A 53,978-nucleotide genomic window follows, 5' to 3' on the forward strand; every position below is an offset into this window, starting at 1 on the left:
CTGTTCGCGCGTCGCATCGTCGGCCTCCGCGGCGCGGATGGTGATCAGGCCTTCCTCGTGGCCGGTCATAGCAGGCACGACATAGCCGTTGCTCTCGATCGAATCCTCGAGGAAATCGAAGACCAGGCCGCCCTGCGGGTCTTGCGCCCGATCGGGATGCGGCAGCCTCCAGCGCAAGAGCGAATAGAACAGATGGCGCTGCGCCTGGCTGATGCGCCGCCAGCGGTCGATGCCGTCCTGGGTGTCGGTGTTCGGCACCAGCCGGTTATGGCGGCAGGCCACGCAGAATTCGCTGTTCCCATCGCCGTCCACCAGCCAGTTGCAGATGTCGAGGCCGGCATTGGCGCAGAAGCGGACCTCACGCTCGGGATCGGAAACCAGCTGCCAGAGGATCTCGTCGCGCGGCTCCAGCGCATGCATGGCGAGATCGCCGGGCAGGAAGCCGAGGCGATGATTGCAGCGCACGCAGTGGCGATTGTCGAAGTGGACGACCTGATCGCAATTGTCGCAGGCAAAAAGCTTCATCGTGTCTATCTCTGCAAAGCATTGGGGTGGGGGATTAAAAATGCCTGCCGCGCGAGGGCGCAGCAGGCATGGTGATAAAGGATGAGCGTCTGGCTCAGAGCCGGTCGACGGCGCCCTTGAGCTTGTCCTTGACCTTGCCGGTTGCGACCTGGCCCTTGCCCTTGGCTTCCTGGACGGCGCCCTTGGCCTGCATTTCGCGATCGTCCGTGGCCTTGCCGACGGCCTGCTTGGTCTTGCCGGCAATTTCGTTTGCCTTACCGGAAATCTTGTCGCTGGTGCTACCCATATGTGATGTCTCCTTGGTCGGCATGGGCCTCTTGCCCATGCTTGCCGAAATGAAACGTCACTTGCGGCTATTCGTTCCCACTGGCGCAAGCCAGCTGTTTCTCACGCCAGCTGTTCTCAGGCCAACTGCTTTTCAGGCATGCCCGGCTTCAGCCGAAAGCATGGCGGCGGTCACGCCCATGCCGGCGAGCGCCCGCTCGTATTTGTCGTCGAGACTGCGGTCGAAGATCAGTTCCTCATTGGCCGGGCAGGTGAGCCAGCCATTGTTGACGACTTCGCTTTCCAGCTGGCCGGCTGCCCAGGAGGAATAGCCGAGCAGCATCGTCGCCCGCGTCGGCCCGTTGCCCTTGGAGATGGCGCGCACGATGTCGAGCGTCGCCGTCAGGCAGATATCGTCGCTGACCGGGATCGAGGAGTCGCTGGCATAATCGTCCGAATGCAGCACAAAGCCGCGGCCGCTCTCCACCGGGCCGCCGGTCTGGATCGGGAAGTCGCGGGCGCGCTTCGGCAGCACGATCGAATCTTCCTGCTTGATCATGTCGAGATGCTGCAGCACATCGGTGAAGGTGAGGCTCTGAGGACGGTTGATGACGAAGCCCATGGCGCCGGCATCCGAATGCGCGCAGATGTAAATCACGGTGCGCGCAAAATTGCGGTCTTCCATGCCGGGCATGGCGATGAGGAACTGGCCATCGAAGAAGCCACGTTCCCGTCTGTTCTTCAGCGTCGATAAGGACATCGTTCCTCCTGCTGCCAGACCGCACCAAGGCCTCGACAAGAGAAACATGGGCCAATGTCACACATCAATCAACTGAAAATGAAGATTTAAATCGCCGCGACTTCTGGCGGTCAAACACCGCTTTCGGTAAACCTTTGTTCCATGATGATTATTTCCTCAGTCCCGCGCGGTTTTTTGATTGCGGTCGTTTCGGCGGTCGCAGCACTTGTGCCGTTTTCTTCGGTTCATGCGGAAATGAGCGGCTGGGTGGAGAACGAAGGCGGCCGCATGCGCCTGGTGGCGCTTGCGCCCGATGCCGGCGGCAAAATCCGCGCAGCGCTTCAGATCGAGCCGAAACCCGGCTGGATCACCTATTGGAAAGAGCCCGGCGGCAACGGCATTCCGCCCCAGTTCACCATCGCGACGGAAAGCGGCGTCACGCTCGATGCCATCGCCTATCCCGTTCCGAAACATTTTTTCAACGGCGCGATCGAGGATATTGCCTATGATGCGCCGGTGACGCTGCCGCTTTCGCTGAGCGCGGCCGGTAAGGGCCCGGTCGAGATCGATGCCGGCGCCTTCATCGGTATCTGCAAGGATATCTGCATTCCCTTCCAGGCGAATTTTCAGCTGAAGCTCGGCCCGGCCATGCAGTCGCGTCCGCAAGAGGAGGCGATCCTCCAGGCCGCCGATGCGAGCCTGCCGAAGCCGCCATCGGCGGATTTCGACGTGACCGCGCATGCGATGTCGCCGGACAGGAAGACGCTGTCGCTGACGCTGGTTTTGCCGAGTGAGGGGCCGAGCGACGGGAAAGCCGCGCCCGATATCATCGTCACCGGCCCGAGCGGCTATGCCTTCACCAAGCAGATCGGCGGCAAACGCGACGGCGCCACTTTCAAGGTCGATGTATCCATCGGCAAGCTGCCGAAGGATTACGACATATCGGGCAAGCGCTGGGGCGTGCTGGTGATCGACGGCGCAAGGGCGATGGAGACGACTCTTGCCTTTGAATGACTGGTCTTGCCTTTGAATGACCGGGTCTTATAGTCGCCGCAGAACCCCCGCGGCGCCCGCCGCCGCCAAGGCAGAACCCCAAAGCCACAACTCAAGGAGAAGACCATGACCATCGCGATCGGCGACAAGCTTCCTGCCGCCACCTTCAAGGAAAAGACGGCCGACGGCCCGGTCGAAATCACCACCGATCAGCTCTTCGCCGGCAAGCGCGTCGTGCTCTTTGCCGTGCCGGGCGCCTTCACGCCCACCTGCTCGCTGAACCACCTGCCGGGTTATCTCGAAAACCGCGACACCATCCTCGGCAAGGGCGTCGACGATATCGCCGTCGTTGCCGTCAATGACTGGCACGTGATGGGCGCCTGGGCGCAATCATCAGGCGGTATGGGCAAGATCCATTTCCTCGCCGATTGGGATGCCGGCTTCACCAAGGCCGTCGGCCTCGACGCCGACCTCTCCGCCGGCGGCCTCGGCCTCCGCTCCAAGCGTTATTCGATGCTGGTCGAGGACGGCGTGGTGAAAGCCCTCAACGTCGAGGAAAGCCCCGGCCAGGCAACCGTCTCGGGCGCTGCCGCGATGCTGGAACAGCTGTAAGCGTTTGAACAAGATCTGCCCCTCACCCTCTCCCCGTAAAAACGGGGCGAGGGGACGTGCCCTGCAACAGCGAGGTGGGAACCGAGAGGTTGCGGCTATCCCCCCTTCGCCCCGCCTGTGGGGAGAGGTGGCGGCAGCCGGATGACGGGCACGCGCCGATGGCAGGTTTGGAGAAACGCGCCTCCCGGAGCGTCGCATCCTTAAGCATCATGACAGATGAAGGCGGCCGTTCGGTCGCCTTTTTCGACTATGCAAGCGTCACCGGCTTCCGCCGAGCCGTCAGACGAGCGACGAGCCCGCAAAAACCCAGGACCACCATTGGCGGAACTGCATGCGCATATTCGCCGTGGAAGAGAACCGTCGCCACAGCCGCCAGCATCACGGCACTCCCGAGCAGGGAACCGTAAAGGCGCAATGGTTTGACGATGAGCATGACTGCTGCGGTGAATTCGCAGACGGCGGTCAGATAATGGAAGCTTTCCGGATAGCCCCACCGGGCGTAGTCCGCGGCAATTTCGGGGCTGACGAAGGTGTTGCCATAGGCGCCGATGAAGAAGAAGGCTGCAAGCAGCCAGGCAATGACGTTTGCCAGGGATAGGTTGACGAGAGACATCGGCGCGATCTCAACGCGGTGCTTGCAGAGCGAGAATGCGGCTCGCCAGACGCCAGCCTTTCGGCGTCCGCCGCAGCCGGTCGGTATAGGTCACGCTCGCCACCGCCCCATTCGACAACAGGCCAAGCCCCTTCGAGACGGTGGTGATCTCGTCGCCCGCGCCTTCCTGAACATACACATTCGTCGTGTGATGTGCTTTCGCATGACCGTCCCGGCTGGCCATATGGCAGATCGCTGCAATGCCCGTGACCGGAGCAAAGCCGAAAACGCTCGAGTCGAAATATGCATCCTCGGTAAAGACTTCACCGAACCTGTCCCATGCATGGTTGTCGACGAGGTGGGCCCAGAGCGAGAGGATTTGGTTGATCTCGACGATGTCATCCGTCGTTGGTTTCATGTCTCATGGTCCTTGAAAGGGGATGGGAGCGAATTCGCTGTCGCGGGCGGAAAGGCGGATGCCCCGTCCTCGGGACGCCACATCCGCCGTGTCGGCTGAACGGTGGTGCGCATGCCGGGCCGTCAAGCGCCCGGCCGCGGGCCGTTACCAGTTGATCGGGCCATTGGTGTTGAAAAACTGGCCGGTGGGTCCGGCGTCATCCAGCAAAGCATATTTGACCGGGGCCCGAACGCCGTCTTCGATCGTGATGTAGCCGCCGCCTCTGTTCAATTCGGTCATGACATAGCCGGGGCAGACGGCATTCACCTTGATCGGCGTATCTTTCAGCTCAAGGGCAAGCTGCACGGTCAGCATGTTGACCGCCGCCTTGGAGGCGGCATAGCCAAGCCATTTGACATCGGGGGAGGGATTGTTTGCATCGCCCGTCCACCAGAGCGAACCCACGCTGCTGGAAAGGTTGACGATGCGGCCGCTGGCCGCCTTGCGGATCAGCGGCAACAGTTTCTGGGTCACGATCACCATTCCGATGAAATTGACCTCATAGGATTCACGCAGGGTTTCGATGGAGGCGACGCTGGGGAAATCGTCGGTGTCGAGCAGCAGGATGCCCGCATTGTTGATCAGGATGTCGAGCCTGCCGAACCGCTCGCCGATCGAAGAGGCGGCGGCGTCGATCGTCTCAGGGCGATGGAGATCGATCTCGATCGCCTCGACCGCCAAGCCCTCCGCCCGCAATGTTTCGGCCTTTGCCCGCCCTGCGGCAAGATCGCGTGCGCCGAGAAGGACGAACACGCCTTCCCGGCCGAGCTGGCGAACCGTTTCAAAACCAAGGCCGCGGGTCGCGCCGGTGACGAGTGCAATCTTTTGATGTGTGGACATTTTATCTCCCAAGCAGGCGCGCTCGCAAGGCGAGGCTGTTTGCAATGACGTTGCTCAGCAACGCATCGTGAAATTGCATGGGAAATTATGTCTGTCAACGACAAATGTCACTAAGTGACATTTTATTTAAAGTGAACGACACCGGCGGCGCGATCGAAGAGATCGGCAAGTGACATGGCGGCTCCGCCATCCACCCAACTGTTTATCGATGCCCGAATGAGCGCGAAAACCGTTCCCGCGATCGTATAGGCGACAACATCCGGCAGCGGAGACCGTCTGTCCGGCGAGGCGAGAATATGGGCGATTTCGTCGATCAGTTCGGCGATCATCTGTTCCTTTCGCGCAGAAATGCTCCTGTTGGAGCGGATTGCCGTCTCGATGGCGAGAAAGAAACGCGACCTTTCGTCGAAAGCCGTAAGCATCGCCCGCGCGGCAGCAAGCAGTGCGACAACCGGCGGCTCCGAGGCGAGCCGCTCCGTCAGTTCCGCACGGATGATCGTCATGCCATCCTGCACCCAGCTGACGATCACATCCTCCTTTGTCGGGAAGTAGCGAAGCAGGGTGCGGGGCGACACGCTGACGGCGGCAGCGATATCGGCAATGGTCGTTTCCTCGAATCCACGCTTGTGGATCAGCTCCAACCCGGCCTCGAGCAGCTGCGCGCGCGTGCGATCCTTCTTATCTTCCCGAAGTCCCAAAATTGTCTCCACGCTGAACGGCGAGCTTCTTTTGACACATCATGCCATTTGTCGTCCAGCGACAGAAATTTTGGGTGGAGGGGTGCCGCCATATCAGCCCCGTCCTTCGAGGTCCCGCGGGGCACCTCAGGATGAACTGGAGAAAGGGCGCGGAATGGACCGGCGGCCGTTTGTCGCGCTTTACAATTGTGTGAGCAACTGCGCGCTCCCCGCCTCAATCTCGCCGCAATCGTTATAACATAACGGTAATGTTATTACATTGTAGGATGCGCTATGCCCCCGAGCCCCGACCGCCCCTCCGTCAGCCTGCTGGGACAGTCGGCATTTTCTAGGGTCATCGGCATCACGCTGGTCCTTGCCGTGCTCTGGCTGGCGATCCACTGGGCGGTTCTGCTGCCATGACGCCGCTGATCCGTCTGGAGAATCTGACCGTCGCCTACAACAGGCACCCCGCCGTCCACCACGTCTCCGGCGCCTTCGCCTCCGGCAGCCTGACGGCGATCGCCGGGCCGAACGGGGCGGGCAAGTCGACGTTGCTGAAGGCGATCATGGGTGAGCTTCGCCCGGCCGAGGGCAGGGTCGAGCATCGGCTGGGGCGGGCGGAATTCGGTTATCTCCCGCAGGCGACCGAGATCGACCGGCGCTTTCCGATCTCGGTGATCGACACCGTCATGCTCGGCGCCTGGAAGAAGGTGGGAGCCTTTGGCCGCATCGCGTCCGGCGAGATGAAAAGGGCAGGCGAGGCGCTCGCCGCCGTTGGCCTCGAAGGTTTCGGCCGGCGCCATGTCGGGTCGCTCTCGGCCGGCCAGTTCCAGCGCGTGCTCTTTGCCCGCCTGCTGCTGCAGGATGCCGGCATCATCCTGCTAGACGAGCCGTTTACCGCAATCGATGCCCGCACGACCAGGGACCTCGTCGATATCGTCACCCGCTGGCATGGCGAGGGCCGCACGGTGATCGCCGTGTTGCACGATTTCGAGCTCGTCCGCACGCATTTCCCGCAAACCCTGCTGCTCGCCCGCGAGCTGGTCGGCTGGGGTCCGACCACTGAGGTCATGTCGTCCGCCAATCTGTTGAAGGCCCGTGCCATGGCCGAGCGCTGGGATGAGGATGCCGCTGCCTGCGATCCCGAACAGGCGCCGGCGGCATGACGGCTTACGATCTCTTCCTCGCGCCCTTTGCCGATTTCGGCTTCATGCGCCGCGCCCTCGTCGCCTGCCTCTGCCTCGGGCTCGGCTCCGGCCCGATCGGCGTCTTCCTGATGCTGCGGCGCATGAGCCTGATGGGCGACGCGATGAGCCATGCCGTGCTGCCGGGAGCGGCGATCGGTTACCTCGTCGCCGGCTCCTTGTCGCTGACGGCGATGGGCCTCGGCGGCCTGATCGCCGGCCTGTCGGTGGCGCTGCTGTCCGGCGCCGTCAGCCGGATGACCGTGCTGCAGGAGGATGCGAGCTTTGCCAGCTTCTATCTCGCGTCGCTGGCGGTCGGCGTGCTGATCGTCTCGTTGCGCGGCTCGAATATCGATTTGCTGCATGTGCTCTTCGGCACCATCCTGGCGATCGATGCGTCGGCCCTTTATCTGATCGGCGCGATCACCTCGCTGACCCTCGTCATCCTCGCCTTCATCTACCGGCCGCTGGTGGCCGAATGCTTCGATCCGGGATTTCTGCGTGCCGTCGGCGGGCGCGGGCCGGTCTATCATGTGCTCTTCCTGCTGCTCGTGGTGCTGAACCTGGTCGCCAGCTTCCAGGCGCTCGGCACGCTGATGGCGGTCGGTCTGATGATGCTGCCGGCAGCCATCGCCCAGCTCTGGTCGCGCAGCCTGGCGGTGATGATGGCGATTGCGGCCGGAAGTGCCGCCGCCTCCGGCTATCTCGGCCTGATCGCCTCCTACCATCTCGAACTCGCCTCCGGCCCGACGATCATCATGACGGCGGCGATCCTCTACGGCTTTTCGATTTTTTTCGCGCCCTCCGGCCTGGCCCGGCGCTTCTTTCCCCGCCCGCATTTGAAGGGCTGATCCCAAGGAGACTTCGATGAACCCGAAAAGACTGCTTCTCTCCGCAGCAATCCCCGTTTTGATGGCGCTGTCGGCCATGCCCGCCTCCGCCGAAACACTGAAGGTTGTGGCGTCTTTCACGGTGCTTGCCGACGTCGTCAAACAGGTCGGCGGCGAGCATGTAAAGGTGACGAGCCTCGTCGGGCCGAACGGCGATCCCCATGAATTCGAGCCGTCGCCGGCCGATGCGAAGAATTTGAACGCGGCTCAGGTGACCTTCGTCAGCGGCGAGGGGCTGGAAGGCTGGATGGACCGGCTGATCACCGCCTCGGGCTACAAGGGCAAGCCGGTCACCGTCTCCGAAGGCATTGCCACCCGCACCATGGAAGAGGACGGCGAGAAGATCACCGATCCGCATGTCTGGAACAGCCCCGTCAACGTCAAGATCTGGGTCGCCAATATCGAAAAGGCGCTGTCGGCGGCCGATCCGGCCGATGCGAGCGCCTTCAAGGCCAATGCCGAGAACTACACCAAGACGCTTGACGCGCTGAACGCCTATGCCCATGCGAAATTCGACAAGGTCGCCGACGATCGCCGCAAGGTGCTGACCAGCCACGATGCCTTCGGTTACTTCGGCCGCGAATATAATATCAGCTTCCTCGCCCCGCTCGGTCTGTCCACGGAGAGCGAGGCCTCTGCCGCCGACGTCGCCAAGCTGATCGAGCAGATCAAGAGCGAGCGGGTGAAGGCCTATTTCTTCGAGAATTCCAACGATCCGCGCCTGGTCAAGCAGGTCGCCAAGGCAACCGGCGCCGAGCCCGGCGGCGAGCTCTATGTCGAATCGCTCTCCGACGCCAAGGGACCGGCGCCGACCTATGAAAAGATGTTCAAATACAATGTCGACCAGCTCGCCGCCGCCATGGCGAAATCGAGCTGATCAGTTGAGGCACTGCGGGGTTTGACCCCGCAGTCTTCACTGATTGAGGTCGAAGACCAGAATGCCGGCAAGGCCTCCATCCGTCGAGGAGACGATGCGCTCGCCCACAGCCACATGTTCGGGATGGATGAGATAAGCGTCGCGGGCTTCGGCGCTTTCGAAGGTCACCGCAAAACCGTCGACGAAGCCGCCATGCAGCCCCTCGGGCGAAACGTTCGGCCCGTATTTGATATCCAATATGCCGGGAATGACCTGTTTCAGGGCAACGATCGCGTCGAACAGCGATTGCTTGTCGTCGGCCGTCATCGCCGTCTTCAGCCGCAGGAATACGCAGTGCAGGATCATCATGGTCCTCCCGATTTTCTTTGGCTGGAGAATAGCGGCGAAAACCGGGAGAGCAATGAGATTTATTTTCACGCAGGCGTTGCGCTGCGGGCCGGGCCCCGGGCAGATTACATCTGGTCGGTCTTGACCAGGGGCCGCTTGTAGATCTTCTGGACGAGATCGCTCGCCAGCGCCCGGGCTTCGTCTTTCTGGGCCGCCGTCATCGGCCGGCAGGTGTTCCTGGTGTTTGAACTGTCGAGCACGGTCGTCGAACCGGAATTGGCGATGACCAGATGCCAGCTGCAGGAGGCGACCCTGTCGATGGCGACGGCACCATGGCAACCGGTGGACAGGCAGAAGGCAACGGTGACCTGCGCCCCGTGGTCGCCTTTATAGGCCAGCTCGACGGCTTTCTTGATATCCGTGACCCATCGCTGGCATTGCGCCTGTTTTGCCCCCGGCTCGCAGCTCTTGGTGACGGGAGTGATGTCGCCGGCCTGAAGCGGCGATACGCAAAAAACACCCATTGAGAGGGCGAGCAGAAACTTTAGCATGGGATTTTCCTTGTGCAAGCAATGAGAGGCGCACATCGCAGGCCGTTGGTCAATGGCCGTTTATGGGAGGGAAGGGGCGTGGCCGACAGCTTTCAGCCAACACCATCCTGCAATCGAACGCTCTCGTCTGCTGCTGGACGATGATTGGGGCGGCGCTTTCCGGAAAGGCCTCTGCTTGCTGCTCGATCGCCTTGCTGGGAGACAATGAACATTCGTCATTTCCGGACGAGACAGTGCCGGATTCCGAGCGCGTGCCATGGGTGATCGCGGATGCTTCCGCGACATGGATTCCTGGCTATTTCCGCAGGATTTTCTCCATCGCTTTCCCCTTCGCGAGTTCGTCGATCAATTTGTCCAGATAGCGGATTTCCCGCATCGTCGTTTCTTGGATGTCTTCCACGCGGACACCGCAGATCACGCCGGTAATCAATGATCGGGAGGGATTCATCTGAGGCGCTTGCGCAAAGAAATCCTCGAAGTTGGTCTTCTCAGCCAATTGATCGTCCAGGCTCTGCTGGCTATGGCCCGTCAGCCAACAGATGATGTCATCGACCTCTGTCTTCGTGCGTCCCTTCTTCTCTGCCTTGGCGACATAGTGAGGGTAGACGCTCGCGACGCTGACTGAATAGATGCGATGCTTCGTCATGCCTGCTCCTCAACGTTCCAGATGTTTTCAGGCTTGAGATAGCTGATTTCTAGACCTCAGACGACCGCCACGGGGCCGGCTGCGGACCGGAAGCTTTGAGGTCTTGGCCAAGAAGAGGCAGGTCATCCGCTCTCCACGCCAAAATTTTCTGCCAAGACGCCTTTGATCTGAGGTCCGCTTTCGGGCGATGCAAACCTATCGGAACGACAGAAATGACGGCGCGTTGCCGCCCGGCAGCATTGGCTCGGTCGGTGATCTCTGACCGCATTTCTGCTAAAGCTCGGAAGCAAATCGCGCGCGACGTCACCCACTGCCGAAGTGTGAAGGGCGCAACGGACTGAAGGGCCTCTCGCTTATCAGGCCTCTTGTCTTGAAGGAGGAATGCCAGGATGAGCACCGACCTGGATACCGTGCGGTCCTATGATACGGTCGCGGCGGAGTACGCTGCGGAGGCCGCGGCGATGCCCGAATGGGTCGCGACAGAGATCGATGCGTTCGTGACCGGGCTGGGCGGCTCGGGCAGGGTGCTGGAGATCGGAAGCGGTGGCGGGCGAGATGCACTTGCGCTTGAGAAGCGGGGAATTAGCGTCCGGCGCACCGACATTGCAAAGGGTTTCGTCGAACTGCTTCGCGAAAATGGCTTCGAGGCCGACCTGTTGGACCCGCTGACCGAAGACTTGGCCGACCCGCAGCGTCCCGGCACGCCGTACGACGGGATCTGGGCCTGTGCCTGCCTGATTCATGTCGCGCGCGAGGATTTCGGCACGGTGCTCGGACGGCTTGCCGAGGCGACCCGGACCGGTGGCCGATTGCACGCCTCGGTAAGAGAGGGCGAAGGCGAGGACGTGTCCACACATGGCAGTGCTGCAGCGCCCCGGCGCTACGTCGAGACGTACTGGCGCGAGTTTGCCCTGCGGTCCGCACTCACAGACGCCGGCTGGATCGTCAGCGAGGTGCGTCTGTGCGTCGGAAAGCCCCATGATCGGTGGCTGACCGTCCGGGCGAGCCGGGCGTGACGCACATAGAACTTGCGGGAATGGCCGTTCCGCTCAGGCCCGTTTCGTCAGCGGAAAGCGGTCGCGCAGCAGCCGCAGTACCGATTCCGAAGGGATCGGCGGCCCGAACAGGTAGCTCTGGCCGTAGCTGCAGCCCATCTTGGCGAGTTCGATCGCGTCCTCGTTGGATTCGATCCCCTCGGCCACCACCTTCATCTCCAGCTCGCGCGCCATCGATATCACCGACCGGAGCACGGTCGCCTTCTTGTCGCTGCCGTCGCGCACCAGCGCCTTGTCGAGCTTGATCGTGTCGAAGGGGAAGCGGGTGAGATAGGCGAGCGACGAATAGCCGGTGCCGAAATCGTCGAGCGCCAGCCCGATGCCGGCCTCCTTCAGCTTCTGCAGCACGAGGCGGGCCTGTTCCGGATTTTCCATCACCATGGATTCCGTCAGTTCGAGCTTGAGCCGCGAGGGATGGCAATGCGTCTTGGCGAGAACCGAGCGCACGTCGTCATAGAGTTCGTTGTTGAGCAGCTGCACGCTCGACAGATTGATCGAGACGAAGATCGGCAATTCGCCGGTCTGGTGCTGCCAGCTCATCAGATCGTTGGTCGCCTGTTCCAGCGCGAACATGCCGAGCGGGCCGATGAGATCGGAGGACTCGGCGATCGGAATGAATTCGGATGGCGGAATATTGCCGCGTTTGGGATGTTCCCAGCGCATCAGCGCCTCGAAACCGGCAATCTCGACATCCTCCAGCCTGGCGATCGGCTGATAGACCATCGACAATTCCTTGCGCTCGATGGCGCGGCGCAGATCCGTTTCCAGCTGCAGCCGATCGGTGCCGAAATCGCGGAAGGCCGGCTGGAACGGTTCGACGCGGTTGCCGCCCGCCCGTTTTGCCCGGTACATCGCAAGCTCGGCGTCACTGAGCAGGCCGGTGGCGCTTTCCTGCCGGTCGACCCAGGAGGCGAGCCCGACCGAGGCCGTCAGGATGATCTCGCGATTGGCGAAGTTGATCGGCACCATGATCGCCTTGCTGATCGCATCGGCGAAATCGGCGACCTTGGCCGGATTGTGCTCGGACACCAGGATCAGGCCGAACTGGTCGCCGGCAAGCCGGGCCAGCGTGTCCTGCGGCTTCAACAGCCGGCGCAGCCGCCGCGTCAGCGCGATCAGGATGTTGTCGCCGGCAGCCACCCCGAGCGAATCATTGACCAGCTTGTAGCGGTCGATGTCGATCACCATCACCGTCGGCCGCAGCGTGTCGCCGCCCGGCGCCAGCGCCAGCACCGATTGCAGCCGGTCGAGGAAGACCTGGCGGTTCGGCAGGCCGGTCAGATTGTCGTGCAGCGCATCGTGCAGCAGCCGCTCGACGGAATTCTTCTGCTCGGTCACGTCGACGATGGTGCCGACGCAGCGGATGATCTCGCCGTTCGAGCCGAGCACCGGCCGGGCGCGGATCAACAGCCAGTGGAAATGCCCGTCCTCGGCGCGGATGCGGAACTCGTGGTTCAGCCGCCCGCGGCGGTGTTCGAGCAGCACGTCGAGTGTCGCGCGGAAGCGGTCGCGGTCGTCGGGATGCAGCCGCGGCAGCCAGTTGCGCGCCGCGCCATGCATGGTGCCCGGCGATAGGCCGAGCTTGGTCGAGACATCGGGAATGGTAACGACGCGGTCGCGCGCCACATCCCAATCCCAGACCATGTCGCCGGAGCCGGTCAGCGCCAGCGATTGCCGCTCGAGATCGGAAAACAGCCCCTGCTGGAACGCGCCGCCGGCAAAGGCATGCTGCATCACGGTGAAGCCGATCAGCAGCACGATGAGCACCAGGCCGCCGCCGAGGGCGGGCTGGATGATGTCGTTGTCGAGCCGCCCGGTGACCGTCAGCCACGCCCCGAACAGCCAGACGAGGATCAGCGCCCAGGCCGGCACCAGCAGGATGGCGCGGTCGTAGCGGTTGAAGCCGAGATAGATGATGAGCAGCAGCCCCATCGTCGCCGTCAGCGCGAAGGAAAGCCTGGCGATACCGGCGGCGATCGACGGATCGTAGATCGCCACGCCGAAGAGCAGGGCAAGGCCGAGCACCCAGGCAAGCGTGGCGTAGCCGAGATGCGCATGCCAGCGGTTGAGGTTCAGATAGGTGAACAGGAAGATGACGAAACTCGACGCCAGCGCCACCTCCGCGCAGGCGCGCCATATTCGCTGGTCTGCCGAGGCGACGCTGATGAGCTTGCCGAGAAAGCCGAAATCGACGCAGATATAGCCGAGCACCGCCCAGGCGAGGGCCGCCGTCGCCGGCAGCATCGAGGTGCCCTTGACGACGAAGAGAATGGTCAGGAACACGGCGAGCAGGCCGGCAATGCCGAGCACGATGCCGCGATAGAGCGTGAAGGCGTTGATCGTATCCTTGTAGGCGTTCGGTTCCCAGAGATAGATCTGCGGCAGCTCCGGCGTCGACAGTTCGGCGACGAAGGTGATGACGGCGCCGGGGTTCAGCGTGATGCGGAAGACGTCGGCCTCGTCGCTCGGCTGCCGGTCGAGCGCGAAGCCTTCGCTCGGGGTGATGGCGCTGATGCGCTGCGAGCCGAGATCCGGCCAGAACAGCTTGGAATTGACCAGGCGGAAATGCGGGGCGACGATGACGCGCTCGAGCTGTTCTTCCGAGACATTGGCGAGCGCAAACACCGCCCAGTCGCCCTGATGGTTCTCCGAGCTCGCCCGGACTTCGATGCGGCGGCGGATGCCGTCCGCACCCGCGGCCGTCGAAACCTGGAAGGCCTCGCCCTGGTTCACATAGATCTCGGTCGTCGCGGTCAGGTCGAGCGCGGTATCGTCGCGGGAAATCTTCACCGGTTCGGCCGCCTGGGCCGTACCCGCCACGAAGGCGAAGGCCGCCAGGAAAAGGGCTGCGATCACCGCGATCACTCGTCCGGACGGTGACTTGGGCAGCATGCGGTCTCTGGTCATCGGCTGTCGGTTTTCCTGCCTTTATCCGTATCGGTGGCGAGACGTGAAAACATCACATGATCATGCCACTGACCGTTGATCTTCAAATATCCGCGCAGATAGCCTTCTCGCTGAAACCCGGCCTTTTCAAGCAGACGGATGCTGCGCGCGTTATCTGGAATACAGGCTGCTTCGATACGGTGCAACTCAAGCCCGGTGAAGATGTAAGGAATAACCATTTGCAGGGCGGCGAACATGTGCCCCTGGCCGGCATGGCGCTCGCCCATCCAGTAGCCGATCATGCAGCTTTGTGCCGCACCCCTCCTGATGTAGCCGATGGTGATGCCGCCGACGAGCGTCATGTCGCCTTTGAGGAAAATGAACAGCGGGACCGCCTGGCCCGAGGCATATTCCTGCTTGCCGCGGATGACGCGGGCGCGATAGGCGCCCTCGGTCAACTCGTCGCGCCGCCAGGTCGGCTCCCAGGGTTCGAGGAATTTGCGGCTTTCGGCGCGCAGCCGGTGCCACTGGTTGAAATCCTGGTAGCGCGGCAGGCGCAGGAGATATCTGTCGTTCTCCAGCTCCACCGCTTCCGGCTGCCGCGACAGAAACCGAAAAACGGATTTTGCCATCGATTACTCCCGGCAGACGGACGTCGGATCAGCTTGCCTGCAGCGTCTTCGACGCCGGGACCGAAAGCGAGGCGGTGATATCTTCCATCGGCGCGAGCTGCTCCAACGGCCCGATCGCCGAAAGCGTCGGCACCGTGTCGTAGAACAGCCGGCCGGCAAGGTCGGTCAGCCGCTCGATGGTGATGCCTTCCAGCCGCTCCATCATCTCCGGATTGGAAATCGGCCGGCCGTAGAGCATCATCTGCCTGGCGATCTGGCCGGCGCGGGCAGCCGGGCTCTCCTGGCCCATCAGCAGCTGGGCGCGGATCTGCGCGCGGGCGCGCTCGATTTCCTTCTGGTGGATGGCATCGGTGGACTTGTGCAGCTCGTCGATGATGACCGGCAACAGCTCCGGCAGGTTTTCACCGCCGGTTGCGGCATGAATGCCGAAGATGCCGGTGTCGGAAAAGCCCCAGTGGAAGGCATAGACGGAATAACAGAGGCCGCGGAACTCGCGCACTTCCTGGAAGAGCCTGGAGGACATGCCGCCGCCAAGGATATTGGCGAGGATCTGCGAGCAGTAGAAATCGCGGGCATGATAGGGCTTGCCCTCGAAGCCGAGCAGGATCTGGGCGTCCATCAGGTCGCGCGGTTCGCGCACGCTGCCGCCGATATAACGCGCCGCTTCCATGACGGGCGGGGCGGAAGGCGAAGTCGGCAGGCTCGCAAAACGATCCTCGACCATGCGGACGAATTCATCATGCTCGACGGCGCCGGTCGCCACCACGAACATGCGGTCGGTCGTGTAGTTGCGGCCGAGATAGCCGCGGATCTGCTGCGGCGTGAAGGAGACGACGGTCTCCGGCGTGCCGAGGATCGCCCGGCCGAGCGTCTGGTCGCGATAGGCGGCTTCGGAGAACCGGTCGAACACCACGTCGTCGGGCGTATCGTTGGCGGCGTTGATCTCCTGCAGGATCACCTGCTTCTCACGCTCCAGTTCCTCCTCCTCGAAAGCCGATTCCGTCAGGATGTCGGCGAGGATATCGACGGCGAGCGGCACATGATCCTTGAGCACGCGGGCATAATAGGAGGTCGTCTCGGTCGAGGTCGCGGCGTTGACTTCGCCGCCGACATCCTCGATCTCCTCGGCAATCTGGCGGGCCGAGCGGCGCGCCGTGCCCTTGAAAGCCATGTGTTCGAGCAGGTGGGCGATGCCGTGCTCGTCTCCCGTCTCGTTACGCGATCCTGATTTGATCCAGACTCCGAGCGCGACACTTTCAAGGTGCGGCATGGTTTCTGTGACTACTGTCAGCCCGGATTTGAGCCGGGTGCACTCAACTGTCATTGGCTATCTTTCTGCGCCTGCTGTCGTCTCGCCACGGGCATGTTTGCCGATAAAAGTCTCAACGGCTTTCAGCTCCGGCTTGATGATCTGGAAACGCTCCTCCCTGTGCATCACATCAGCAAGCCACGTCGGAAGCGCCGGGTCAATACCGCAAGCGGATTTTACGGCGACGGGGAATTTCGCCGGATGCGCGGTCGAAAGCGTCACCATCGGCGTATTCGGCTTCTCTTTCTTCGCCGCAACGAAGACGCCGATCGCCGAATGCGGATCCAGCAGATAACCGGTCTCGGCATGGGTCTTGCGGATCGTCTCGGCCACCTGTTTCTCGCTGGCGCGGCCGGCGCGGAAGTCGCGGCGGATCGCCTTCAGCGCTTCAGGAGCAATCTCGAAGCCATTGGATTGTTTGAGACTCTCCATCGCCGCGCGCACCTTCGAGGCGTCGCGCCCATAGGCTTCGAACAGCAGCCGTTCGAAGTTCGACGAGATCTGGATGTCCATCGACGGCGAGCTCGTCGCCTTGACCGCCTTCATGTCGTAGCGGCCGGTCTTCAGCGTCCGCGCCAGGATGTCGTTCTCGTTGGTGGCGATTACCAGCCGGTCGATCGGCAGGCCCATGCGCTTGGCGCAATAGCCGGCGAAGATGTCGCCGAAATTGCCGGTGGGCACCGTGAACGAGATCTTCCGGTCCGGTCCGCCGAGGGCGACGGCCGCCGTGAAATAATAGACGATCTGGGCCATGATGCGCGCCCAGTTGATCGAATTGACGCCGGATAGACGAACCTTGTCGCGGAAGGCCACGTCGTTGAACATCGCCTTCACCAGGTTCTGGCAATCGTCGAAATTGCCCTCGACGGCAAGCGCATGCACGTTTGGCGAAGACGAGGTCGTCATCTGTCGCTGCTGCACCGGCGAGACCTTGCCGTGCGGGAAGAGAATGAAGATATCGGTGCGCTCGCGGCCCGCAAAGGCGTCGATCGCCGCCCCGCCGGTATCGCCCGAGGTGGCGCCGACGATCGTCGCCCGCTCGCCGCGCTTTTCCAGCGCATAGTCCATCAGCCGGGCGAGCAGCTGCATCGCCACGTCCTTGAAGGCGAGCGTCGTGCCGTGGAAGAGCTCCATGACGAAGCTGTTCGGCCCGGTCTGGATGAGCGGCGCGATCGCCGGGTGGCGGAAGGTGCCGTAGGCCTCGTCGATCATCGCCCGGAACGTGTCGTCGGGGATCTCGCCGTTGGTGAAGGGCGACAGGATGGTGAAGGCCACTTCCTGATAGGTCTTGCCGCGCAGTGCCCGGATCTCCTTCTTCGAGAAGCTCGGCCATTTACGGGGAACGTAGAGCCCGCCGTCGCGCGCCAGCCCGGTCAGCAGGGCGTCGCAAAAGCCGAGGGAAGGGGCCTCGCCGCGGGTCGAGATATAGTCCACGTTCGTCATCCTTGATCTATCGCTGGAAGAAATCCGGCCGGGCGCAGCCGTGGCTTGCTCTGCCGAAAATTGGAGAGGGGCTGCCCCGTAGGCACGCCATCGCGGGTATCCTGTTGAAGTTGCCCGCATCCGGCGGCGAAAAGTGCATCAAAACGGCGCTTACCCAATCGATTTTTGTTTGCGCCGCTGATATAGACCATCGCAAACCGTCATGAAAGGCCTCGCGGAAAAGACATGGGGCCTCCAAGAAACGCTTGTACAAGGGATGGAATATGGTGCTCGGCAAGGTCTCGCGTCTCATCGTCTCCGCATCTTTTCTTGCCCTGCTCGCCGGCTGCAACTCGCTCGGCATAGGCGGAGACAGCAAGTCGTCTGCACCGCCGACCCAGCCGAACGGCACCGCCCAGATCATGCCGCTGGCACCCGCCAATCCCTCGTCGAACAATCCGTCGATCGGCACGGCCACGACCGCGCAGGGCACCGTTGCCCCGGTCGTCCAGGGCGCCTGCCCGCAGATCTTCATGCGTGACCAGGATGCGATCTTCCGCACCTATGCCAAGGGCAAGAAGGACGATCCGCAGCAGATCGTCTACCAGGCCTCCTTCGGCGATTACACCCGCCAGTGCACGCTGAACGACACCAACCTGACGATGACGGTCGTTGCCCAGCTGCGCCTGATCACCGGCCCGGCCGGTGCGCCGGGCCCGCTGACGCTGCCGATCCGCGTCACCATCCTCGACGGCGAGAACGTGCTCTATTCCGAGGTCACCAAGTTCGCGACCGAGATCCCGGCGGGTGCGCCTGGCACGCAGGTGATCTTCCGCAAGGAAGGCATCAAGATGCCGGTCGGCGCAGGCGCCCTGGTGCGCGTCAATGTCGGCTTCGACACCCAGCCGGCGAAGACCAAGAAGAGCAGCTAAGCAATTCGGCCTTCGGCCTACACTGGCCTGGGAGCTCATCGATAGCGGCCCCTCATCCGGCTGCCGCCACCCGGTCAGGCTAGGGTGAGGGCAGCCGTACGCTCAAACCAGAGCGGGCTAGCGGCGCTTCGGGCGCCTCAAAGAACGTTGTCCCAGGCGGCCAAGGCGGCGACGACGCCCGGCAGGTCGTTCATGCGCGAGATCGCCGTTTCGGCGCCGGCATCGGTCAATTTATCGGCATGGGCGGGATAGCTGTGCGAGGCGCCGGTAAAGCCGATGACGCGCATGCCGGCGGCACGCGCCGCATGCACGCCGTGAACGGAATCCTCGACCACGACGACCTTGTCGGGCGAAACACCCATCTGGCTTGCGCCGTGCAGGAAGATATCGGGCTTCGGCTTGGCGCGGTCGGGGCCGAGATCCTTGGCGGAGAAAATGTTGGGTGCAAAAAGCGGCTTCAGCCCCACCTTGGTCAGCATCATGTCGAGCCGCTTGGTGCTGGAATTCGAGCAGATGCAACGCTTCATCGGCAGCCGGGAGACGGCGAATTCGACGCCCGCAATGGCCTTGACGTCCTGCGCCAGCCGGAGGTCGAGCATCTTTTCCGACTTATCGAGCAGCGAGGCCGAAAGCGGGATGCTCGCCTCGCGCTCGATCTGCAGCAGGATGTTGCGCCATGTCATGCCGGCGAAACGCTCGCCCATTTCCTCGACGCCGATCGGATAGCCGGCCTCCGTCAGCAGCGCGGATTCGACTTCCGCCGCGATGATTTCGGAATCGACGAGAACGCCGTCGCAGTCGAAGATGATGAGGTCGAAGCCGTCCATATGTTCACGCCTTGCTGAAATCTGGGCCGAAAGCCTGGGTCTTGTCCGGGGATGCTGCGGCTTTACACGATGCCCGCCCAAAGCTCAACCGGATCTCAAGCATGGCTGCGATGCGGCAAGCGACCGGCTCCGGCGTTGCTGCCGGATCGACGGCGTAGGCCACCGTCATCCCGGCCTCGACAAGCAGGAACTCGCGTGCCACCGAAGGCGCATCGGAGGGAGCCGGAAGGCACAATCGCACGCCGCATCAGCCGAATGCTCGCCTAGCATCGTGCGCGGCGCTATCAGGTGAGAGCGCCTGGAAATGACCGTGGAATGACGTCGGCAGGATTGCCCGCCAACGTCATGGCAAGCTTAAAGCGAGCTCAGAAACGCGAGGGACGGCATAAAGAAATATTCGCCTCCCTTCATCTTCACCGCTTGAGGAACGGTTGCAACGGTCTTGAGGGAGCCGGGATCACCCCAGATGGCGGCCCCTTCCATATCTGGTCGCGCAGCATCTTGTTTTGTTTGACCGATGACCGGATCGACCCCAGGCGCTGGAAAGCCGGTCGGCACAGCTGGGAAACCGGGATTGTTGGCCCAATTTTTCTGCGTGAATTCGAACTGATTGCCTATATCACTGTTGAACGCCATGAATAACAGGCCGACGTATTTACTCGGTTTGTTCTCGATCTTGCCATCGTTCGGATTATCTGTTCGCACGCCATAGGTTTGGCCGCGTCGGGCCATGAGGTGCTTTCGTTCGCCAGCACTGTTTTCGAACCCGCCCGACCCGCGCGGATTGGTTTTTCGGATATGCCCTGAAAAGGGACACTTCGCGCCGCTCTTGTCGCTGAAGTAGTTGAAGTTGTTCGGGACGGGTGACTCAACGCCGTCTTCTGACTGCATCGTGACCGGCGTTCCGTCCTCAAAGCGCCCGACGACCATGGCGCCGGCCCTTTCGTCATCAGCTCCGAACAAGCGATCTGCAAGTTTCTGCTCTTGCCTTTTGAACCGGCGGACGTTTTGTTCCAGCTTCCGGTATACGAAGTAACTTCCGAAATGAACGGCCGGATCGGGCGCTGCTGGATCTGGAACAATAACCTGTTCTAATGGGAAAGCCGGATCCCAGTTCGCAATTCCATCTGTCACGTTTTCTTCCGCGTCGATGTCTTCCAGCAGAAACAGCGGCTGGCTGCGCCCATCGACATAGCCGAAGTGTTCGATACCTTCTCTATTGTCATTGTGAAGGCCCAGGCCATCTTGCGTCCCCACGATTGTTACCCCATGCGAGGCCTGGATCAAGTTTACCACCTGATCGTGAGCGGTGACCTTGGTGTCATTGAGCATATCTCCCACCAGAACGACCGCATGGATGGGATTGCGAAAATAAGAATCCCACCTGCTGACATCAGGGTCATTCAAGTCGGATTTTTGCATGCCCGCGCGAAATATCGGATCGCTCGGCCTTTGGGCGATTTGGAGGGCTTGATAGCCCTCGTCAGTAAGGCCAAGCCCGATGTACGGCGTTCCCGGCGTCGAAGGTTTGGCTTTGAATGCTTCAATTTCGATTAAATGCTGCTTTGCCGATTTCATCAGCGTCGTGGAAATTGCCCGAAGGAAGCTTTTGGCAGCTTCCTTATTGTCAAACCGCAGAAAAAGCAGAGTCAAAAACTCACGAACATGCGCCTTGATGATGTTCGGCTGAAGGTTGTCAAGCATAGTGCTGTCGTCGGCAGATGGATTTTTCCATGAGATTGGAGAATTTAACGTGACGGACATCTTGCGTTCCTCCGTTAATGACATCGTCATTAAACAACAGGTAGCATATTAGAGTCAACACAACCATTTATTGTTTGATTTGTATTTCCGATGGCGTGTTGAATCTTTTGCCGTTTTTGATCTGCAAACGAACCTATTGGCATCAGGCTGCGCTAGATGTCCTCGATGCTGCGGGTGAGGGGTGGTGGACTTTGATCTGATTTATCACCCGCCCTCTTGGATAGGCTCTGCTGCCACTGCCGGAGGGTGCAGTCGCTGCCGGTCGCCTTCCGCTGAGAAGATGATCGGGCGACTTTCCGCCGCCCGGCGCGCCCAGACTTTGTCGAAGAAACTTGACAGCAGGGCCTCGCCGAGACGGCCGGCAAGATCAGCCCGCCTTTCGTTACAGTCGAGGCAGGAGCGGCAGCCGCGATGATCTGAGACCCCCGGCGTCGCGGGAATGGAAATGGCGAGCAGACAGAAGCCGTCAGGCTGCCAGCTGCCCGCTCCGGCGTCCAGCGGCAGATGGCGTCGAAGCCGTCGCGCGCAGCTTGAACCGGGAAACGAGTTCACGCAGCTTGGCGGCTTCCTCGGCGAGATGACCGGATGCCGCGGTTGACTGCTCCACCATCGCCGCGTTCTGCTGGGTCACCTGATCCATGGAATTGACGGCGGTATTGACTTCGGCAAGGCCGGTCGACTGCTCTCTTGCCGAGACGGCGATGGCATCCATGTGCTGATTGATGCGGGCGATCTGTTCGCTGATCGCCTTCAGAACCTGGCTGGTGTCGAGAACCAGCTTGACGCCGCTTTCCACTTCCACCGACGATTTCTGGATGTGACCTTTGATTTCCTTTGCCGCCTGGGCCGATCTCTGCGCGAGTTCGCGCACTTCCTGGGCCACCACCGCAAAGCCCTTGCCCGCCTCTCCGGCGCGCGCCGCTTCGACGCCGGCGTTCAGCGCCAGCAGGTTGGTCTGGAAGGCGATCTCGTCGATCACGCCGATAATGCTGGAGATCTGCTGCGACGAAGCCTCGATGCGGCGCATCGCCTCTTCGGCATGCGACACGACCTCCGAAGACTTGGCGGCATTGCGGTTCGCATCGGTCGCTTCCGTGCGCGCCTCGTCGGTGCGCTTGCTCGAGTTCGAGACATTGGCGGTGATCTGATCGAGCGCTGCGGCGGTTTCTTCGAGCGAGGCAGCCTGCTGTTCGGTGCGTTTGGACAGATCGCCGGCCCCGGATGCGATTTCCCGGGTGCCTTCGTCGATCGCGGCAATGGCGGCCGCAATGGCGCCGAGCGTTTGGTCGAGCTGGCGGATCGACATGTTGAAATCATGCCGGAGGCCCTCGAAATCAGGTGCGAACGGCTCGTCGATCTGGAAGGCGAGATCGCCGGATGCAAGCCGCTTCAGGCCGGCGGCAAGGCCGGATGTCGCCGCCCGCAGCCGAATGGCTGCATCTTCGTCGGCCTGTTTGCGGGCGGTCAGCCGTTCGGTTTCGCCCTGCAACCGGGCTGCCTCGGCGTCTTGCTCGAGCTGCCTGTTGGCAATTGCCGCCTGGCGGAAGATTTCGACGGCCGATGCCATCGTTCCGATTTCGTCCGAGCGGCCGATCCCGGTGCAGGCAATGGCCGTGTCACCGCCGGCAAGCCTTTGCATATCGTTGGAAAGCGCCAGGATCGGCTTGGTTACGGTCTTCCGCGTCAGGAAATAGAGACCAATGGCGAACAATGCGGCTGCGGCCAGAAGTGCTTTCAGAGCGATATCGACCGAAGCCTTGACGTCGGCGCTACGCTTGGAGATTTCGTCTGACGCGGCGGTGATCTCATCGCCGGCCTGTTCCATGGCCGTTTCCAACGTCGAGAACTGCTGCATGAATGCGGGCAAGGCCTTCAATGCTGCCGAGGGATCCTGGCTTGCCAGATCCACGATTTTCGTGGCGCTCTCGATATAGCTCAGAAGCGGAGGTTCGATGCTGGCAAGCAGCGCTTTGGTCTTGTCGTCGGCGGCAAGTGCCTTGTTGGCGGCAATCATCTCGCGAAACGACGCGTCGTGTTCCACCAGGTCCGCCTTCACCGCGGCCGCTTCCATGCCCGCTGCCGGATTGGACGCCAGCATCGATGCCAGCACGTCCGCGCGCATCGCGTCATGCATCATGTCTGCCTGCATGTGGTTGCGCAGAATTTGCGCCGACCGGGCAACGTCGGCGTTGTTTTCCGAGAGGGTCGAGGCCGACCAGATGCCGACCCCCGTGGCGCCACCCGCCAAGGCGAAAATCGCGATGCTCGCAATGATGATCTTATGCTGGATCGACGCCATGACAGGGCTCTCTCGTTAATTTAGAACGTGAGAGTACCGGAATATGCTTAATGATTTCTCAGCACCGGTCCTTAGTGGCGTGAAAACAACAGGTTGCATTCGATATTTCATTTTCGATGAAAGGTTGATCCGCCCATCGTGGCCGCTCATTGCTGCTTCATGGTCTCAGGCGTAGCATGCAGGTGCACAAGGAGAGGGACCATGAGGCTTTCAGCTTTCGTCCGACCGGCGGCAGCCGTAGTGCTGCTGTTTGCCTTCACATCCACCGACGTCATCGCCAGGGGCAAGCACCGAAGCTGTGCGCAGCTGCAGGCGATGAAGGATAATGCCCTGACCGGCGGAAAGCATGCCGGGGATGGCACCGACAAGAGAGCCAAGGTCGAAAGGAAGATGAGGAAGAAGGGCTGCCAGAGCTAAGCCGCCGATAGCGTCCGAGTCCCGAGAGAACATGCACGGGCAGCAGGCGAGCCTGTTACCGGGACGGCAGAGATGCGCTTTCGTTGAGAACGGCGCGACATCCATCAAATCCGCGTCATGCAGTTCTAACCGCGGCCCCAGGACTACCTTTGGCATTCTGATGCACTAGATGGCGATCGAGGAGGACGTCACCGCCGCTATGGGGAGGAGAACAAGCGGCATGCCAAGGAACGGACGAAGAGGAAGACCGCATGACGATCGAGGACATCATCGAGACCCTGGAAAAGACTGATATGCCCGACAGCCGGATCGACGCCTTCATCACCTGTGCTTTCCTGCTGAAGCAATTCCGGCCGGCCGAACCGGACGATTTCGACGGTCCCCACGACTACATGCCGAGCAGTATCAAGTCGCCGCATGGTTTCCTGATGGCGCGCTCCTTCACGCATGATGTCAATCACGCCATCGATCTGTGCCGGGAGGTGCAGCCGGATGCGGTTTGGCACCTCGCCTGCGGCCGCCAGACATCGGACGAGTCGCTTTACGGTGCGCAGCTGCGCGAGATCGATGAGGGCGAAAGCGTGCTCGGTGAAGCCGAGAGCAACCACGCGGCGCTGGCGCTCACTCTCGCGGCGCTGCGGGCGCATGTGCGGCAGGAAGATGAAAAGAGGGCAGGGGCATGAGGCCGCCGGATACGGCCTTGGACCCTCCTGCAGACCGGCAATAAGCTACGGATCGACCGGAAACAGCCTCAGAAACTGCCGGTCGCCTTCCGGCGAAAACAGGATCGAGCGGCTTTCGGCCGTTCGCCGCGCCCAGCCCTTGTCGAGGAAGCTTGACAGCAGCGCCTTGCCGAGGCTGCCGGCGAGGTGGGCGCGTCTTTCGCTCCAGTCGAGGCAGGAGCGGCAGAGCGGGCGGCGCGAGGATCTGAGGTCGCCGACATCGATGCCGATGCATTTGAGGTCGCCTTCGCCCTTTTCCGTCAGCGCCAGGCCTTCGCCGACCGCCTCGATCGAGCCGGAGGCAATCAGGCTGTCGAGCATGCGCACGCCGTAATCGCCGGCAAGATGATCGTAGCAGATGCGCGCCTTGCGCAACGCCGGCTCCTTCGGTCCCGGCTGGTGGCGCAGGTGCCCGCGTCCGGCGGCAAAGCCCATCATGCTTTCGATCAGCCGGGCGACGGCCTCGTCGGCGAGGGTGAAATATCGGTGGCGGCCCTGCTTGCGCTGGGCAAGCAGCCCACCGGCTTCGAGCTTGGCGAGATGGGTGCTCGCCGTCTGTACGGTGATGCCGCCGACGCCGGCAAGCTCCGTCGCCGTCAGCGCCCGGCCGCCAATCAGCGCCGCCAGCATGTTGGCGCGGGCGGGATCGCCGATCAGCGCGCCGATCTGCGCAATGTCTGGGCCTTCCTTCATAGTTCGATCGTAACCGAAGCATCGCCGTCAGGCAATGTGCGAAAACGGCCCAGGAGAGCACTGAGACAGCAAAGGAGAAACGATATGATCACCTGCTTCATCCGCTATCAGATCGACCCCTTCAAGAAGGAAGCGTTTGCCGAATATGCCCGCAACTGGGGCCAGGCGATTCCGAAGAATGGCGCCGACCTGATCGGCTATTACGGCCCGCACGAGGGATCGGCGACCACGGCTTACGGCGTCTACAATATCGAGAGCCTCGCCGCCTATGAAGCCTATCGCGCCCGGCTGGCGTCCGACCCGCTCGGCCGCGAGAATTACGAATTTGCCCGACGCGAGCGCTTCATCCTGAAGGAAGATCGCATCTTCCTCAAAAATGTCTCCGCCCCTCACGCCAAGCTGGTGCTGCCATGATCGCCGTCATCTTCGAAGTCGTGCCCTATATGGGCGAACGCCACAAATATCTGGATCTTGCCGGCGAGTTGCGCAGCGAACTCGAAAAGATCGACGGCTTCATCTCGATCGAGCGTTTCGAGAGCCTGACGAACCGCGGCAAGCTTTTATCGCTCTCCTTCTTCCGCGACGAGGCGGCCGTCAAGGAGTGGCGCAATCTCGAGGCGCACCGGGCCGCGCAGCAGGCCGGACGCGGCGGCATCTTCGCCGATTATCGCCTGCGGATCGCCAGCGTCGTCCGCGATTACGGCATGTTCGAACGCGACGAAGCGCCGGCCGACAGCCGCAGGGTTCACGACGCCGCCTGATCGCCGGCGTTGGCAAAGTCTGCCGCTCAGTCATCGGCCGGCCGAATAAATTCCCGAAATCGGCCACCGCTTCAGGCTTTGGTAACTAAGTTGCGTAACCATAACGGACAGTTAAGCGTAGAGCGTATGAGTGAGTATCAGAATGGCATCAGTTTTTCCGCTTGCCGACCTCAAGGCTTCCGTCAAGTCGGATTCCCGGCCGGGATCCCGGTCGGATTCCTGGGTTGACACGATCATCAAGGGCGATTGCGTCAGCGCCCTCGAAGCTTTGCCCAGCCACTCCGTCGATATCATCTTTGCCGACCCGCCGTATAATCTCCAGCTCGGCGGAACGCTGCATCGTCCCGACCAGTCGCTGGTCGATGCCGTCGACGACGAATGGGATCAGTTCGCCTCCTTCGAGGCCTATGACGCCTTCACCCGCGCCTGGCTGCTCGCCTGCCGGCGGGTGCTGAAGCCGACAGGCTCGATCTGGGTGATCGGCTCCTACCACAATATCTTCCGGGTCGGCGCCACGCTGCAGGATCTGAATTTCTGGATCTTGAACGACATCATCTGGCGCAAGACCAACCCGATGCCGAATTTCAAGGGCCGCCGTTTCCAGAACGCCCATGAAACGATGATCTGGGCGAGCCCCAACGCCAAGGCCAAGGGCTATACCTTCAATTACGATGCGCTGAAGGCCGCCAATGACGACGTGCAGATGCGCTCCGACTGGCTGTTCCCGATCTGCAATGGCGGCGAGCGGCTGAAGGGCGAGGACGGCAAGAAGGTGCATCCGACGCAGAAGCCGGAAGCGCTGCTTGCCCGTGTCATCATGGCCTCGACCAAGCCCGGCGATATCGTGCTCGATCCCTTCTTCGGCTCGGGAACGACGGGTGCCGTCGCCAAGCGTCTCGGCCGCCACTTCGTCGGCATCGAGCGCGAGCAGGAATATATCGATGCGGCCTCGGCCCGCATCGCCGCCGTCGAGCCGCTCGGCAAGGCGGAACTGACCGTCATGACCGGCAAGAAGGCCGAAGTCCGCGTTGCCTTCAACGTGCTGGTCGAAAGCGGCCTGATCAAACCCGGCCAGGTGCTGACCGACGTCAAGCGCCGCTACAGCGCCATCGTGCGCGCCGACGGCACCGTGGCCTCAGGCGGCGAGGCCGGCTCCATTCATCGTCTCGGCGCCAAGGTGCAGGGTCTCGATGCATGCAACGGATGGACCTTCTGGCATTTCGAAGACGGGCAGTCCCTGCGCCCGATCGACGATCTCAGGTCCGTCATCCGCAGTGATCTGGCAAAGGCGGAGTGAGCACCACCTTCGCGAGATCGAGATACCTTCTTCCGATTTCCCTCCAGTTGCGGGAGAAGGCCAAGGCGCCCGGGGTCAAGCCCCGGGCGTCCTCTTTTTGTTTTTGCGCAATTCCGGACGCAAAACCGCTGCACACTTTTGCTGGAATTACTCCAGTCAAAACTCCTGATAATCGGTGACCTCGACCCGCGTGATCCGCCCTTCCGCATTGAAGGTGATCGTCTCCTCGCCCTCGCGGATCAGCGGCTTGCCCGTCTTGCTGTGGGTGGCGCGCACCGACCAGACCGATCGGCCGGAGAGCGGCGTCAACGTTTCCACCAGCGAATTTTCCGCCGTCTGATCAGGATAGTCGTCGAAGTAGCGCCGGAAGGCGGCCATGATCTCAGGCCGGCCGGCGAGACTGCCGACGCCGTTCGAGACATAGGTCGCATTCTCGGCGAAATAGGCCTCGATGGCGGGAAAATCGAGGGCGTTGATCGCGGCGTGAAAGCGCTCGATTTCTTCTGCGGGGTCGAAGGCCATGGGTTTCAGACCTTCAATCCGTAAGCGGCGAGATCGCTGCGCAGCTTCTCCGCACCCGAAAACAGCACCGCATTCCAGCCATAGGCCTTGGCGCCTTCGACATTGACCGGCGCGTCGTCGATGAAGATCGTGGCCGCCGGATCGAGGCCGAAGCTTTTCGTATGCGTCTCGTAGATGGCGATATCCGGCTTGATCAGGCCGACATCGCCGGAAACGGTGACGCCGCGCGGTCGGTTGAGGAAGGGGAAGCGTTGCTGCGCCTCGCGGAAGGTGTCGGAGGCGAAGTTGGTCAGCATCGTCACGTCGCGCCCTTCGGCGATCAGCCCCTCCATGATCGCGACGCTGTCCTCATAGGCGTGCGGCACCATCTCGTGCCAATATTTGCGGAAGGCGCGGATCTGTTCCTCACGCTCCGGGTGCTGTTCGATCAGCAGCGCTTCGGCCTCCGCCCAGCTGCGGCCGCGGTCCTGCTCGATGTTCCAGTCATGGGTGCAGATATTGGCGAAGAACCAGTTGCGCTCGGCCTCATCCGGGATCAGGCGGCTGAAGGGAAGATGCGGATCGTAATGAATGAGGACTTTGCCGATATCGAAAACAATATGCTTTATGCCGGTGGTCATGGTCATCCCTTGGATGTTTTAAACGCGAGAGGAATAGCCGCTGCGATCGCTTTTTTCATGACGGTCGGCAGCGCCTGCGCTTCAAGATTTGTAACCGGCTCCCACCATCCGTCATTCGTGCCGACCTTATCGGCAATCGCTGCGCGCCAGATCGACAGCCTGAGCTCGAAATGGGTGAAGACGTGGATGACGGTGCCACAGGCCTGCCATGCCGCCTCGAAGGGCGCGGCCTTGGTTGAGGTCTCGCCGTCCATGCGCGCCGTCCAGGCTGTCGTCGGCACCTCGGTCATGCCGCCGAGCAGGCCGCTGTCGATGCGCCGCCGCAGCAGGATTTCGCCATCGTCGGTCACCGCTATGAAGGCCGCGCCGTAGCGCACCGGCTTCTCCTTCTTCGCCGCCTTGACCGGAAACAGCTCGGGATCGGAAAGCTTGAGCGCCTCGCAGGCGCCCCGGAACGGACAGAGCGAACAGGCCGGCCGCTTCGGCGTGCAGATCGTCGCACCGAGATCCATCATCGCCTGGGCGAAATCGCCGGGCCGCGCGGCCGGTGTCAGCAGCGCCACCTTCTCCTTCATCGCGGGCTTTGCAGCCGGCAGCGGTGTTTCGATCGCATAGAGCCTGGAGATCACCCGCTCGACATTGCCGTCCATCACAGCCGCCTGCCGGTTGAAGGCAATGGCCGCGACGGCGGCGGCCGTATAGTCGCCGATGCCGGGGAGCGACCTCAGCCCCTCTTCGGTATCGGGAAAGATGCCGCCATGCTCTGTCGCCACCGCCTCGGCGCATTTCTTCAGGTTGCGGGCCCGGGCGTAATAGCCGAGCCCCGCCCAGGCGGCCATGACAGCGTCGCTCTCGGCCGCGGCAAGATCGGTCACCTCGGGCCAGCGCTTGAGAAAGCGCTCGAAATAGGGTTTGACCGCCTGCACCGTCGTCTGCTGCAGCATCACCTCGGAAAGCCAGACGTGATAGGGATCGGCCTTGACGCCGCGGGCCGCCATGCCGGGCGAGACACGCCAGGGCAGGTCGCGGTGGTGGCGATCGTACCAGTCGAGGAGGGGCTTTGCCGAGGGCGTGTCGAGTGTGGTGATCGTCATGATTTGCCGCGATGGGGGGAAGTGCCTATACTTGGCGAAGCAATGCCGCGCGATCAAGTCGGCCGCGCCAATTGCCTGTGCGATTGACGGCAGGGCCCAAGGGTTTCGATGAGTTATCCACGCAAAGATGTAAAGCAGATTTCCGAGCTGGCAAACGGGCTGATCGATCCCGTCCTGGCGCGGCGCGCCGGCATCAACACGGCGCTGCTCGGCTCGTGGAGCGAAATCGCCGGCGAGGATTTCGCCGATTGCACCCGGCCGGAAAAAATCGCCTGGGCCCGCGGCGGCAATGAGGCCGGCGGCTTCCGCCCCGGTGTGCTCACCATCGCCTGCGAAGGCGCGCGCGCGCTGTTCCTCACCCATGCCCAGGGCGAACTCATCCAGCGCATCAACAGCTTCTTCGGCTTCGCCGCCGTCCACCAGATCCGCATCGTCCAGAAGCCCGTCTCACAACCCATCCGCCGCTCCCGCACCCCGGCGCCGCTGAAAGGCGAAGCCGCCCGCAAGCTCGAAGGCATGATGGAGGGGATCGAGAACGACAAGCTGCGCCAGGCGATCCAGCGCTTAGGGACCGCGGTGATGGGGAAGCGGGGGAATCAACGCTGATGTCCAGGACCGCCGCTAAACGACACCCTTCTTCAGGATGAAATTGCCGTAGGGCCGGATCTCCCCCGTCTGAACCACCGCAAAGCAGGCTTCAGCCAGTGGATAATAGGCGAAGCGCTCGATGGGCCTGCTCGTGATGCTTCGCTTTTCCGCCGTCGAGCAGAGCAATTCCACATCCGCATGAACCGGCAGCATGATGCCGGTCTGATCCGGATCCTCCATATGCATGAGCGGCTGTTCGACGAAATGATCGAGCGGCATGACCGCCAGGATCGCCGCTATGGCGTCTGGCGCGCTGGCCGCGTTCATTGACACGAGTTTGCCGCTGACGGTCTTTTTCGACACGCGGCACGCCGAGAAATTCTTGTCGACGATGGCGATCTCGTCGCCGTGGCCCATCGCGCTCAATAGCCACAAAAGATCCGGGCAAAGAATCCCGGGAATGTTTTTCAGTGCCATGTTCGTTCCTCCCTTTGGATCCGTATATCACCATAATCGCAGAAGAAAACGCTTGCGCAAACGTTTCGATGGCCATATAGCGGTTTTCAGCATTTCATTGGAGGATGAAATGGGCCGGGTGACCGCCGAGGCTGGGGAGGCTTGTTCAGGGTGGTTGAATCTTTCGATTTTGTTCTGGGAATTGACGCGGCGGCAGTTTGAAGCTGCGCGTCAGGCGTGACGGGGAGGTCTGCAATCATGGCGACAATCACTGACGTTGCACGCGCCGCGGGCGTCTCGGTCTCGACCGTGTCGCACGTCGTCAACGGCACCCGGCATGTGAACGAAGCGACGGCGGCGCTCGTCAGGGACGCGATCGAAAGTCTCGGATTCGTGCCGAATGCTGTGGCCCGGTCTCTGGTGCGATCCTCGACCGATGCGGTGGGTATCGCGATCTCGATCAGCACCAATTACTATTTCAACGATATCGTATCTTCTATCGAGCGAGCCTGCGCCGCCATCGGGCAGCTCGTTTTTCTCTGCGACACGCAGAACGATCCGGAGACCGAGTTGCGGCTGGTCCGTGAACTCGTTCAGCGGCGGGTGGATGGGGTAATTCTGGCTCCATCCTGTGATCCGGAAAACCGCGCCATCGACTATCTCAAATCGTCTCGCATGCCCTTCGTGCTCGTCGACCGTCTGACGGTTGCCGATGCGGATGGGGTTTGCCTGGACAATGAGACGGCGATGGAGACGCTGATCGACCATCTGGTGGGCCACGGCCACCGCCGCATCGGCCTCATCGCCGGCGAGCCGGGGCTGCTTTCCACGATCGAACGCGTGCGTGGATACGTCGGCGCCATGCGCAAGCACGGGCTCGAGATCGATCGTAGCGTGATGAGCGAAGGCAATGCGAACAGCGCGGATGCACGCCAGTCGGCGCTTGCGATCCTCAGTCGGGCGGACCGACCGACGGCGATCGCCTCGGGCAACAATCTGGCCACAATCGGCGTCATGCGCGCGGTGCGGGATCTTGGATTGCGCATCTCCGAGGATCTGGCGCTGATCGGCTTTGACGATTTCGATTGGGCTGACTGTTTCGAGCCGCGGCTGACCGTCATGGCGCAGCCGAGCGAGATGATCGGCATGCAGGCTGCGGAAATGCTGGCCAGGCGGATCAAATCGAGCACGGAAAACGCGCGGCAGGTCCGTCTGCCGGCAAAATTGGTAATTCGCCGCTCCTGCGGCTGCGGAGGGCATTGAAATGACGTCGGCGCTGGCTCTTGCTGGGATCACCAAATCCTTTCCGGGCGTGCGCGCCCTGAAGGGCGTGTCGTTTTCCCTGCAGCCCGGAGAAATCAGGGCGTTGGTGGGTGAGAATGGGGCTGGAAAATCGACGCTGATGAAAATCCTCTCCGGCGCCTATTCGGCCGACGAGGGGAGCATCGAGCTTTTCGGCGAAGCGGTGCTCGATCCGACGCCGGCCGGGATGATTGCCCGCGGCGTCGCGGTCATCTATCAGGAACTGGCGCAGGCGCCGCACCTGACCGTCGCCGAAAACGTTCTGATGGGGCGGCTGCCATGCAAGGGCGCCCTGATCGACTGGGGCGAGGCAAAACGCCGGACGATGGAGGTCGTTGAACGGCTTGGTTTCGACGTCGATCCGACCGCACGGATCGGCACGCTCTCCGTTGCCAAGCGCCAGATGGTCGAGATCGCCAAGGCGCTGGCCCGCAATGCGAAGATCATCGTTCTCGACGAGCCGTCGGCGGTGTTGGCGCAGGCAGAGATCGACCAGCTGTTCCGGGTTGTCCGGCAGCTGGCTCGTGAGAGCGGCGTTGCCTTCGTCTATATTTCGCATCGCCTGCGCGAGGTTTTCGAACTGAGCGACACGGTCACCATCCTGCGCGACGGCACAGTCATCCACAACGGACCTTCCAATGGTCTGACGACGGACGATCTCATTCGCAGCATGGTCGGCCGGGAAGTGGGCGACGTCTTCCCCACCCGCACGCCCCGGATCGGCGAGGAAGCGCTGTCCGCTCAAGGCATTTCGACGCCAGCGCTGCTCAAGAACGTCAGCATCCATGTTCGAAAGGGCGAGATTGTCGGTCTTTTCGGGCTGGCGGGTGCGGGCCGCACCGAGCTTCTGCGCGCCATCTACGGCGCTGACCCGCGCGGTGCCGGCGAGGTTAGGATCAACGGCGCAATGGCCAGCATCGGTTCGCCGCGCGCCGGCATCACCAAGGGGCTCGGCCTGGTGCCGGAAGACCGCAAGACGGAAGGCCTCTTCCTGATACAGAGCGTCGGCTTCAACATCATGTCGGCCAGCCTCGCGCAGATCGTCCGTTTCGGGCTTCTGTCGCTCCGCCGCGAGCGCAAAATCGTCAACGGTCTGATCGAGCGGCTGCGGATCAGGACGCCGAACGCCGCGGCAGCGACGCAGAACCTTTCGGGCGGCAATCAGCAGAAATGCGTGCTGGCGCGGCTCGTCAGCGCCGGATGCGAGATTCTGCTGGCCGACGAACCCACACGCGGCGTCGATGTCGGAGCCAAGCGCGAGATCTACGACCTGCTGGTCGAACTGGCCGAAGCCCGTGGGCTGGCAATCGTCATGGCTTCTTCCGAACTGCCGGAAATCCTTGGTTTGTGCGACCGGCTCTACGTTTTGAGAGAGGGTGAGGTGACGGCTGAACTCGACGCGCGCACAGCAACCGAAGAAGACGTCATGCACTTCGCGGCACTACATTAATGAGGGGACTACCATGAAATATCTTCCGCGCGGAACGGGTCTTGCCGGCGCACTGATCGTACTGATCATCGCCGCCTCGCTGATCTCTCCTCATTTTCTCAATCCCATCAATATCCTGAACGTCCTGAGGCAGGTCGCCCTCTATGGGATCCTCGGCATCGGCATGACATTCGTGATCCTCACCAAGGGGATCGATCTTTCTGTGGGCTCGACCGTCGCGCTGGTTGGCGTCACCGGCGCGGTCCTGATGGAGCAGGGGATGCCCATCCCGCTCATGGTGCTGATCTGTATCGCCATCGGCGCCCTCGTCGGCTGCGTCAACGGCTTCGGCATTTCCTATTTCCGCATTCCGGCCTTCATCATGACGCTCGGCTGCATGGTCATGGTGCGCGGCTTCGCGCTGATGATCGCCGATGGTGGAACCGTCAATCCGGGAAAGCTCGCCGACAGTTTCTTCGTGCTCGGCGGCGGCTACATGCTGGGCGTGCCGACGCCGATCTACGTCTTTGCGGCGGTCTGCATCATCGCCGCCGTCGTGCTCAGCTTCACGCAGTTCGGCCGGGCCATCTATGCGGTCGGCAGCAATGAGGAAGCGGCGAGGCTCTCCGGCATCAACGTGCCGCTCGTCATCTTCAGCGTCTACATCATTTGTGGTGTGCTGGCAGCGCTTTCCGGCCTGATTTTCCTGTCCCGTCTGTCCGTCGGCGACCCGAATTCCGGCCTCGGCCTCGAACTGGAAGCGATCACGATCGCAGTGATCGGCGGCACGTCGCTGTTCGGCGGCGAAGGCACTGTTCTCGGCACGATCGGCGGCGCCATGGTGCTGGCCATCATCGCAAACATTCTCAATCTCGCAGGCGTTTCACCATTCTCACAGCAGGTGGTGAAGGGTGCGATCATCGTTCTTGCCGTGCTGCTCGAAGCCGGAAGAAAACCACGCAAGTAGCGTGTTAACCAGAGGGAGGACTTAAAATGCTCAACATCACCAGACGTATGCTCATCATCTCCGCCGGGCTCGCCACCGTCTTGACGGCCGCACCCGCCTTCAGCGCCGACAAGATCATCATCGGCTTCTCGCAGGCGAGCTCGAACTCGGCCCACCGCAACACGATGACCAAACGCAACCAGGCCTATGCGGCGGAACACTTCAAGGATGTCGATCTGCTCGTCACCAACGCCGAAGGCAAGTCCGCAAAGCAGATTTCGGATGTCGAAAGCCTGATGGTCCAGGGCATGAAGGTTCTGATGATTTCGGCGCAGGATAGCGCCGCTATCGCTCCGACCATCAAGCAGGTCCTGGCTGCCGGCATTCCGGTGATCACGCTCGAGCGCAGCCTCGATATTCCCGTTACGCTGCATGTCGGCCCGCACAACAAGCCCATCGGCACGCTTGCCGGCAAGTACATAGCAGAAGCGCTGAAGGGCAAGGGCAATGTCGTCGAGATCAAGGGCGACCCGGCTGTCGCTCCCGCGGTTGAACGCCATGAAGGATTTGCCGAAGCCATTGCCGGCACCGATATCAAGGTGATCGCCGAAACCCACGCCGACTGGGACCAGGAAAAGGCGCTGAAGTTCATGGAAGACACGCTTCAGCGTTTCCCGGCCGGGCAGATCCAGGCCGTTTACGCCCATAACGACAATATGGCGTTTGGTGCACTGCGGGCGATCCAGGCTGCCGGCCGTGACAAGGAAGGCATCCTCATCATCGGCATCGACGGCGAGAATGCCGCCATCCGCGCCGTTGCCAAGGGCGATCTGACCGCGACCTTCACCTATTCTACCGTCGCCCCTGAAGGCGTCATTGCCGCGCACGCGCTTGCCACCAACGACACCGCAGCGTTGGAAAAGCTCGGAACTTTGACGAAGAAGGACGATGGCTCGATGGAAATCGAGATCGCGTCGAAGATGATCACCAAGGAAAATGCCGCCGAGTTCTTCTGCAAGGGCTTCGGCGACGACCCCGAATGCAAGTGATCCGGTAGACTGCGAAGTCCGGCGCGACAACAGAAGCGCCGGACTTTGTTTCGAGATACAAAGATCAGGCCGCCCGGTCGGCGGCGGGTCGAGCGGCCGAACGTCAGCTAGAAGCTTGAGCATAAAGCCTCTTTTGAACTCCGTTCCAAGTGTATTACACTGTAATCACTTGATGGGAGTAACAGGAATGCGCAGCAGCAAACCTATTACCGTGACGCTCGGCAGCCAGCAGAAAAGCCTGGAAGCGCGGCTGGAATCTGGCGCCTATAGTTCGGCGAGCGAGGTTATCCGCGCTGCATTGCGCGCGCTCGACCGGGAAGAGGATGCGATCAACGAAATCATGCGTCTGAAAATCCGCGAGGCGATCGACGGCCCGGGTTCGGATATCGATGCCGATCTTGTCTTCGAGCGGCTCGAACGTCTGCATGTTAAGCGGATGAAGGCTAAGGGCGGTGGCGCATAAGGTTGCGTTTCGTCCGAGAGCAGAGATGGATCTGCTTGATATCTACGAATTCATCGTTTCCGACAATCCGTTGGCGGCCATCGAATTTATCCGCCGGTTGAAGCAGGTTTGTCATGATCTCGAGGACATGCCGGAAGGGGGAGCGCTGCGCGAGGATTTTGCCCCGGGCGTGCGAATTCTGGGTTTCGAGCGGCGTGTGACGATCGCTTACCGGATCGTGAACGATCGGGCGCAGGTGTTGAGACTGTTTTATGCCGGCCGAAATACGCCTTCGGCCTTCCGTGAAAACTGAGAACCGCCGATTTCGGACGCAACGTGCGCTTTTGGTCCCATCACGGTCACAATTCTTTGAAGGAAGTTGGTGATCCGTGGCTTGTGAGCGGCCGCAAGCCGTTATATCGCACAATCACGCCGTCAATCTCATTAGTTATGGGGAATCCATGCAGATGTCCGAAATGCAACTGACGAAACGCCGCCTGCTCAGCGGTATCGCCATCGCCGCAGCTGCCGTCGCGCTTGTCGCCTGCAACGACAGCAAGGACGCTGCCGATGCTTCGTCCTCCGGCAAGACCATGGCCGACGGCACCAATGTCGACACCATGCAGACGGCGGCCACAGCGGCGACCGACATGCCGGAGTCTGACGGCGATGTCGATATGGCCGAGGTGCTGAAGCCCGGCGCGCTGCCGGAGATGGCGCTGGGCAAGGCCGACGCCCCGGTCAAGATCGTCGAATATATGTCGATGACCTGCCCGCATTGCGCCCACTTCCACAACACCACCTTCGACACGATCAAGCAGAAATATGTCGACAGTGGCAAGGTGCAGTTCATCATCCGCGAATTCCCCTTCGACCCGCGCGCCGCCGCAGCCTTCATGCTCGCCCGCTGCAGCTCTTCCAATCCGGAACAGTTGAGCACGCCGGAACAGTATTTCCCGATGGTTTCGATGCTGTTCAAGCAGCAGCAGATCTGGGCCGCCGCCGATGACGGCCGCGCCGCACTGCTGCAGATGTCGAAGCTTGCCGGATTTACTGAGGATAGCTTCACGAAATGCTTGACGAACCAGAAGCTTCTGGATGAAGTGAACGCCACGCGGGAAAGAGGTTCCAAGGATTTCGGCGTCAACGCCACCCCGACTTTCCTCATCAATGGCAAGCGCTACTCTGGAGACATGCCGGTTGACACCATGTCGAAGCTCATCGACAGCCTGCTCTGAACCGGATCGTTTCGATAGAACGGGCGACGGCGAAAGCCGTGCGCCCGTTTTTTTGTGGCTGCGTGACAAGCCCGCCCGGCACGCCGGAGCGTCTGCATGAAGTTCAACAAGCTGCGCCTGGTCGGCTTCAAATCCTTCGTCGAGCCGACGGAATTCATCATCGAACGGGGGCTGACCGGCGTCGTCGGGCCGAACGGCTGCGGCAAGTCGAACCTCGTCGAGGCGCTGCGCTGGGTGATGGGCGAGAATTCCTACAAGAACATGCGCGCCTCCGGCATGGACGACGTGATCTTTTCGGGTTCCGGCAACCGCCCGGCGCGCAACACCGCCGAAGTGGCGCTCTATCTCGACAATGGCGAGCGCACCGCACCGGCCGCCTTCAATGACAGCGACGAGATCCAGGTCACGCGCCGCATCGAGCGTGAGCAGGGCTCGCTCTATCGTATCAACGGCAAGGAAAGCCGCGCCAAGGATGTGCAGCTGCTGTTTGCCGACGCCTCCACCGGCGCGCGTTCGCCGTCGATGGTCGGGCAGGGGCGCATCGGCGAGCTGATCCAGGCAAAACCGCAGGCCCGCCGCCAGCTGCTGGAAGAGGCGGCCGGCATATCGGGCCTGCATTCCCGCCGCCACGAGGCCGAACTGCGGCTGCGCGCCGCCGAAGGCAATCTCGAGCGTCTCGACGACGTCACCTCGCAGCTCGAAAGCCAGATCGAGAGCCTGAAGCGCCAGGCCCGCCAGGCCAACCGCTTCAAGACGCTGTCTGCCGACATCCGCGCCCGCGAGGCGATGCTTTTGCATATCCGCTGGGTGCAGGCGAAGGAGGCCGAAGCCGAGGCCGACAGCGCGCTGAACCAGGCGACATCAGTCGTCGCCGAAAAGGCGCAGCTGCAGATGGAGGCGGCGAAGAACCAGGGCATCGCCAGCCTGAAGCTGCCGGAACTGCGCGAGGGCGAGGCCCGGGCGGCCGCAGCGCTGCAGCGCCTGCAGATCGCCAGAAGTCAGCTCGAGGAAGATGCCGGCCGCATCCTGCGCCGCCGCGATGAGCTCACCCGCCGTCTCGCCCAGCTTGCCGAGGATATAAGACGCGAGGAGCGGCTGGTGGCCGACAATGCCGTCATCCTGGCCAAGCTCGATGCCGAAGAGGCGGAGATTGCAGAAATCCTCGCCGATTCCGGCCGTTATGCCGAGGAGACCCGCGAGGCATTCGAGGGCGCAGCGGTCAAACTGGCCGATAGCGAGCGCATCTTCACCCAGCTGACGGCCGAGCGCGCGGAAGCCGCTGCCGGCCGCAACCAGCTGGAACGCGCCATCCGCGATCTCACCGACCGCCGGATGCGTCTCGAACGGCAGATGGACGAGGCAAACCACGAACTCTCCGCCATCGGCGAGAAGATATCAGGCCTGCCCGATCCGGACGAAAAACGCGCCATCGTAGAGGCCGGCGAAATCGCCCTTGCCGACGCCGAAGCCGCCGTCCAGGTGATCGAACAGGCGCTGACTGCTGCCCGCCAGACCGAGGCGCTGTCGCGCGCCCCGGTCGAGCAGGCCCGCTCGGCGCTGAATGCGCTGGAGACCGAGGCGCGAACCATTTCCCGCATGCTCGCCGCTGGTGCGGCCGCCGGCAAATTTCCGCCGGTTGCCGATGAGCTGAAGGTCGATCGCGGCTTCGAAACCGCCCTGGGTGCCGCGCTTGGCGACGATCTGGAATCGCCGCTCGATGCCGAGGCCCCGGCCCATTGGTCGGTCAATGGCGACGGCGCCGCCGATCCGGCATTGCCATCCGGCGTCACACCGCTGCTTGATCACGTCCGCGCGCCCGCGGCACTCACCCGCCGCCTGCGCCAGATCGGTCTTGTCGCGGGAGCGGAAGCGCAGTCGCTGATGGCGGCGCTGAAAACAGGCCAGCGGCTGGTAACCAAAGAGGGCGCCGTCTATCGTTGGGATGGCCATGTCACCGGCGCCGATGCCCCGAGTGCCGCGGCCCTCCGCCTTGCCCAGAAGAACCGCCTGGCCGAACTCGAAGGCGAAGCGACCCTTGCCCGTGACGTGCTTGCCGAAGCCGAGGAGCGGCAGGCGGCGGCCGCTGAGGCGATCCGCGCCGAGGAGCGCCGGCTTGCCGAGGCCCGCGACATGAGCCGCCTGTCGGCGCGCCATCTCGCCGAAGCCCGCGATGCGCTTGCCGCCGCCGAGCGTGCCTCCGGCGATCTCATCCGCCGCCGCGACGTCGTCAGCGAGGCCACCAGCCAGCTGCGCGCGCAGCTGGAGGAGATCGCCGTCCAGGAAGAGAATGCTCGCATCGAGCTGGAGGACGCGCCCGATCTCACCGCGATCGACGAGCGGCTGCGCTTCCAGCAGGCCGAAGTTGCGACCGATCGCGGCGCGCTCGCCGAAAGCCGCGCCCGCCATGAAAGCCTGGCCAGGGAAAACGAGGCCCGCCAGCGCCGTATCATGGCGATCGGCCAGGAGCGCGAGACCTGGCGCCAGCGGGCGGCAAGCGGCGAAGACCATGTCGCCACGCTGCGCGAGCGCGAGGAAGAGGCGCGCGAAGAGGCAGCCGAGCTCGAACTGGCGCCGGACGAATTCGACGACAAGCGCCGCGCTCTGCTCAGCGAATTGCAGAAGGCCGAGGAGGCGCGCCGCCAAGCCAGCGATCTGCTGGCTGAGGCAGAACGCATCCAGCGCGAGGCCGACCAAAAGGCGACGACGGCATTGTCGGAACTTGCCGAATGCCGTGAACGCCGCGGCCGCGCCGAGGAGCGCCTGGTCTCTGCCCGCGAGAAGCGCCAGGAAAGCGAAGGCCGCATCCGCGAGGTCCTGAACGTCGCCCCCCACGAGGCGCTGCAGCTGACCGGCCGCCCGGCCATGCAGGCGCTTCCTGATCCGCGCGAAGTCGAGCGCGAGCTGGAACGCCTGAGGATCGAGCGCGAGCGGCTCGGCGCCGTCAACCTGCGCGCCGATGAGGAACAGAAGGAACTGAGCGAGAAGCTCGAAGCGCTGATCAAGGAACGCGACGACGTCATCGATGCGATCCGCAAGCTGCGCGGCGCCATCCAGAGCCTCAACCGCGAGGGCCGCGAGCGGCTGATCGCCGCCTTCGACATCGTCAACGCCCAGTTCCAGCGGCTGTTCACCCATCTGTTCGGCGGCGGCACCGCCGAGCTGCAGCTGATCGAATCCGACGATCCGCTCGAAGCCGGCCTGGAAATCCTCGCCCGCCCGCCCGGCAAGAAGCCGCAGACCATGACGCTGCTATCGGGCGGCGAACAGGCGCTGACGGCAATGGCGCTGATCTTCGCGGTCTTCCTCACCAATCCGGCGCCGATCTGCGTGCTCGACGAAGTGGATGCGCCGCTCGACGACCACAATGTCGAGCGCTACTGCAATCTGATGGACGAAATGGCGGCCTCCACCGAAACCCGCTTCGTTATCATCACCCACAATCCGATCACCATGGCCCGCATGAACCGCCTCTTCGGCGTCACCATGGCCGAGCAGGGCGTCTCCACCCTCGTCTCCGTCGACCTGCAGACGGCCGAGCGCCTGCGCGAGATTGCCTGACGCTCCGCGCGAGCCACGGAAACGCTCTATCTCTACAGCTGATATCGGCCGCGCTCTTCAATGAGTGCTTCGATACGATTGCGCCGTGCGACGGCAATTGCGATCAAAGGCGTGACAAGAACCGCTAGCGCCAAGCTTACAACCGAAAGCGCAAGCAGCCACCGTCCCAACTGCCGTACCAGGGATGCAAGATCGGCAGAGAACCAGTCCATCTCGGGGGCAGTATGACCATTGGCGGAGACCCAATCCCGGATGATAGCCATGCGCTCGCGGTGAACGTCAGGATGTAGATCTTTCACATCCTCAATCTGGCTCAGCAAATGCGAGGCGTCGCCAGCCTCGCCCTCAAGATAGGCAATCTGCGCAAGGGTATAGGCCGCAAGCGAAGGATCGACGGTCGCTCTCCCGACCGAGGAAGGGGTATTCTTATCCGCAGCGATCGAACCACGAAGATTGAGAGCCAGGCCCTGGAATCCCTGCGTGTTCGGCTGTGGATTATTTCCGGGCGCGACGGTTGATCTATCGGCGGCCAGTTTCAACGTTGAACGCAGAAGCTGCGAGAATTGCGAGGGTAACGCTTCACGGCGCGAGTGCTGTGCAAGCTGAACATTTTGCAGAGCCAAGCATGCCAAGAAAACCACCGCCGTGAAAACTCCTAGATATCCTGACCGGCGTGTCGCAAGAACAATCGCGACAATGCATGCCGGATATTTGAGCCAGTTGATTGCGATGGACCAGCCCGTCCAGTCCCCCACACCGACGATGACAGTAACTCCATCCTGCTGCGCATAATCGGCCGTATTTCCCGCAAGCGCCACAAAATGGAAAGCCGTGTTTTTTTCAGCATCGGGCAGCCAGACCCAATAGGCGGCCAAAGCTGAAAGCGCGGCGAATGTCAGGAGACTGAGGGATATTAGAAGATAGGTGCGTGCGCGGGAGGCGATTGCTTCAATCGCACGCTCGCCATTTGCAACGGAAGGCGATTGAACCGACTTTTTGGCGATGCTGGTGCCAAACAATCTACCCGCTTTCTTCAATGCATCCGGCAGCCTGACCCGGCGATGTTCCAACTCGCGCTCGATCGAGGAAACCCTGCGGCTCCGGCGAGCGACCAACCAGCTGACCCCGTTCGTCAGAGGGGCTGCAATTCCAAACAGCAGTCCTGCCAAAAGCAATAGAAATGCCTTTTGCGATTGAGCGGCATTGTCGGCGATGAGCTTTTCGCGAGCCTCCGGACCAAAGCCGCCGGATGCGAGCGTAAAGTTCCGTATCGCCTGAAAGCGGGCGCGGTCGAAATTATTCTGAGGGACGCCGCTCGCCTCCAGCCTATCAAGTGCAGCCGCAGCCGCTGCGGCATCGCCGCGAAGGGCCGCCACTTGCGCCAGGAAGTAAGGTGCGATTTTCGCATCTCCGTCCGCATCGGCGCTCTGGTCGGCGTTGGAAGGCAGTTCGGAAAAGCGGATCACCCGATACCTGGCATAGGTCTCCGGGACGCCGACATGCCTGGAGAGGTCGAAAATCAGTCCGAAAATAAGAGGGCTGGCCAATAGGCCGACTGCAACAAAGGCAATGATCGCGCGGCGAGAAAGCGGCGCGTGGAAAGCCACGGCAATGAAGGCGAACAGTGCAAGCGCATAGGGGGCGAAGTACAGGGACTGGCCGAGCAATCCCCATGGGATCAGAAAAAATGCTGCGGTCAGGCCAGTGAAAAACCAACGTCCTTTGATGACGGTGAAAACGGTCGCAACCGCCAGGATGCCAGATACCATTTGCGCCAGCTGGCCGAACGGCATCGATCCGATGGGAACTGAAACAACGGCTGATTTGACCTCGGTTAGCGCCAGTGCGTTGGTGAAGGCATCGAGCACGTAGATCGAGCCATCCAACATCCTCAGATCATTCGGATCAGATGGTTTCATGCACGCTGCAGCAAAGAGCAGCATGAACGCGACGAAAGCAAATCCCTGGGCAATAAACGACAGTAGACCGGAGCGACGATCCAATCCGGCACGATGTTCGTCGATCGCTTGGCTGGTGGGCTTTCCTGTTACAGAGCCGGAGGCAAGTGGAGACGAGGTCGAGCCGAGCGCCCGCCTCCCAAAAGCCGAAGCGTCAGCCACGGGTGACCCCGGCCGTTTTCACGCTGGACAACATCTCGCTGCGAAGTCGTTCCAACTCGCCAATCGCCTGACGACGATCCGTTGCGCCCTTCTCATGAACATCGCGCACGTCGGTCAGCGTCAGCAGGATTTTATCATGGACGTGCTGAAGCGTTTCGACATCGACGACAAGACGCTGGTTGGATTTCGCCGTCGCCACCGAATTCTGGTGCAGAAGTTCGGCGTTCCTGCGCATGATGGCGTTCGTCGCATTGTCTATCGTGTCGGCCAAAGCGACGGCGCTTTTTTGTTCGTCCAGGGTCAATGCCAGCATGAATGCGCGTTTCCACGCCGGCAACGTCAACTGGCGAATCGTCTGGAACTTGTCGACGAGTGCGAGATTGTTTGCCTGGATGATGCGAACCATCGGAAGGGTCTGCATGGCCGCATGCTGAAGCACGCGCATATCGTCCGCCCGCTTCGAAAGCTGCTGACGGTTTGCTTCGAGGACAGCGAGATATTCGGTCGAGGCAAGGTCGCCGGATGCGTTATTCTGGCGGCCGATCTCGTCCTCCATGTCATGAAGCCGCATCTCGATCGCCTCGACATGCTTGCCGAGTGCGGCGTATTCCGAGCGAACGCCCTCATACATGAGTTGATAGTCATGGTTTCGCCGCGACAGTGTCTGGGCGGTCGTCTCGATTTGCGCAACGAGCTTGTCGACCTGACCCTTGACGGTGTCGAACCGTGCGATGGCACGCTCCTTTGATCGCGCGATCCGCTTCAAAAGGCCGCCGATGACGGGAATTCGTCCAGTCGAGTTATCGAGTGACGACAAATTGAACTGTTGCGCCGCTAGCACGATCTCGTTCAACTGAGCCCCGGTATCGTCGAGGTCGGTCGCGCGTGCCGTTCGAAGAATCTCATCGGCATACTGGGATGAGCGCTCGGCGACTTCCTGGCCGAACAGTCGGATGGAGAGGGCCGACGACAGGTCAATGGTGGCTGCCAGGCGCGCGACTTCCGGATCGATTTGGTGTTCGCTGGCGGCCGCACTCGTCGCGTCGTGCAATGGCACTGCTGCTTTGATCATTCTTGTCCAACCTTCTTCAGAAAGCCTATGAGATTGCGGTGAGCATCAAGAAACGCGGTCACGACGGAGCTGCGCGGCGTTATTGCTTCGCCATGAATGATCGCCAGCGCATTTCGCTGCCAAAGCGGCAGCAACAGTGTTTCAATGTCGGTAAATCGATCGAGCAACGAAGCAAGCACACTCCCAGACAGCTCGATCTGCTGAATCGTCAGCGTGTTGGCTGCCTCCATCGCCATGATGTTGGAAAGACGTCGCTCGAACCGGGCGACCAGGGCCAGGTCTGAGCCGCTCGACTGCGAAACAAGCAGCTTGGCATCCGAGATCACGCGGGCAAGGCGCGCCTGTTCGTCGATGAGCTCCAATCGAGTCCTGTCGAGGATTCCGCGTAGGCGCCCCCCCGCCTGCGCAGTCCGGCTCAATTGCCGGAACAAATCGGCGACCCTGTGGCTTGCAAGTTCGAATTCCAGGCGCGCCTCGACGGCTGCGCCGGTGAACCGGCCAATCGGGCCCTGTTTCCGCAACATCTTCCGGAGGTCGATCTCCTCCAGCATTTCGATCAGCTCGTTCGCGGAGCTGCGGATGTCGCGAGCCGGGGCCGAACTCAGAATGTTATTATCCATCCTCGGCGCGCGAGCTGCCATGTCCAGGGCTGCAATGGCGTCGTCATCGATCGCCGCAGCTGGAGCAGGCTGTTCTTCCGAGTCGTTCGGAGTGGGACAAGAATGATTGGTGCCGAGGGCCATCGCAATATCGGGCTCAAAGAATGCAATTTTTTCGAAGGACAATCTCGGCGGGAATATTGAAAATAGAATGAATCTGGTCGTGCGCCTTTTACTTGCACCGAAAATGTCAGCCCGTTCGATCTCCGAGTTCCCGCTCGCATCGGTCGGTCAACGGTCCGCAATTGCGTGAGGCAAGAGGGCAACTCCCATATGCGACAGCGCAATTTCAGCAAAGGTATGGTGCGGTTTTGCGCCCAGAAATTGCGTAAAATCAAATGGAAGGAAATAAACACCAAAAAAGGTCGGCTTCCCAGCGTCCCGTACCCCATTTGGGTGATGCTCTTTTCGCTGACTTGCATTAGAAGTTGTTTCAACGCAACCTAATTACTTTGCTGCAAAGCGAGCGATCAAAGGTTGTGAGTTGTCGAATTTACGTGCGGTTTTCCGGGCGAGGGCAAGAACCGGAAACCGTTGGAGCAATTCCAGGAGAAGCAGCGATCTGTTTTCCCCGGAATTGCGTAAAACGAAGGTCAGAGCGGTTCTCTTTATAAAGAGCTGAACCGTTCCTGGGTTGAGGGACCCCCCGTCCGGTTTTCCTGGCCGGACGGAAACAAGGCTTTGCGGGACTTTGTTGCAGTCCCGCAAAGCTTTTTTTATGCCTTCTCTTATGTCCGGGCGATGTTTCAATCGTTTCGCCTCTGGCCGCAGCCAAGATTTATTGTGCAACGCAACATTTTGCCGCATTTGTCGATTTTCATTTCAACTCCAAGGCATTAAGCTGATAACTCAGACTGATGACACTGCCTGCCTGCTTCTCTTTCGTCACGCTCGGGCTCGTGCCCCGGCATCTGCAACCGATCTACGCAGCAGATCCTCGGCACAAGGCCTGGGATGACGCCGAGAAAAGAGCGAGCTTTGTCAACAAACTGAGGGATTGAGCTGATCCCGGTTTGGTGTTGGGGGGAAGATGACCAAGTGGGTCTATAGGTTCGGCGACGGGCAGGCTGAGGGCCGGGCGCGCGATCACGAGATTCTGGGCGGCAAGGGCGCCAATCTCGCGGAGATGTGCAGCCTCGGGCTGCCGGTGCCGCCGGGGCTGACGATCGTCAGCGATGCCTGCACCACCTATTACAAGAACGGCCGCCGCATCGAGGAGGCCGTGAAGGCCGAGGTCCGCGCCGGCATTGCCGAGATAGAGGCGATCACCGGCCGCCATTTCGGTTCCGTCAGCCAGCCGCTGCTCTTGTCGGTGCGCTCCGGCGCCCGCGTCTCGATGCCGGGCATGATGGACACGGTGCTCAATCTCGGCCTCAACGACGAGACGGTGCAGGCGCTCGGCCACGATGCCGGCGATGCGCGTTTTGCCTGGGACAGCTACCGCCGCTTCATCCAGATGTATGCCGATGTCGTCATGGGTCTCGGCAACGACGCCTTCGAGGAGATCCTGGAAGACGAGAAGGCCAAGCTCGGCCATGAATTCGATACCGAGCTCAGCGCCTCGGAATGGCAGCATATCGTCTCGCTCTACAAGAAGCTGATCGAGGAGGAACTGGAGCAGGAGTTCCCGCAGGATCCCGAAGTCCAGCTCTGGGGTGCGGTCGGCGCGGTCTTTTCCAGCTGGATGAGTGCGCGCGCCGTCACCTACCGCCAGCTTCACAATATTCCGGAAGGCTGGGGCACGGCGATCAACATCCAGGCGATGGTCTTCGGCAATCTCGGCAATTCTTCCGCCACCGGCGTCGCCTTCACCCGCAACCCCTCGACCGGCGAGAAGGCGCTTTACGGCGAATTCCTGGTCAATGCCCAGGGCGAGGATGTCGTGGCCGGCATCCGCACGCCGCAAAGCATCACCGAGGAGGGGCGGATTTCCTCCGGCTCCGAAAAGCCCTCGATGGAAAAGCTGATGCCGGAGGCTTTTCGCGAGCTCTGCCGCATCTGCACCGAGCTCGAGATCCATTACCGCGACATGCAGGATATCGAATTCACCATCGAGCGCGGCAGACTGTGGATGCTGCAGACCCGTTCGGGCAAGCGCTCGACCCGGGCGGCGATGAAGATCGCCGTCGACATGGTCGATGAGGGCGTGATCACCGAGGACGAAGCGGTGCTGCGCATCGAACCTTCCAGCCTCGATCAGCTGCTGCATCCGACGATCGATCCGCGTGTCACCCGCCAGGTGATCGGCACCGGGCTGCCGGCCTCGCCCGGCGCTGCCACCGGCGCCATCGTCTTCACCGCAGAGGAGGCCGTCGAGGCGGAATCCGAAGGCCGCAAGGTCATCCTGCTCCGGGTCGAAACCAGCCCCGAGGATATTCACGGCATGCATGCCGCCGAAGGCATCCTGACGACGCGCGGCGGCATGACCAGCCATGCGGCGGTGGTTGCCCGCGGCATGGGCATCCCCTGCGTCGTCGGCGCCGGCACCATGCGCATCGATCAGCGCAACGAGCGGCTGCTCGGCGTCGGCGTGACGCTGAAGAAGGGCGACATCATCACCATCGACGGTTCGGCCGGCCAGGTGCTGAAGGGTGAGGTGCCGATGACCCAGCCGGAGCTGTCGGGCGATTTCGGCCGCATCATGGGCTGGGCCGACCGCGCCCGGCGCATGACGGTGCGCACCAATGCCGACACGCCGGCCGATGCGCGCGCCGCCCGCTCTTTCGGCGCCGAAGGCATCGGCCTTTGCCGCACCGAGCACATGTTCTTCGAGGGCGAGCGCATTCATGTGATGCGCGAGATGATCCTGGCCGTCGATGAGAAGGGCAGGCGGGTGGCGCTCGACAAGCTGTTGCCGATGCAGCGGCTGGATTTCACCGGCCTCTTCACCGTCATGCACGGCCTGCCGGTGACGATCCGCCTGCTCGATCCGCCACTGCACGAATTCCTGCCGAAGACCGACGACGAAGTGGCCGAGGTCGCTTTCGCCATGGGCATGGAGGCGACCGTGCTGCGCCAGCGCGTCGATGCGCTGCACGAATTCAACCCGATGCTCGGCCATCGCGGCTGCCGGCTGGCGATCTCCTATCCCGAAATCGTCGAGATGCAGGCCCGCGCCATCTTCGAGGCGGCGATCGCCGCAGCCCAGGAGACGGGGGCTGCCGTCGTGCCGGAGATCATGGTGCCGCTGGTCGGCCTGCGCTCCGAACTCGATTACGTCAAGGCGTGTATCGACGCGGTGGCCGGCGACGTGATGAGCGAGGCCGGCATGAAGATCGATTATCTCGTCGGCACGATGATCGAGCTGCCGCGCGCGGCCCTTCGCGCCCATGTGATTGCCGAAGCCGCCGAATTCTTCTCCTTCGGCACCAACGACCTGACGCAGACCACCTTCGGCATCTCGCGCGACGACGCCTCGGCCTTCATCCCCACCTATCAGCGCAAGGGCATCATCGAGCACGATCCCTTCATCTCGCTCGATTTCGACGGTGTCGGCGAATTGATCAGCATCGCCGCCGAACGCGGCCGGCGCACCCGCAACGATATGAAGCTCGGCATCTGCGGCGAACATGGCGGCGACCCGGCTTCGATCCGCTTCTGCGAAACGATCGGCCTCGACTATGTCTCCTGCTCGCCGTTCCGCGTGCCGATCGCCAGACTGGCGGCAGCGCAGGCGGTGATCTCAGGCGGTCTGGAAGAGATCCGGCGGGGTCCGAAAGACCTGCGGGGAAGCTTGTAAGACAGTCGGTGGCGCGTAAAAAAAGATAGTGCGGTTCTGCGCTTCCGTTAAAAGCGGAACCGCGGGGCAGGGGTGTCCGCGGCACTCAGTGATGATGCCGCCAGTGATCGCGGTAGATATACGGCCCGTTCAGATCCCAGGCCATGCTCTGCATCAGCTCGGCGCTCTGCGCCCGCGATTCGGCCCGCCGGTCGAGTTCGATGCGCTGCAGGCAGGTGGCAAAACCATCCGTGCCGCGCCGAAAGCCGTAGCCGAGGCACCGCTGTTCATCCGCCGCCCGCCGCTCCTCCGGCGTCATCGTCTGGCAGGCGGAGAGCCCGGCGATGATGGTGGCCAGGGCGGTGACGAGAAGGGGATAGCGCATGGGTTTATTCCTTGGAATGCATTTCCCAGAGGAAAGTCCTTTCAGCCGATGCCGTCAAGCCGCCCTTGGCTGGGGAGATTGTCGAGAGCGGCCTCTCATCCGCCTGCCGGCACCGACCGGGGTCGACCCAGGTGTCTCGACCCCGGTAAGGTTAGGGTGAGCGCCAGTTGTTGCTCACAGAGGGCGATGTCTACGCCGCCCCAGCCGGATCCCCGATCGGCAGCAGCGCCGGATTGAGCGGCGGATCCTGCGGGTTCTTCGTATCGGCCGGGTCCTGCGCCGGCGTCAGCGGCGGTTTTTGCTGGATGGGGTCGGGAATGCCGGGGGTCGGCGTCGGGCCGCGCGGCGTATCGGCATTGGGTGTCGGGATCGGGTCTTTGTTGGGCATGAGTGCCTCCTTTTCGAAAAAGGAACGGCATCGTCCGCATATGGTTCCACTTTCGCCACCGGACATTCCTCTGTATGAGGGGACTGGAAAACACTGGAACGAGCATGGCCATTCGCGATCGATTTTCGAAAAAACTGAGCTGCCCGCAATGCGGCAATGAGGGCTTTGCCGAGGCCTCGGAAGTCGACGATCCCAAGCGCAAGCACCCGGATTTCAAGGTCGATCAGCTGCCGCGCGGTTTTGGCGTGCAACGGCCTGCCAATCATCAGGAAAATTTCGTGATCAAGTGCGAATGCGGGCGCAAGTTTCCCTTCCGCAGCGTTGCGGAAGCCGCGGCCGAGCGCCGCTAAAATCTTGAGCTAGAACTCAGATCCGCTCCAGCAATTCGACGAAGGCATCGGCGAAACGCACCAGCGGCGCGGTGTCTTCATCCGGCGCCTGCATGCGGATCTCCGTGCCGTGATCATCGAGCAGCGCCAGCACGACGCGCATCGCCTGGCCGTCGCCTGGAATGCGCAGCACCGCGATGCGGCGGCAATCCTGGACGAGGCCGGCGGCCGGCAGGTCGAACAGCAATTCGCCGCCGGAGCGTTCCGCTGCCCGGCGCACCGCCTCGCAGAAGCCAGCCTCGCCGCCGGTATAACCTTCGAGCGAAAGTTCGAGCTCGAGCAGCTCCATCGGCAGCGTCGGTTCGGACTGGTGGTCGATCCCGCCAAGCGCAGACGCCTGCGGCCTGGCTGCTATCTCGGGTGAAATCATCCCGTCTCTCCTGTCTCTCTATCGGAGATGAAACCGTGGCAGAATGGCCTTTTTTTGACATATCAGCAAGGGCTTATGAAGCAGCCCCTGTTTCGTCATGGCCTTCGCCGCGGATTCAAACGCAATGCTTCAGACAATGGTTTCAATTTAGCCGAATCTTGCCCCAGATCCGGATGATTTTAGGCCGGGCCGGCCTAAAATCTGAATCCGGATCTAAATCAAAGAATAGAGCATGATGTCGTCCGAAAACCGCTTCACACTTTTCAGCATCATGCTCTAAACAGGGGTGAGGCGATTTGCGTGGTCGAACCCGCGGGCGCTGACGAGCAACCGGTAAGTTTGATGGCCATCCGCTTCGACCGTCCCGTTTCCAGCGCCGCCCGCTTTTCGCGGCTGCTCGGGGCGTTTTCCCTGGTGCTGGCGCTGGCGGTGATCATCGCCCACCGCTTCGGCGGTCTGGCCACGCCCTATCTGGTGCTGCTGCTGATTGCCGCCGCCGGCGGCGCGCTGCTCGCCGCCATGCTCGCAGCCCTCGGGCTGCGCAGCCTCTGGATGACGGGGGCCGAAGGCGGGCTGGCGGCGCTGGCAGCACTGATCTATGCCGCCTTTCCGCTTACTATCGGCGCCTTTGCTACCGAGCACTATCTGACGCTGCCTGATATTTACGACGTCTCCACCGATCCGGTCTCCGCACCCGACTGGCTGTCGCCGCCGCACTCCGACCAGATCTGGCTGAAGCGCAATCCGGAGGTGACGCCGGAGGATCGCGAAAAACAGCTCACCGCCTATCCCGAACTGACCGGCCGGCGTTATGAGGGCGCACTCGACCGCGTGCTGGAAGCGGTGCGCAAGGTCGCCAAGATGAGCGGCATTACCATCACCAGGAGCAATGGCGACACCGAGCCGGGCCGCGACCCCGAGGACATGCCGGTCAAGCCGCCGCAGCCGGGCGACGATGCCGTGGCCGATGCGCCCGATATCATCCCCGTGCCGACGCCGCGCCCCTATGACGACGACGTCGCCAAGCTGATCCGCGGCGCCAACGGCGTGACGCTGCAGGGCACCACCCGCACGCTGATCCTCGGCCTGCGCTTCGATATCCTCATTCGGCTGCGCGAAGAGGCCGAAACCACCTTCGTCGACATCCGCGTCGCTTCCCGCTACGGCCAGCACGACCTCGGCTTCAGCGCCGAAATCGCCGGCGATTATCTGAAGGCGCTGGATGCCGAACTGCTGGGAATTGCGGGTGGGTGAGCCGCGGTGGCGCCGCAGGCGGCAGCAATCGATCCGGCGAATCGATTGCAGCGGCGAACGCCCTGAGCCCAAGCGAAGGGCCGGGAGAGGGTGCGGCGGACTCGACGCCCTGCGAGCCGCAGCCTCTTGATTCCCTCTTCTCCCCGAGAGGAGAAGAGATTTGCGGCAATCTCTCCGTTCCTCGCTCGCTCTCGCAGGGCTCGACCTCACTAAGGTTAGGGTGAGGGGCGGCTATCCGCGCAAACCAACAGGCACATCACCGTCACCCCTCCACCACCAACCACCCCGTATACCGCACCACCAACCCCGTCAGCCGCCCGCCGATCTCCACGTGGAAGTGGAACCGCCCATCCCGCTCCTCCTCATAGGTATCCCCGCCCGGCGCCAGAAACATCGGCAGCGGAATCCCGCAAAACCGCCAGCCCCGCACGACGAGCCGCAGCTTCTCCCCATCCGGCACCAGCGCCATCAGCACCCGGAACGGCCCGAACACCTCGGCGAGCAGATGCCGGTCGCGGCCCCGGCCTTCGGCCTGCCAGCTGCGGAACACCTTGCCGCCGAAATCCCGCGTCCAGATCTCCTTGTCGCCATCGGTCACGAAGCGCACCGTGACCGGCACATCCTCGCCCGCTGGGGGAAAGCCGATGACGCCTGCGACGATCCGCGCCAGCAGCCCGCCGCCGCGTTCGATCCGCGCCCGGCCGGAGGCAACGCGGGCGCCGCCGGCATGCAGGGCTGATAGGGCGGGCGGCAGCCGCTCCCAGGCACTGCCGAGAATCCTGTGGTAGAGCGGCAGGGGCGCCTCCTCGTTTTCCATCCGGATGCCGGATGTGATCTGAAAACGCCGGAAGGCCGCTTCGAAATCTGCAAGCTGCAATTCCCCCGCCGCCGGCCGGGCGCCATTCTCCGGCCGCGTGCCGGTCAGCAGCCGGCGCACCAGCGCGTCGACGCCGATGATGGGAATGAACGGCCCGTCATCACCTTCGGCAATCAGATGCCAGCCAGCTGTCAGCTTGCTCCCCGCGTCATCGACGCCGTCGACACGGACGAACATGCCGCCGCGATGTTCGCCGATCGCGAAAGCGTGGCTGGCGCGCTGCAGCAGCCGCGCAAACGGCAGCAGCGACGGCAGGAGCCGGAGGCGAACGAGCCGTGCCGCAAGGCTGAGCAAGTGCTGCAGCGGCTGCGGCTCGGTGCCGACACCGGTGAAGCTGGATTTGAGATCGGCAAGGTGCCCCGGCAGCAGCGCCAGATCCGGCGCATCCACCAGCAGGAATTTCCGGCTGCGCAGCGGCGGAACCCCCGGCGGCGCCACCGTCACCCGCATCGCATCGATCAGCCCGCGCCCGGCGGCCGGCCGCCCATCGCGCAGCACCGTGACCTTCCTGCCGGCATAGGTCGCGATCGCCCTGATGACATTGAGCCCGATCCGCACATGCGGCGAGGGGGCAATGCCGGCCGCGACACTGTCGATCCGCGAGAAATGCGGCGCCATCGCATCGAGTGCCGCGAAGGAGAGGGCGGGCAGGCTGCTGAGCCCCGAAAGCGCGAAGGTGCCCTTGGCCTTGGCCGCCGCACCGAGCCCACCGATGCCGGCGACGAAACCGGTGCTGTCGGCGATATCGGCATAATCGATGCCGAGGCCGATGCAGGCCTCGACCACCTTATAGGCATCCTTCCCGAAGATCTGGAACGGCCCCGAGGCATCGACGACGAGATGCGGCCGCAGCCGCGTCAGCTGTTCGGTGAGGTCGCCATCTCGGTCGAAGCTGACGGCCTGCACCATCGCGCCGAGATTGTTGCTTCCCAGCCCCTCGGCTCCATCTTTCGGCGTCCGCAGATCGGCAACGAAATCGTCAGCCTTTTCAAGCGAGCGCCCCGCAACCAAGAGCCTCAGCCGCGGCTCATCGCCAAGCAGCCGGGCAAGCCGCCCGCCAAACGTGCCGTAGCCGCCGATGATGAGCAGCGAAAACCGGTCGTCGCTCATGTGATGAAGCGGCTTCGCTGCTCCGGCGTCGGCACCATGCAGCTTTGCCGGCCGGCAATCTTCAGCCGGTTGCGGGCGATGAATTCATAGAGCGCATCGGCCGCCCGCCGCGGCAGCAGCCGGAAGATCTTGACCAGCGAATAAGGAAAGCCGAGCCCCGCCACCATGCGGATCGAGCCGTCTGATTTGAAGAAGGCGCGGCCGTTTTCGATCAGGATATTGGTCTCATAGTCGCGCCCGTGCAGCCCGTAATGCCGGTAGAGCGCTTCGCCGAGCGGCGTCTGCGCCGCCAGGAACCGGTATCGCTGCTGCCTGTCATGTTTCAGCGCGAATTTCACCCAGCCGGAGCAGAACACGCATTCGCCATCGAAGACGATCAACGGCCGGTCATCGGCGAAGGCGGGCACATTGGCATCGTCGCGATAGCTGTAATCGGCTCGGGGCGTCATCCCTATCTCCCTGTTGCCGGCCGGTAGAGGGCGGCAAGCGAAGGCGGCCCATCCGCTGCGATCTCGCCGCGCTCCAGGAGATCCTCGATATGGGCGAGCACGGAAAGCGCGGCCGCCTCATGCAGCTTCGGATCGGTGTCGCGATAGATCACCTTCACCATCTCGGATATCCGCCCATCGCCGGCCGTAACGCGCGCCAGCACCGCCCGCTCGCGCCTGAGGCGATGCGCCTTCAGCGCCTTGAGGAATCCGGCCGGTTCCGTCACCGGCCCGCCATGGCCGGGCAGCAGCAGCCGGTCGTCGCGTTCGATCAGCCGGTCGAGCGAGGCCATGTAATCCGCCATCGAACCATCCGGCGGCGCGACGATCGAGGTCGACCAGGCCATGACGTGATCGCCGGAGAACAGGATGTCGCGTCCCGCAAGCGCGAAGGCGGCATGATTGGCCGTATGCCCCGGCGTCAGCACCGCTCCGAGCGACCAGCCATCGCCCGATACGGTCTGACCGTCACCGAGCGTTATATCGGGCACAAAGGATAGATCCGAGCTTTCGGAGAAGGGATTGATCTCGCCCTCGCGCAGCGGCCGCGCCGGCCGGTGCGGCCCTTGCCCCACCGTCACCGCGCCCGTTGCCGCCTGCAGGCGCCTGGCCAGCGGCGAGTGGTCGCGATGCGTGTGGCTGACGACGATATGCGTCACCGCGCGCCCGCCAAGCGCCGCCATAAGTGCTGCAAAATGCGCCTCGTCCTCC

At 62.3% G+C, this 53,978-nt stretch carries 58 protein-coding genes and 2 pseudogenes (2 of these 60 only partly in view); 27 read left to right on the forward strand and 33 right to left on the reverse strand.

The window, feature by feature from the left end; all coding sequences use genetic code 11:
• The 3 genes from FHT75_RS07110 to FHT75_RS07120 form a co-directional block, all read right to left on the reverse strand.
• On the reverse strand, window positions 1–525 hold the 5' end (the start) of the coding sequence (locus FHT75_RS07110) for a putative zinc-binding metallopeptidase (RefSeq protein WP_028755756.1). It extends 546 nt beyond the left edge of the window; 525 of the gene's 1,071 nt are visible here — the first part of the coding sequence; it begins with the start codon at window positions 523–525; its stop codon lies off the left edge, out of view.
• Window positions 526–619: 94 nt separating this feature from the next.
• Entirely contained in the window at window positions 620–811 is a 192-nt protein-coding gene (locus tag FHT75_RS07115) for a CsbD family protein (protein ID WP_003546001.1), read from the reverse strand.
• 132 nt (window positions 812–943) lie between these two features.
• Window positions 944–1,549, reverse strand: a complete 606-nt coding sequence (locus FHT75_RS07120; protein WP_028755755.1) for a YqgE/AlgH family protein — start codon at window positions 1,547–1,549, stop codon at window positions 944–946.
• Window positions 1,550–1,690: 141 nt separating this feature from the next.
• Between FHT75_RS07120 and FHT75_RS07125 the strand changes: the two genes are divergently transcribed.
• Entirely contained in the window at window positions 1,691–2,542 is an 852-nt protein-coding gene (locus FHT75_RS07125; RefSeq protein WP_183851426.1) for a protein-disulfide reductase DsbD domain-containing protein, read from the forward strand.
• Window positions 2,543–2,647: 105 nt separating this feature from the next.
• Window positions 2,648–3,133: a peroxiredoxin gene (locus FHT75_RS07130; RefSeq protein WP_011650769.1), complete on the forward strand. Its 486-nt coding sequence runs from the start codon at window positions 2,648–2,650 to the stop codon at window positions 3,131–3,133.
• 247 nt (window positions 3,134–3,380) lie between these two features.
• Here FHT75_RS07130 and FHT75_RS07135 read toward each other — a convergent pair whose 3' ends face one another.
• From FHT75_RS07135 to FHT75_RS07150, 4 genes are all read right to left on the reverse strand, one after another.
• Window positions 3,381–3,746, reverse strand: coding sequence for a DoxX family protein (locus tag FHT75_RS07135; protein WP_028755753.1), 366 nt, complete (start codon window positions 3,744–3,746; stop codon window positions 3,381–3,383).
• Between the two features lie 10 nt (window positions 3,747–3,756).
• Window positions 3,757–4,143: a nuclear transport factor 2 family protein gene (locus FHT75_RS07140; protein WP_028755752.1), complete on the reverse strand. Its 387-nt coding sequence runs from the start codon at window positions 4,141–4,143 to the stop codon at window positions 3,757–3,759.
• 144 nt (window positions 4,144–4,287) lie between these two features.
• Complete coding sequence (locus FHT75_RS07145) at window positions 4,288–5,022, reverse strand: SDR family oxidoreductase (protein ID WP_028755751.1); 735 nt, start codon at window positions 5,020–5,022, stop codon at window positions 4,288–4,290.
• Between the two features lie 122 nt (window positions 5,023–5,144).
• Window positions 5,145–5,720 (reverse strand): TetR/AcrR family transcriptional regulator, encoded by a 576-nt coding sequence (locus FHT75_RS07150; RefSeq protein ID WP_028755750.1) that lies wholly within the window; start codon window positions 5,718–5,720, stop codon window positions 5,145–5,147.
• Window positions 5,721–5,993: 273 nt separating this feature from the next.
• Here FHT75_RS07150 and FHT75_RS36245 point away from each other — a divergent pair, with 273 nt between their 5' ends.
• From FHT75_RS36245 to FHT75_RS07165, 4 genes are read left to right on the forward strand one after another with little or no spacing between them, the layout of a single operon-like run.
• Window positions 5,994–6,122, forward strand: a complete 129-nt coding sequence (locus FHT75_RS36245) for a hypothetical protein (RefSeq protein WP_254961312.1) — start codon at window positions 5,994–5,996, stop codon at window positions 6,120–6,122.
• The gene (locus tag FHT75_RS07155; RefSeq protein WP_183844711.1) at window positions 6,119–6,868 is read left to right on the forward strand and encodes a metal ABC transporter ATP-binding protein; all 750 of its coding nucleotides are present in this window, start codon (window positions 6,119–6,121) and stop codon (window positions 6,866–6,868) included. Before FHT75_RS36245 ends, FHT75_RS07155 begins: the two co-directional genes overlap by 4 nt.
• Entirely contained in the window at window positions 6,865–7,737 is an 873-nt protein-coding gene (locus FHT75_RS07160; protein WP_028755748.1) for a metal ABC transporter permease, read from the forward strand. The genes FHT75_RS07155 and FHT75_RS07160 overlap by 4 nt, the downstream gene beginning before the upstream one ends.
• A gap of 16 nt (window positions 7,738–7,753) precedes the next feature.
• Entirely contained in the window at window positions 7,754–8,653 is a 900-nt protein-coding gene (locus FHT75_RS07165) for a metal ABC transporter solute-binding protein, Zn/Mn family (RefSeq protein ID WP_028755747.1), read from the forward strand.
• Between the two features lie 36 nt (window positions 8,654–8,689).
• On the opposite strand, the gene FHT75_RS07170 is transcribed toward FHT75_RS07165, so the two are convergent.
• Together FHT75_RS07170 and FHT75_RS07175 are read right to left on the reverse strand one after the other, a co-directional pair.
• Window positions 8,690–8,998 carry a Dabb family protein gene (locus tag FHT75_RS07170; RefSeq protein WP_028755746.1) on the reverse strand — a complete coding sequence of 103 codons (309 nt, stop codon included), beginning with the start codon at window positions 8,996–8,998 and terminating at the stop codon, window positions 8,690–8,692.
• A 107-nt stretch (window positions 8,999–9,105) separates the two neighbouring features.
• A complete protein-coding gene (locus FHT75_RS07175; RefSeq protein ID WP_047614441.1) occupies window positions 9,106–9,531 on the reverse strand; it encodes a hypothetical protein in 426 nt (141 codons plus the stop codon).
• Between the two features lie 85 nt (window positions 9,532–9,616).
• On the opposite strand from FHT75_RS07175, the pseudogene FHT75_RS35750 reads away from it, so the two are divergent.
• Window positions 9,617–9,739 (forward strand): annotated as a pseudogene (locus tag FHT75_RS35750) (TetR family transcriptional regulator); the annotation flags it as partial.
• Window positions 9,740–9,826: 87 nt separating this feature from the next.
• Here the strand turns inward: FHT75_RS35750 and FHT75_RS07180 are convergent.
• Window positions 9,827–10,177 (reverse strand): DUF2200 domain-containing protein, encoded by a 351-nt coding sequence (locus FHT75_RS07180; protein ID WP_028755744.1) that lies wholly within the window; start codon window positions 10,175–10,177, stop codon window positions 9,827–9,829.
• Window positions 10,178–10,566: 389 nt separating this feature from the next.
• Here FHT75_RS07180 and FHT75_RS07185 point away from each other — a divergent pair, with 389 nt between their 5' ends.
• Window positions 10,567–11,193: a class I SAM-dependent methyltransferase gene (locus FHT75_RS07185; protein WP_028755743.1), complete on the forward strand. Its 627-nt coding sequence runs from the start codon at window positions 10,567–10,569 to the stop codon at window positions 11,191–11,193.
• 33 nt (window positions 11,194–11,226) lie between these two features.
• Here the strand turns inward: FHT75_RS07185 and FHT75_RS07190 are convergent, their stop codons facing one another.
• Genes FHT75_RS07190 through thrC form a run of 4 tightly spaced genes read right to left on the reverse strand, consistent with a single transcriptional unit; the run spans window position 11,227 to window position 17,502 of the window.
• The gene (locus tag FHT75_RS07190) at window positions 11,227–14,139 is read right to left on the reverse strand and encodes a sensor domain-containing phosphodiesterase (RefSeq protein WP_028755742.1); all 2,913 of its coding nucleotides are present in this window, start codon (window positions 14,137–14,139) and stop codon (window positions 11,227–11,229) included.
• Window positions 14,136–14,750 carry a GNAT family N-acetyltransferase gene (locus tag FHT75_RS07195; RefSeq protein ID WP_028755741.1) on the reverse strand — a complete coding sequence of 205 codons (615 nt, stop codon included), beginning with the start codon at window positions 14,748–14,750 and terminating at the stop codon, window positions 14,136–14,138. The genes FHT75_RS07190 and FHT75_RS07195 overlap by 4 nt, the downstream gene beginning before the upstream one ends.
• Before the next feature lie 28 nt (window positions 14,751–14,778).
• Complete coding sequence (locus FHT75_RS07200) at window positions 14,779–16,074, reverse strand: M16 family metallopeptidase (protein WP_028755740.1); 1,296 nt, start codon at window positions 16,072–16,074, stop codon at window positions 14,779–14,781.
• A 3-nt stretch (window positions 16,075–16,077) separates the two neighbouring features.
• Window positions 16,078–17,502 (reverse strand): threonine synthase, encoded by a 1,425-nt coding sequence (gene thrC / locus FHT75_RS07205; protein ID WP_028755739.1) that lies wholly within the window; start codon window positions 17,500–17,502, stop codon window positions 16,078–16,080.
• Between the two features lie 263 nt (window positions 17,503–17,765).
• Between thrC and FHT75_RS07210 the strand changes: the two genes are divergently transcribed.
• Window positions 17,766–18,413 carry a hypothetical protein gene (locus FHT75_RS07210; RefSeq protein ID WP_028755738.1) on the forward strand — a complete coding sequence of 216 codons (648 nt, stop codon included), beginning with the start codon at window positions 17,766–17,768 and terminating at the stop codon, window positions 18,411–18,413.
• Window positions 18,414–18,550: 137 nt separating this feature from the next.
• On the opposite strand, the gene FHT75_RS07215 is transcribed toward FHT75_RS07210, so the two are convergent.
• The 5 genes and pseudogenes from FHT75_RS07215 to FHT75_RS07230 all read right to left on the reverse strand — a co-directional run bounded on the left by FHT75_RS07215 (window position 18,551) and on the right by FHT75_RS07230 (window position 23,303).
• On the reverse strand, window positions 18,551–19,240 hold the full coding sequence (locus FHT75_RS07215; protein ID WP_028755737.1) for an HAD family hydrolase: 690 nt from the start codon (window positions 19,238–19,240) through the stop codon (window positions 18,551–18,553).
• 4 nt (window positions 19,241–19,244) lie between these two features.
• Window positions 19,245–19,442: a hypothetical protein gene (locus FHT75_RS07220; protein ID WP_176707415.1), complete on the reverse strand. Its 198-nt coding sequence runs from the start codon at window positions 19,440–19,442 to the stop codon at window positions 19,245–19,247.
• Window positions 19,443–19,594: 152 nt separating this feature from the next.
• Window positions 19,595–21,004, reverse strand: a complete 1,410-nt coding sequence (locus FHT75_RS07225; RefSeq protein ID WP_028755735.1) for a Dyp-type peroxidase — start codon at window positions 21,002–21,004, stop codon at window positions 19,595–19,597.
• 204 nt (window positions 21,005–21,208) lie between these two features.
• A pseudogene (locus tag FHT75_RS35755) lies at window positions 21,209–21,409 on the reverse strand (hypothetical protein); the annotation flags it as partial.
• 61 nt (window positions 21,410–21,470) lie between these two features.
• Entirely contained in the window at window positions 21,471–23,303 is a 1,833-nt protein-coding gene (locus FHT75_RS07230; RefSeq protein WP_183844710.1) for a methyl-accepting chemotaxis protein, read from the reverse strand.
• Window positions 23,304–23,504: 201 nt separating this feature from the next.
• Here FHT75_RS07230 and FHT75_RS07235 point away from each other — a divergent pair, with 201 nt between their 5' ends.
• Complete coding sequence (locus FHT75_RS07235; protein ID WP_028755733.1) at window positions 23,505–23,720, forward strand: hypothetical protein; 216 nt, start codon at window positions 23,505–23,507, stop codon at window positions 23,718–23,720.
• Between the two features lie 251 nt (window positions 23,721–23,971).
• Window positions 23,972–24,403 carry a hypothetical protein gene (locus FHT75_RS07240; RefSeq protein WP_028755732.1) on the forward strand — a complete coding sequence of 144 codons (432 nt, stop codon included), beginning with the start codon at window positions 23,972–23,974 and terminating at the stop codon, window positions 24,401–24,403.
• A gap of 45 nt (window positions 24,404–24,448) precedes the next feature.
• Here FHT75_RS07240 and FHT75_RS07245 read toward each other — a convergent pair whose 3' ends face one another.
• Window positions 24,449–25,135 (reverse strand): ArsR/SmtB family transcription factor, encoded by a 687-nt coding sequence (locus FHT75_RS07245; RefSeq protein ID WP_028755731.1) that lies wholly within the window; start codon window positions 25,133–25,135, stop codon window positions 24,449–24,451.
• 84 nt (window positions 25,136–25,219) lie between these two features.
• On the opposite strand from FHT75_RS07245, the gene FHT75_RS07250 reads away from it, so the two are divergent.
• The 3 genes from FHT75_RS07250 (at window position 25,220) to FHT75_RS07260 (ending at window position 27,193) form a co-directional block, all read left to right on the forward strand.
• Window positions 25,220–25,549, forward strand: a complete 330-nt coding sequence (locus FHT75_RS07250) for an NIPSNAP family protein (RefSeq protein WP_063476493.1) — start codon at window positions 25,220–25,222, stop codon at window positions 25,547–25,549.
• A complete protein-coding gene (locus tag FHT75_RS07255; RefSeq protein ID WP_028755729.1) occupies window positions 25,546–25,896 on the forward strand; it encodes an antibiotic biosynthesis monooxygenase family protein in 351 nt (116 codons plus the stop codon). The genes FHT75_RS07250 and FHT75_RS07255 overlap by 4 nt, the downstream gene beginning before the upstream one ends.
• Window positions 25,897–26,038: 142 nt before the next feature.
• Complete coding sequence (locus FHT75_RS07260; protein WP_063476494.1) at window positions 26,039–27,193, forward strand: site-specific DNA-methyltransferase; 1,155 nt, start codon at window positions 26,039–26,041, stop codon at window positions 27,191–27,193.
• 156 nt (window positions 27,194–27,349) lie between these two features.
• Here FHT75_RS07260 and FHT75_RS07265 read toward each other — a convergent pair whose 3' ends face one another.
• From FHT75_RS07265 to mutY, 3 genes are read right to left on the reverse strand one after another with little or no spacing between them, the layout of a single operon-like run.
• Window positions 27,350–27,715 (reverse strand): nuclear transport factor 2 family protein, encoded by a 366-nt coding sequence (locus FHT75_RS07265; protein ID WP_063476495.1) that lies wholly within the window; start codon window positions 27,713–27,715, stop codon window positions 27,350–27,352.
• Window positions 27,716–27,720: 5 nt separating this feature from the next.
• Window positions 27,721–28,335: an HAD family hydrolase gene (locus FHT75_RS07270; protein WP_063476694.1), complete on the reverse strand. Its 615-nt coding sequence runs from the start codon at window positions 28,333–28,335 to the stop codon at window positions 27,721–27,723.
• Window positions 28,336–28,337: 2 nt separating this feature from the next.
• The gene (mutY, locus tag FHT75_RS07275; RefSeq protein ID WP_063476496.1) at window positions 28,338–29,429 is read right to left on the reverse strand and encodes an A/G-specific adenine glycosylase; all 1,092 of its coding nucleotides are present in this window, start codon (window positions 29,427–29,429) and stop codon (window positions 28,338–28,340) included.
• A 108-nt stretch (window positions 29,430–29,537) separates the two neighbouring features.
• Here mutY and FHT75_RS07280 point away from each other — a divergent pair, with 108 nt between their 5' ends.
• Window positions 29,538–30,035 carry a DUF721 domain-containing protein gene (locus tag FHT75_RS07280; protein WP_028757158.1) on the forward strand — a complete coding sequence of 166 codons (498 nt, stop codon included), beginning with the start codon at window positions 29,538–29,540 and terminating at the stop codon, window positions 30,033–30,035.
• 15 nt (window positions 30,036–30,050) lie between these two features.
• Here the strand turns inward: FHT75_RS07280 and FHT75_RS07285 are convergent, their stop codons facing one another.
• The gene (locus FHT75_RS07285) at window positions 30,051–30,494 is read right to left on the reverse strand and encodes an RbsD/FucU family protein (RefSeq protein ID WP_063476497.1); all 444 of its coding nucleotides are present in this window, start codon (window positions 30,492–30,494) and stop codon (window positions 30,051–30,053) included.
• 52 nt (window positions 30,495–30,546) lie between these two features.
• On the opposite strand from FHT75_RS07285, the gene FHT75_RS07290 reads away from it, so the two are divergent.
• From FHT75_RS07290 to smc, 9 genes are all read left to right on the forward strand, one after another.
• Window positions 30,547–30,714 carry a hypothetical protein gene (locus tag FHT75_RS07290; protein ID WP_168333474.1) on the forward strand — a complete coding sequence of 56 codons (168 nt, stop codon included), beginning with the start codon at window positions 30,547–30,549 and terminating at the stop codon, window positions 30,712–30,714.
• A gap of 17 nt (window positions 30,715–30,731) precedes the next feature.
• Window positions 30,732–31,736 carry a LacI family DNA-binding transcriptional regulator gene (locus tag FHT75_RS07295; protein ID WP_063476498.1) on the forward strand — a complete coding sequence of 335 codons (1,005 nt, stop codon included), beginning with the start codon at window positions 30,732–30,734 and terminating at the stop codon, window positions 31,734–31,736.
• Window position 31,737: 1 nt separating this feature from the next.
• Entirely contained in the window at window positions 31,738–33,225 is a 1,488-nt protein-coding gene (locus tag FHT75_RS07300; protein WP_063476499.1) for a sugar ABC transporter ATP-binding protein, read from the forward strand.
• A gap of 13 nt (window positions 33,226–33,238) precedes the next feature.
• Entirely contained in the window at window positions 33,239–34,171 is a 933-nt protein-coding gene (locus FHT75_RS07305; RefSeq protein ID WP_063476500.1) for an ABC transporter permease, read from the forward strand.
• Between the two features lie 26 nt (window positions 34,172–34,197).
• Entirely contained in the window at window positions 34,198–35,199 is a 1,002-nt protein-coding gene (locus tag FHT75_RS07310) for a substrate-binding domain-containing protein (RefSeq protein ID WP_063476501.1), read from the forward strand.
• Between the two features lie 187 nt (window positions 35,200–35,386).
• Window positions 35,387–35,662 carry a type II toxin-antitoxin system ParD family antitoxin gene (locus tag FHT75_RS07315; protein ID WP_063476502.1) on the forward strand — a complete coding sequence of 92 codons (276 nt, stop codon included), beginning with the start codon at window positions 35,387–35,389 and terminating at the stop codon, window positions 35,660–35,662.
• Window positions 35,652–35,954, forward strand: coding sequence for a type II toxin-antitoxin system RelE/ParE family toxin (locus FHT75_RS07320; RefSeq protein ID WP_082849759.1), 303 nt, complete (start codon window positions 35,652–35,654; stop codon window positions 35,952–35,954). Before FHT75_RS07315 ends, FHT75_RS07320 begins: the two co-directional genes overlap by 11 nt.
• A gap of 154 nt (window positions 35,955–36,108) precedes the next feature.
• Complete coding sequence (locus FHT75_RS07325; protein WP_373289073.1) at window positions 36,109–36,879, forward strand: DsbA family protein; 771 nt, start codon at window positions 36,109–36,111, stop codon at window positions 36,877–36,879.
• A gap of 96 nt (window positions 36,880–36,975) precedes the next feature.
• Window positions 36,976–40,437 carry a chromosome segregation protein SMC gene (gene smc, locus FHT75_RS07330; protein WP_063476504.1) on the forward strand — a complete coding sequence of 1,154 codons (3,462 nt, stop codon included), beginning with the start codon at window positions 36,976–36,978 and terminating at the stop codon, window positions 40,435–40,437.
• A gap of 32 nt (window positions 40,438–40,469) precedes the next feature.
• Here the strand turns inward: smc and FHT75_RS07335 are convergent, their stop codons facing one another.
• From FHT75_RS07335 to FHT75_RS07345, 3 genes are read right to left on the reverse strand one after another with little or no spacing between them, the layout of a single operon-like run.
• Complete coding sequence (locus FHT75_RS07335) at window positions 40,470–42,557, reverse strand: hypothetical protein (protein WP_063476505.1); 2,088 nt, start codon at window positions 42,555–42,557, stop codon at window positions 40,470–40,472.
• Window positions 42,550–43,629: a toxic anion resistance protein gene (locus FHT75_RS07340; RefSeq protein WP_063476506.1), complete on the reverse strand. Its 1,080-nt coding sequence runs from the start codon at window positions 43,627–43,629 to the stop codon at window positions 42,550–42,552. The genes FHT75_RS07335 and FHT75_RS07340 overlap by 8 nt, the downstream gene beginning before the upstream one ends.
• Window positions 43,626–44,372: a hypothetical protein gene (locus FHT75_RS07345; RefSeq protein WP_063476695.1), complete on the reverse strand. Its 747-nt coding sequence runs from the start codon at window positions 44,370–44,372 to the stop codon at window positions 43,626–43,628. The genes FHT75_RS07340 and FHT75_RS07345 overlap by 4 nt, the downstream gene beginning before the upstream one ends.
• Window positions 44,373–45,318: 946 nt before the next feature.
• On the opposite strand from FHT75_RS07345, the gene ppdK reads away from it, so the two are divergent.
• Window positions 45,319–48,027 (forward strand): pyruvate, phosphate dikinase, encoded by a 2,709-nt coding sequence (gene ppdK / locus FHT75_RS07350; RefSeq protein ID WP_063476507.1) that lies wholly within the window; start codon window positions 45,319–45,321, stop codon window positions 48,025–48,027.
• A gap of 85 nt (window positions 48,028–48,112) precedes the next feature.
• Here the strand turns inward: ppdK and FHT75_RS07355 are convergent, their stop codons facing one another.
• Complete coding sequence (locus FHT75_RS07355) at window positions 48,113–48,391, reverse strand: hypothetical protein (protein ID WP_028757165.1); 279 nt, start codon at window positions 48,389–48,391, stop codon at window positions 48,113–48,115.
• Between the two features lie 190 nt (window positions 48,392–48,581).
• Window positions 48,582–48,779 carry a hypothetical protein gene (locus tag FHT75_RS07360; RefSeq protein ID WP_012756389.1) on the reverse strand — a complete coding sequence of 66 codons (198 nt, stop codon included), beginning with the start codon at window positions 48,777–48,779 and terminating at the stop codon, window positions 48,582–48,584.
• Window positions 48,780–48,883: 104 nt separating this feature from the next.
• Between FHT75_RS07360 and FHT75_RS07365 the strand changes: the two genes are divergently transcribed.
• A complete protein-coding gene (locus FHT75_RS07365) occupies window positions 48,884–49,129 on the forward strand; it encodes a hypothetical protein (protein WP_063476508.1) in 246 nt (81 codons plus the stop codon).
• A 16-nt stretch (window positions 49,130–49,145) separates the two neighbouring features.
• Here the strand turns inward: FHT75_RS07365 and FHT75_RS07370 are convergent, their stop codons facing one another.
• Window positions 49,146–49,538, reverse strand: coding sequence for a hypothetical protein (locus FHT75_RS07370; RefSeq protein ID WP_028757163.1), 393 nt, complete (start codon window positions 49,536–49,538; stop codon window positions 49,146–49,148).
• A gap of 342 nt (window positions 49,539–49,880) precedes the next feature.
• On the opposite strand from FHT75_RS07370, the gene FHT75_RS07375 reads away from it, so the two are divergent.
• Window positions 49,881–50,792 carry a DUF1499 domain-containing protein gene (locus tag FHT75_RS07375; protein WP_097622934.1) on the forward strand — a complete coding sequence of 304 codons (912 nt, stop codon included), beginning with the start codon at window positions 49,881–49,883 and terminating at the stop codon, window positions 50,790–50,792.
• A 262-nt stretch (window positions 50,793–51,054) separates the two neighbouring features.
• Here FHT75_RS07375 and FHT75_RS07380 read toward each other — a convergent pair whose 3' ends face one another.
• The 3 genes in view from FHT75_RS07380 to FHT75_RS07390 are tightly spaced (at most 2 nt apart) and all read right to left on the reverse strand, a layout consistent with a single transcriptional unit that may run on beyond the window.
• Entirely contained in the window at window positions 51,055–52,779 is a 1,725-nt protein-coding gene (locus tag FHT75_RS07380; RefSeq protein WP_183844709.1) for an SDR family oxidoreductase, read from the reverse strand.
• Complete coding sequence (locus FHT75_RS07385) at window positions 52,776–53,228, reverse strand: thiol-disulfide oxidoreductase DCC family protein (protein ID WP_183844708.1); 453 nt, start codon at window positions 53,226–53,228, stop codon at window positions 52,776–52,778. Before FHT75_RS07385 ends, FHT75_RS07380 begins: the two co-directional genes overlap by 4 nt.
• A 2-nt stretch (window positions 53,229–53,230) precedes the next feature.
• Window positions 53,231–53,978, reverse strand: the 3' portion of a protein-coding gene (locus FHT75_RS07390; RefSeq protein WP_183844707.1) for an MBL fold metallo-hydrolase. 170 nt of this gene lie beyond the right edge of the window; 748 of the gene's 918 nt are visible here — the last part of the coding sequence; its start codon lies off the right edge, out of view; its stop codon occupies window positions 53,231–53,233.

Source organism: Rhizobium sp. BK112 (assembly GCF_014193215.1).
Taxonomy (GTDB): Bacteria; Pseudomonadota; Alphaproteobacteria; order Rhizobiales; family Rhizobiaceae; genus Rhizobium; species Rhizobium anhuiense.

What these genes read in the sequence shown, in the direction of transcription:
- FHT75_RS07115 (WP_003546001.1), bottom strand. Translation starts at nt 811, where the DNA reads ATGGGTAGCACCAGCGACAAGATTTCCGGTAAGGCAAACGAAATTGCC.
- FHT75_RS07120 (WP_028755755.1), bottom strand. Translation starts at nt 1,549, where the DNA reads ATGTCCTTATCGACGCTGAAGAACAGACGGGAACGTGGCTTCTTCGAT.
- FHT75_RS07125 (WP_183851426.1), top strand. Translation starts at nt 1,691, where the DNA reads ATGATGATTATTTCCTCAGTCCCGCGCGGTTTTTTGATTGCGGTCGTT.
- FHT75_RS07130 (WP_011650769.1), top strand. Translation starts at nt 2,648, where the DNA reads ATGACCATCGCGATCGGCGACAAGCTTCCTGCCGCCACCTTCAAGGAA.
- FHT75_RS07135 (WP_028755753.1), bottom strand. Translation starts at nt 3,746, where the DNA reads ATGTCTCTCGTCAACCTATCCCTGGCAAACGTCATTGCCTGGCTGCTT.
- FHT75_RS07140 (WP_028755752.1), bottom strand. Translation starts at nt 4,143, where the DNA reads ATGAAACCAACGACGGATGACATCGTCGAGATCAACCAAATCCTCTCG.
- FHT75_RS07145 (WP_028755751.1), bottom strand. Translation starts at nt 5,022, where the DNA reads ATGTCCACACATCAAAAGATTGCACTCGTCACCGGCGCGACCCGCGGC.
- FHT75_RS36245 (WP_254961312.1), top strand. Translation starts at nt 5,994, where the DNA reads ATGCCCCCGAGCCCCGACCGCCCCTCCGTCAGCCTGCTGGGACAGTCG.
- FHT75_RS07155 (WP_183844711.1), top strand. Translation starts at nt 6,119, where the DNA reads ATGACGCCGCTGATCCGTCTGGAGAATCTGACCGTCGCCTACAACAGG.
- FHT75_RS07160 (WP_028755748.1), top strand. Translation starts at nt 6,865, where the DNA reads ATGACGGCTTACGATCTCTTCCTCGCGCCCTTTGCCGATTTCGGCTTC.
- FHT75_RS07165 (WP_028755747.1), top strand. Translation starts at nt 7,754, where the DNA reads ATGAACCCGAAAAGACTGCTTCTCTCCGCAGCAATCCCCGTTTTGATG.
- FHT75_RS07170 (WP_028755746.1), bottom strand. Translation starts at nt 8,998, where the DNA reads ATGATCCTGCACTGCGTATTCCTGCGGCTGAAGACGGCGATGACGGCC.
- FHT75_RS07175 (WP_047614441.1), bottom strand. Translation starts at nt 9,531, where the DNA reads ATGCTAAAGTTTCTGCTCGCCCTCTCAATGGGTGTTTTTTGCGTATCG.
- FHT75_RS07180 (WP_028755744.1), bottom strand. Translation starts at nt 10,177, where the DNA reads ATGACGAAGCATCGCATCTATTCAGTCAGCGTCGCGAGCGTCTACCCT.
- FHT75_RS07185 (WP_028755743.1), top strand. Translation starts at nt 10,567, where the DNA reads ATGAGCACCGACCTGGATACCGTGCGGTCCTATGATACGGTCGCGGCG.
- FHT75_RS07190 (WP_028755742.1), bottom strand. Translation starts at nt 14,139, where the DNA reads ATGACCAGAGACCGCATGCTGCCCAAGTCACCGTCCGGACGAGTGATC.
- FHT75_RS07195 (WP_028755741.1), bottom strand. Translation starts at nt 14,750, where the DNA reads ATGGCAAAATCCGTTTTTCGGTTTCTGTCGCGGCAGCCGGAAGCGGTG.
- FHT75_RS07200 (WP_028755740.1), bottom strand. Translation starts at nt 16,074, where the DNA reads ATGACAGTTGAGTGCACCCGGCTCAAATCCGGGCTGACAGTAGTCACA.
- thrC (WP_028755739.1), bottom strand. Translation starts at nt 17,502, where the DNA reads ATGACGAACGTGGACTATATCTCGACCCGCGGCGAGGCCCCTTCCCTC.
- FHT75_RS07210 (WP_028755738.1), top strand. Translation starts at nt 17,766, where the DNA reads ATGGTGCTCGGCAAGGTCTCGCGTCTCATCGTCTCCGCATCTTTTCTT.
- FHT75_RS07215 (WP_028755737.1), bottom strand. Translation starts at nt 19,240, where the DNA reads ATGGACGGCTTCGACCTCATCATCTTCGACTGCGACGGCGTTCTCGTC.
- FHT75_RS07225 (WP_028755735.1), bottom strand. Translation starts at nt 21,004, where the DNA reads ATGTCCGTCACGTTAAATTCTCCAATCTCATGGAAAAATCCATCTGCC.
- FHT75_RS07230 (WP_183844710.1), bottom strand. Translation starts at nt 23,303, where the DNA reads ATGGCGTCGATCCAGCATAAGATCATCATTGCGAGCATCGCGATTTTC.
- FHT75_RS07235 (WP_028755733.1), top strand. Translation starts at nt 23,505, where the DNA reads ATGAGGCTTTCAGCTTTCGTCCGACCGGCGGCAGCCGTAGTGCTGCTG.
- FHT75_RS07240 (WP_028755732.1), top strand. Translation starts at nt 23,972, where the DNA reads ATGACGATCGAGGACATCATCGAGACCCTGGAAAAGACTGATATGCCC.
- FHT75_RS07245 (WP_028755731.1), bottom strand. Translation starts at nt 25,135, where the DNA reads ATGAAGGAAGGCCCAGACATTGCGCAGATCGGCGCGCTGATCGGCGAT.
- FHT75_RS07250 (WP_063476493.1), top strand. Translation starts at nt 25,220, where the DNA reads ATGATCACCTGCTTCATCCGCTATCAGATCGACCCCTTCAAGAAGGAA.
- FHT75_RS07255 (WP_028755729.1), top strand. Translation starts at nt 25,546, where the DNA reads ATGATCGCCGTCATCTTCGAAGTCGTGCCCTATATGGGCGAACGCCAC.
- FHT75_RS07260 (WP_063476494.1), top strand. Translation starts at nt 26,039, where the DNA reads ATGGCATCAGTTTTTCCGCTTGCCGACCTCAAGGCTTCCGTCAAGTCG.
- FHT75_RS07265 (WP_063476495.1), bottom strand. Translation starts at nt 27,715, where the DNA reads ATGGCCTTCGACCCCGCAGAAGAAATCGAGCGCTTTCACGCCGCGATC.
- FHT75_RS07270 (WP_063476694.1), bottom strand. Translation starts at nt 28,335, where the DNA reads ATGACCACCGGCATAAAGCATATTGTTTTCGATATCGGCAAAGTCCTC.
- mutY (WP_063476496.1), bottom strand. Translation starts at nt 29,429, where the DNA reads ATGACGATCACCACACTCGACACGCCCTCGGCAAAGCCCCTCCTCGAC.
- FHT75_RS07280 (WP_028757158.1), top strand. Translation starts at nt 29,538, where the DNA reads ATGAGTTATCCACGCAAAGATGTAAAGCAGATTTCCGAGCTGGCAAAC.
- FHT75_RS07285 (WP_063476497.1), bottom strand. Translation starts at nt 30,494, where the DNA reads ATGGCACTGAAAAACATTCCCGGGATTCTTTGCCCGGATCTTTTGTGG.
- FHT75_RS07295 (WP_063476498.1), top strand. Translation starts at nt 30,732, where the DNA reads ATGGCGACAATCACTGACGTTGCACGCGCCGCGGGCGTCTCGGTCTCG.
- FHT75_RS07300 (WP_063476499.1), top strand. Translation starts at nt 31,738, where the DNA reads ATGACGTCGGCGCTGGCTCTTGCTGGGATCACCAAATCCTTTCCGGGC.
- FHT75_RS07305 (WP_063476500.1), top strand. Translation starts at nt 33,239, where the DNA reads ATGAAATATCTTCCGCGCGGAACGGGTCTTGCCGGCGCACTGATCGTA.
- FHT75_RS07310 (WP_063476501.1), top strand. Translation starts at nt 34,198, where the DNA reads ATGCTCAACATCACCAGACGTATGCTCATCATCTCCGCCGGGCTCGCC.
- FHT75_RS07315 (WP_063476502.1), top strand. Translation starts at nt 35,387, where the DNA reads ATGCGCAGCAGCAAACCTATTACCGTGACGCTCGGCAGCCAGCAGAAA.
- FHT75_RS07325 (WP_373289073.1), top strand. Translation starts at nt 36,109, where the DNA reads ATGTCCGAAATGCAACTGACGAAACGCCGCCTGCTCAGCGGTATCGCC.
- smc (WP_063476504.1), top strand. Translation starts at nt 36,976, where the DNA reads ATGAAGTTCAACAAGCTGCGCCTGGTCGGCTTCAAATCCTTCGTCGAG.
- FHT75_RS07340 (WP_063476506.1), bottom strand. Translation starts at nt 43,629, where the DNA reads ATGATCAAAGCAGCAGTGCCATTGCACGACGCGACGAGTGCGGCCGCC.
- FHT75_RS07345 (WP_063476695.1), bottom strand. Translation starts at nt 44,372, where the DNA reads ATGGCCCTCGGCACCAATCATTCTTGTCCCACTCCGAACGACTCGGAA.
- ppdK (WP_063476507.1), top strand. Translation starts at nt 45,319, where the DNA reads ATGACCAAGTGGGTCTATAGGTTCGGCGACGGGCAGGCTGAGGGCCGG.
- FHT75_RS07355 (WP_028757165.1), bottom strand. Translation starts at nt 48,391, where the DNA reads ATGCGCTATCCCCTTCTCGTCACCGCCCTGGCCACCATCATCGCCGGG.
- FHT75_RS07360 (WP_012756389.1), bottom strand. Translation starts at nt 48,779, where the DNA reads ATGCCCAACAAAGACCCGATCCCGACACCCAATGCCGATACGCCGCGC.
- FHT75_RS07365 (WP_063476508.1), top strand. Translation starts at nt 48,884, where the DNA reads ATGGCCATTCGCGATCGATTTTCGAAAAAACTGAGCTGCCCGCAATGC.
- FHT75_RS07370 (WP_028757163.1), bottom strand. Translation starts at nt 49,538, where the DNA reads ATGATTTCACCCGAGATAGCAGCCAGGCCGCAGGCGTCTGCGCTTGGC.
- FHT75_RS07375 (WP_097622934.1), top strand. Translation starts at nt 49,881, where the DNA reads ATGGCCATCCGCTTCGACCGTCCCGTTTCCAGCGCCGCCCGCTTTTCG.
- FHT75_RS07380 (WP_183844709.1), bottom strand. Translation starts at nt 52,779, where the DNA reads ATGAGCGACGACCGGTTTTCGCTGCTCATCATCGGCGGCTACGGCACG.
- FHT75_RS07385 (WP_183844708.1), bottom strand. Translation starts at nt 53,228, where the DNA reads ATGACGCCCCGAGCCGATTACAGCTATCGCGACGATGCCAATGTGCCC.